Annotated in this window: 49 protein-coding genes (1 of these 49 running past the window's edge); 30 read left to right on the top strand and 19 right to left on the bottom strand. The window is 59.0% G+C overall.

The features are described 5' to 3' along the window. On the bottom strand, positions 1-30 hold the 5' end (the start) of the coding sequence (locus BW950_RS07205) for a dihydroorotate dehydrogenase-like protein (RefSeq protein ID WP_076488620.1). 981 nt of this gene lie to the left of the window's left edge; 30 of the gene's 1,011 nt are visible here — the first part of the coding sequence; it begins with the start codon at positions 28-30; its stop codon lies off the left edge, out of view. Positions 31-191: 161 nt separating this feature from the next. On the opposite strand from BW950_RS07205, the gene BW950_RS07200 reads away from it, so the two are divergent. Continuing rightward, positions 192-1,052, top strand: a complete 861-nt coding sequence (locus BW950_RS07200) for an ATP-binding cassette domain-containing protein (protein ID WP_076488619.1) — start codon at positions 192-194, stop codon at positions 1,050-1,052. A 90-nt stretch (positions 1,053-1,142) separates the two neighbouring features. On the opposite strand, the gene BW950_RS07195 is transcribed toward BW950_RS07200, so the two are convergent. From BW950_RS07195 to BW950_RS07185, 3 genes are all read right to left on the bottom strand, one after another. Beyond that, entirely contained in the window at positions 1,143-2,729 is a 1,587-nt protein-coding gene (locus tag BW950_RS07195; protein WP_076488618.1) for a peptide chain release factor 3, read from the bottom strand. A gap of 112 nt (positions 2,730-2,841) precedes the next feature. After that, a complete protein-coding gene (mgtE, locus tag BW950_RS07190; RefSeq protein WP_076488617.1) occupies positions 2,842-4,224 on the bottom strand; it encodes a magnesium transporter in 1,383 nt (460 codons plus the stop codon). A gap of 426 nt (positions 4,225-4,650) precedes the next feature. Beyond that, positions 4,651-5,136 carry a protease complex subunit PrcB family protein gene (locus tag BW950_RS07185; protein ID WP_083943841.1) on the bottom strand — a complete coding sequence of 162 codons (486 nt, stop codon included), beginning with the start codon at positions 5,134-5,136 and terminating at the stop codon, positions 4,651-4,653. On the opposite strand from BW950_RS07185, the gene BW950_RS07180 reads away from it, so the two are divergent. After that, positions 5,135-6,016 carry a GNAT family N-acetyltransferase gene (locus BW950_RS07180; protein ID WP_076488615.1) on the top strand — a complete coding sequence of 294 codons (882 nt, stop codon included), beginning with the start codon at positions 5,135-5,137 and terminating at the stop codon, positions 6,014-6,016. The two genes, BW950_RS07185 and BW950_RS07180, sit on opposite strands and share 2 nt — an antisense overlap. On the opposite strand, the gene BW950_RS07175 is transcribed toward BW950_RS07180, so the two are convergent. From BW950_RS07175 to BW950_RS07165, 3 genes are read right to left on the bottom strand one after another with little or no spacing between them, the layout of a single operon-like run. Continuing rightward, on the bottom strand, positions 5,955-6,929 hold the full coding sequence (locus BW950_RS07175) for an ABC transporter ATP-binding protein (RefSeq protein WP_083943820.1): 975 nt from the start codon (positions 6,927-6,929) through the stop codon (positions 5,955-5,957). The two genes, BW950_RS07180 and BW950_RS07175, sit on opposite strands and share 62 nt — an antisense overlap. Beyond that, a complete protein-coding gene (locus BW950_RS07170; RefSeq protein WP_076488613.1) occupies positions 6,926-8,557 on the bottom strand; it encodes an ABC transporter permease in 1,632 nt (543 codons plus the stop codon). Before BW950_RS07170 ends, BW950_RS07175 begins: the two co-directional genes overlap by 4 nt. Continuing rightward, entirely contained in the window at positions 8,536-9,636 is a 1,101-nt protein-coding gene (locus BW950_RS07165; RefSeq protein ID WP_083943819.1) for a thiamine ABC transporter substrate-binding protein, read from the bottom strand. Before BW950_RS07165 ends, BW950_RS07170 begins: the two co-directional genes overlap by 22 nt. Positions 9,637-9,971: 335 nt before the next feature. Here BW950_RS07165 and BW950_RS07160 point away from each other — a divergent pair, with 335 nt between their 5' ends. The 7 genes from BW950_RS07160 to mmsB all read left to right on the top strand — a co-directional run bounded on the left by BW950_RS07160 (position 9,972) and on the right by mmsB (position 19,283). After that, complete coding sequence (locus tag BW950_RS07160; RefSeq protein WP_076488612.1) at positions 9,972-10,925, top strand: sugar ABC transporter substrate-binding protein; 954 nt, start codon at positions 9,972-9,974, stop codon at positions 10,923-10,925. Further along, a complete protein-coding gene (locus BW950_RS07155; RefSeq protein ID WP_200796801.1) occupies positions 10,922-12,412 on the top strand; it encodes a sensor histidine kinase in 1,491 nt (496 codons plus the stop codon). Before BW950_RS07160 ends, BW950_RS07155 begins: the two co-directional genes overlap by 4 nt. Then, positions 12,397-13,926 carry a helix-turn-helix domain-containing protein gene (locus BW950_RS07150; protein ID WP_076488611.1) on the top strand — a complete coding sequence of 510 codons (1,530 nt, stop codon included), beginning with the start codon at positions 12,397-12,399 and terminating at the stop codon, positions 13,924-13,926. Before BW950_RS07155 ends, BW950_RS07150 begins: the two co-directional genes overlap by 16 nt. After that, complete coding sequence (locus BW950_RS07145) at positions 13,923-15,065, top strand: substrate-binding domain-containing protein (protein ID WP_234969050.1); 1,143 nt, start codon at positions 13,923-13,925, stop codon at positions 15,063-15,065. Before BW950_RS07150 ends, BW950_RS07145 begins: the two co-directional genes overlap by 4 nt. A gap of 135 nt (positions 15,066-15,200) precedes the next feature. Further along, positions 15,201-16,301: a substrate-binding domain-containing protein gene (locus BW950_RS07140; protein ID WP_076488610.1), complete on the top strand. Its 1,101-nt coding sequence runs from the start codon at positions 15,201-15,203 to the stop codon at positions 16,299-16,301. Positions 16,302-16,531: 230 nt separating this feature from the next. Further along, positions 16,532-18,055 (top strand): ATP-binding cassette domain-containing protein, encoded by a 1,524-nt coding sequence (locus BW950_RS07135; protein WP_076488708.1) that lies wholly within the window; start codon positions 16,532-16,534, stop codon positions 18,053-18,055. Positions 18,056-18,086: 31 nt separating this feature from the next. Further along, on the top strand, positions 18,087-19,283 hold the full coding sequence (mmsB, locus tag BW950_RS07130; protein WP_076488609.1) for a multiple monosaccharide ABC transporter permease: 1,197 nt from the start codon (positions 18,087-18,089) through the stop codon (positions 19,281-19,283). 94 nt (positions 19,284-19,377) lie between these two features. On the opposite strand, the gene hcp is transcribed toward mmsB, so the two are convergent. Next, on the bottom strand, positions 19,378-21,045 hold the full coding sequence (hcp, locus tag BW950_RS07125; protein WP_076488608.1) for a hydroxylamine reductase: 1,668 nt from the start codon (positions 21,043-21,045) through the stop codon (positions 19,378-19,380). A gap of 125 nt (positions 21,046-21,170) precedes the next feature. Here hcp and BW950_RS07120 point away from each other — a divergent pair, with 125 nt between their 5' ends. Together BW950_RS07120 and BW950_RS07115 are read left to right on the top strand one after the other, a co-directional pair. Further along, positions 21,171-21,794, top strand: coding sequence for a Crp/Fnr family transcriptional regulator (locus BW950_RS07120; RefSeq protein ID WP_076488607.1), 624 nt, complete (start codon positions 21,171-21,173; stop codon positions 21,792-21,794). 70 nt (positions 21,795-21,864) lie between these two features. After that, on the top strand, positions 21,865-22,248 hold the full coding sequence (locus BW950_RS07115; RefSeq protein WP_234969049.1) for an ArsR/SmtB family transcription factor: 384 nt from the start codon (positions 21,865-21,867) through the stop codon (positions 22,246-22,248). On the opposite strand, the gene BW950_RS07110 is transcribed toward BW950_RS07115, so the two are convergent. The 3 genes from BW950_RS07110 to bcp form a co-directional block, all read right to left on the bottom strand. Then, complete coding sequence (locus tag BW950_RS07110) at positions 22,245-24,086, bottom strand: ATP-binding cassette domain-containing protein (RefSeq protein ID WP_076488606.1); 1,842 nt, start codon at positions 24,084-24,086, stop codon at positions 22,245-22,247. The two genes, BW950_RS07115 and BW950_RS07110, sit on opposite strands and share 4 nt — an antisense overlap. Before the next feature lie 66 nt (positions 24,087-24,152). Then, the gene (locus BW950_RS07105) at positions 24,153-25,277 is read right to left on the bottom strand and encodes an oxidoreductase (RefSeq protein ID WP_076488605.1); all 1,125 of its coding nucleotides are present in this window, start codon (positions 25,275-25,277) and stop codon (positions 24,153-24,155) included. Positions 25,278-25,290: 13 nt separating this feature from the next. Next, a complete protein-coding gene (gene bcp, locus BW950_RS07100) occupies positions 25,291-25,758 on the bottom strand; it encodes a thioredoxin-dependent thiol peroxidase (protein ID WP_076488604.1) in 468 nt (155 codons plus the stop codon). Between the two features lie 24 nt (positions 25,759-25,782). Here bcp and BW950_RS07095 point away from each other — a divergent pair, with 24 nt between their 5' ends. Next, positions 25,783-26,493, top strand: a complete 711-nt coding sequence (locus BW950_RS07095) for a response regulator transcription factor (RefSeq protein WP_076488603.1) — start codon at positions 25,783-25,785, stop codon at positions 26,491-26,493. Beyond that, positions 26,490-27,881, top strand: coding sequence for a HAMP domain-containing sensor histidine kinase (locus BW950_RS07090; RefSeq protein WP_076488602.1), 1,392 nt, complete (start codon positions 26,490-26,492; stop codon positions 27,879-27,881). Before BW950_RS07095 ends, BW950_RS07090 begins: the two co-directional genes overlap by 4 nt. Positions 27,882-27,944: 63 nt before the next feature. On the opposite strand, the gene BW950_RS07085 is transcribed toward BW950_RS07090, so the two are convergent. Both BW950_RS07085 and zwf read right to left on the bottom strand, forming a co-directional pair. Further along, positions 27,945-29,330 carry an NAD(P)-dependent malic enzyme gene (locus BW950_RS07085; protein ID WP_200796800.1) on the bottom strand — a complete coding sequence of 462 codons (1,386 nt, stop codon included), beginning with the start codon at positions 29,328-29,330 and terminating at the stop codon, positions 27,945-27,947. Continuing rightward, positions 29,317-31,530: a glucose-6-phosphate dehydrogenase gene (gene zwf, locus BW950_RS07080; RefSeq protein ID WP_159438751.1), complete on the bottom strand. Its 2,214-nt coding sequence runs from the start codon at positions 31,528-31,530 to the stop codon at positions 29,317-29,319. The genes BW950_RS07085 and zwf overlap by 14 nt, the downstream gene beginning before the upstream one ends. A gap of 40 nt (positions 31,531-31,570) precedes the next feature. On the opposite strand from zwf, the gene BW950_RS07075 reads away from it, so the two are divergent. After that, positions 31,571-32,296, top strand: a complete 726-nt coding sequence (locus BW950_RS07075; RefSeq protein WP_076488600.1) for a class I SAM-dependent methyltransferase — start codon at positions 31,571-31,573, stop codon at positions 32,294-32,296. On the opposite strand, the gene BW950_RS07070 is transcribed toward BW950_RS07075, so the two are convergent. The 3 genes from BW950_RS07070 to BW950_RS07060 form a co-directional block, all read right to left on the bottom strand. After that, positions 32,283-32,822, bottom strand: coding sequence for a gamma carbonic anhydrase family protein (locus BW950_RS07070; RefSeq protein ID WP_083943817.1), 540 nt, complete (start codon positions 32,820-32,822; stop codon positions 32,283-32,285). The genes BW950_RS07075 and BW950_RS07070 overlap by 14 nt on opposite strands. Next, positions 32,819-35,014: a cyclic nucleotide-binding domain-containing protein gene (locus tag BW950_RS07065; protein WP_159438750.1), complete on the bottom strand. Its 2,196-nt coding sequence runs from the start codon at positions 35,012-35,014 to the stop codon at positions 32,819-32,821. The genes BW950_RS07070 and BW950_RS07065 overlap by 4 nt, the downstream gene beginning before the upstream one ends. 156 nt (positions 35,015-35,170) lie before the next feature. Then, on the bottom strand, positions 35,171-35,746 hold the full coding sequence (locus BW950_RS07060) for a tetratricopeptide repeat protein (protein ID WP_076488598.1): 576 nt from the start codon (positions 35,744-35,746) through the stop codon (positions 35,171-35,173). Positions 35,747-35,821: 75 nt separating this feature from the next. Between BW950_RS07060 and BW950_RS07055 the strand changes: the two genes are divergently transcribed. The 6 genes from BW950_RS07055 to BW950_RS07030 all read left to right on the top strand — a co-directional run bounded on the left by BW950_RS07055 (position 35,822) and on the right by BW950_RS07030 (position 42,267). After that, complete coding sequence (locus tag BW950_RS07055) at positions 35,822-36,592, top strand: competence/damage-inducible protein A (RefSeq protein WP_076488597.1); 771 nt, start codon at positions 35,822-35,824, stop codon at positions 36,590-36,592. Positions 36,593-36,601: 9 nt separating this feature from the next. Next, entirely contained in the window at positions 36,602-37,297 is a 696-nt protein-coding gene (locus BW950_RS07050; protein ID WP_076488596.1) for an alpha/beta hydrolase, read from the top strand. A gap of 139 nt (positions 37,298-37,436) precedes the next feature. Continuing rightward, positions 37,437-37,892: a hypothetical protein gene (locus BW950_RS07045; RefSeq protein ID WP_076488595.1), complete on the top strand. Its 456-nt coding sequence runs from the start codon at positions 37,437-37,439 to the stop codon at positions 37,890-37,892. A gap of 100 nt (positions 37,893-37,992) precedes the next feature. Continuing rightward, positions 37,993-38,718: a fimbrial biogenesis chaperone gene (locus tag BW950_RS07040; RefSeq protein WP_076488594.1), complete on the top strand. Its 726-nt coding sequence runs from the start codon at positions 37,993-37,995 to the stop codon at positions 38,716-38,718. A gap of 2 nt (positions 38,719-38,720) precedes the next feature. Beyond that, complete coding sequence (locus BW950_RS07035; RefSeq protein WP_076488593.1) at positions 38,721-41,231, top strand: fimbria/pilus outer membrane usher protein; 2,511 nt, start codon at positions 38,721-38,723, stop codon at positions 41,229-41,231. Positions 41,232-41,235: 4 nt separating this feature from the next. Further along, positions 41,236-42,267: a hypothetical protein gene (locus BW950_RS07030; protein ID WP_076488592.1), complete on the top strand. Its 1,032-nt coding sequence runs from the start codon at positions 41,236-41,238 to the stop codon at positions 42,265-42,267. Positions 42,268-42,293: 26 nt separating this feature from the next. On the opposite strand, the gene BW950_RS07025 is transcribed toward BW950_RS07030, so the two are convergent. Further along, positions 42,294-43,262, bottom strand: coding sequence for a hypothetical protein (locus BW950_RS07025; RefSeq protein ID WP_076488591.1), 969 nt, complete (start codon positions 43,260-43,262; stop codon positions 42,294-42,296). 152 nt (positions 43,263-43,414) lie between these two features. On the opposite strand from BW950_RS07025, the gene BW950_RS07020 reads away from it, so the two are divergent. The 7 genes from BW950_RS07020 to trxA all read left to right on the top strand — a co-directional run bounded on the left by BW950_RS07020 (position 43,415) and on the right by trxA (position 51,325). After that, positions 43,415-43,864 (top strand): single-stranded DNA-binding protein, encoded by a 450-nt coding sequence (locus tag BW950_RS07020; protein WP_076488590.1) that lies wholly within the window; start codon positions 43,415-43,417, stop codon positions 43,862-43,864. 322 nt (positions 43,865-44,186) lie between these two features. Continuing rightward, a complete protein-coding gene (locus tag BW950_RS07015) occupies positions 44,187-45,599 on the top strand; it encodes a chorismate-binding protein (RefSeq protein WP_076488704.1) in 1,413 nt (470 codons plus the stop codon). After that, positions 45,596-47,272 (top strand): anthranilate phosphoribosyltransferase, encoded by a 1,677-nt coding sequence (gene trpD, locus BW950_RS07010; RefSeq protein ID WP_076488589.1) that lies wholly within the window; start codon positions 45,596-45,598, stop codon positions 47,270-47,272. The genes BW950_RS07015 and trpD overlap by 4 nt, the downstream gene beginning before the upstream one ends. Continuing rightward, positions 47,269-48,813: a bifunctional indole-3-glycerol phosphate synthase/phosphoribosylanthranilate isomerase gene (locus BW950_RS07005; protein WP_076488588.1), complete on the top strand. Its 1,545-nt coding sequence runs from the start codon at positions 47,269-47,271 to the stop codon at positions 48,811-48,813. The genes trpD and BW950_RS07005 overlap by 4 nt, the downstream gene beginning before the upstream one ends. 92 nt (positions 48,814-48,905) lie before the next feature. After that, positions 48,906-50,189, top strand: a complete 1,284-nt coding sequence (gene trpB, locus BW950_RS07000) for a tryptophan synthase subunit beta (RefSeq protein ID WP_499697526.1) — start codon at positions 48,906-48,908, stop codon at positions 50,187-50,189. Positions 50,190-50,200: 11 nt separating this feature from the next. Further along, positions 50,201-50,956, top strand: coding sequence for a tryptophan synthase subunit alpha (gene trpA / locus BW950_RS06995; RefSeq protein ID WP_234969048.1), 756 nt, complete (start codon positions 50,201-50,203; stop codon positions 50,954-50,956). 48 nt (positions 50,957-51,004) lie between these two features. After that, the gene (gene trxA, locus BW950_RS06990) at positions 51,005-51,325 is read left to right on the top strand and encodes a thioredoxin (RefSeq protein ID WP_076488586.1); all 321 of its coding nucleotides are present in this window, start codon (positions 51,005-51,007) and stop codon (positions 51,323-51,325) included. Between the two features lie 39 nt (positions 51,326-51,364). On the opposite strand, the gene BW950_RS06985 is transcribed toward trxA, so the two are convergent. After that, positions 51,365-52,474, bottom strand: coding sequence for a lipoprotein TP_1001-related protein (locus BW950_RS06985; RefSeq protein WP_143559161.1), 1,110 nt, complete (start codon positions 52,472-52,474; stop codon positions 51,365-51,367). A 173-nt stretch (positions 52,475-52,647) separates the two neighbouring features. Here BW950_RS06985 and BW950_RS06980 point away from each other — a divergent pair, with 173 nt between their 5' ends. From BW950_RS06980 to BW950_RS06970, 3 genes are read left to right on the top strand one after another with little or no spacing between them, the layout of a single operon-like run. Then, positions 52,648-53,055 (top strand): Crp/Fnr family transcriptional regulator, encoded by a 408-nt coding sequence (locus BW950_RS06980; protein WP_094336489.1) that lies wholly within the window; start codon positions 52,648-52,650, stop codon positions 53,053-53,055. Between the two features lie 5 nt (positions 53,056-53,060). Beyond that, the gene (glmS, locus tag BW950_RS06975; protein ID WP_076488583.1) at positions 53,061-54,926 is read left to right on the top strand and encodes a glutamine--fructose-6-phosphate transaminase (isomerizing); all 1,866 of its coding nucleotides are present in this window, start codon (positions 53,061-53,063) and stop codon (positions 54,924-54,926) included. A 7-nt stretch (positions 54,927-54,933) separates the two neighbouring features. Continuing rightward, positions 54,934-55,467 (top strand): hypothetical protein, encoded by a 534-nt coding sequence (locus tag BW950_RS06970; protein ID WP_076488582.1) that lies wholly within the window; start codon positions 54,934-54,936, stop codon positions 55,465-55,467. A 44-nt stretch (positions 55,468-55,511) separates the two neighbouring features. On the opposite strand, the gene BW950_RS06965 is transcribed toward BW950_RS06970, so the two are convergent. Then, entirely contained in the window at positions 55,512-57,350 is a 1,839-nt protein-coding gene (locus tag BW950_RS06965) for an aminopeptidase P family protein (RefSeq protein ID WP_076488581.1), read from the bottom strand. Positions 57,351-57,488 lie beyond the last annotated feature (138 nt).

Below are 57,488 nucleotides of genomic sequence, written 5' to 3'. Positions count from 1 at the left end.
CCCCATATACGTAGATTTCAGATTTGCCATACCGTTCTCCTTCAAATCATTGCATTATGTAGCGGGAAACCGCTTCACTAAGTGTAGTTCCCAGGGTTCACAAGGTCAACGAGAATCATTCCGAGGATTCTCTCTTTTTCTCGTACGATCCGGACTGGTAAGAAGGTGTTTTTACAGGGTATGGTTCCGCCATGGCGAATCACGCAACATCGAACAACAAAGACGGGAACGCACCGATCGCGTTTCATGGTGTTTCCTTCTCCTACGCCCCCGATCAGGAGATGGTCTTCACCGATCTCTCTCTGGCCATGCCCAGGGGACTAACCTTTCTGGTAGGTCCCAACGGAATCGGGAAGACCACCCTTATGCTTTTGGGAGCGGCCCGGCTGTTCCCCTGTCAGGGAGAGATAACTCTTCTGGGAACCTCAACGGAGGATTTTCTTGAGGCCGAAGCAGACCCCGATTGCGAGGAACGGCGAAACCAGCAGGTTTCCTTTATCTACCAGAACATGGAGTTCGAGACAGAGGGTTCCCTGGGCGAGCTCCTTGATGCCGTGTCGTCCAATAGCGCAGATCCTGCTTCGGCAGCCTTGCACCGTCAGGAGGTGCTCGATGCAACGGGGGTAGAACCTCTTCTGGGATCGCGCATGCAGGAGCTCAGCAAGGGAGAGATGCAGCGGGCGATCATCGCCATGGGGCTTCTCTACGGGTCTCCCGTGCTCATGATGGACGAACCGGTTTTTGCGGTGGAGCCCGAGAGGGCGGAGCGAATCTTTGCCTATCTCCGGGAATACTGCGCCGGGAAAGGGGTCACGATCTGTGCCAGCGTTCACGATGTGCACCTGGCTCGAAAGTTTGCCCAGGGGGTTGTTCTCTTTCACACCGATGGTGTTGTAGAGGCCGGTGACCCCCAGGAGCTTTTGAGCAGGGAACGTCTGGAGGTTGCCTTCAAAGCTCCCTGGGACACGCTCTACCAGCGCCAGACCCTCTACCGGGATATGCTGAACCAGGCCAGTCTGGGTGATGCCGATCCCGATGATCCCTCGGAGTAACCCTTTGAGGGATCTTCCGGCGGGCTGGCCCCGGGCCGGGCTGGCTCCCGGTGGGCTGGCCCCTGGCCGGGCTGGCCCCGGGCCGGGCGGTTATTGAACCAGTTTGAAATCGGAGTTGGTGTGGAACGCCACCTTGGGGTGTTTCTCCATATTCGAGTTCAGGACCCATTCTGATTCGGCAAGATAAACGGGCTTCTCGTCTTTGTCGTGGACGATATTCCTGTCCCGGAAGCGGAGGAACTCCTCCAGGGCCTGGGGATCTTCCGAGCTGATCCAGCGGGCCTGGCTGTAGGGGAGGGGCTCGAACCTGCAGGCTGCGCCGTACTCATGCTCCAGCCGGTAGGAGATGACCTCGTATTGCAGTTCTCCCACGGTTCCCACGATAAGCTTGTTCTTTCCCTGGGTGAACATCTGGGCCACCCCTTCTTCGGTGAGCTGGCTGATACCTTTATGGAACTGCTTTGATCGCATGGGATCGGCGTTCACCACTTCCTTGAAGATAGCCGGCGAGAAGCTGGGAATCCCCTGAAACTCCAGGAGCTCTCCCTCGGTGAGGGTATCCCCGATCTTGAGATCACCCCGGTCGTAGAGACCCACCACATCACCGGGAAAGGCCTGATCGACGACCTGTTTTTTCTCTGCCATGAAGCTGTAGGGGCTGGTAAACCGTACCTGTTTGCCCTGGCGAACATGGAGAAACGCTTTGGACCGCTCGAAGGTCCCGGAACAGATCCTGAGAAAGGCGATCCGGTCGCGGTGGCGAGGATCAAGATTTGCATGAATCTTGAAGACAAAGCCGCTGAAAGAGGGTTCATCGGGTTCCACCGTTCGAAGATTGGTCTCCCGATGCAAGGGAGGGGGGGCGATCTCCACAAAGGTTTCCAGAAGCTCCCGGACGCCAAAGTTGTTGAGGGCGCTACCGAAAAAGACCGGGGCAAGGGCTCCCGCCAGATAGTCCTCCCGGGAGAATGAATCGTAGACCCCTTCAATAAGCGCCACATCCTCGCGGAGCCGCCGGGCATTACTCCCTACCTGCTGATCCAGGACCGGATCGTCCAGGTCTTTCACCAGGAGACGTTCCTCTTCCACGACAGTTTTTCCCGGTCGGAACAGGTGGAGGTTTTTTTCGTGGAGGTTGTAGACCCCGCGAAAATCCTTGCCGGCGCTGATCGGCCAGGAAAGGGGCCTCAGGCTGATCTGCAGTTTCTCTTCCAGTTCGTCCAGGAGTTCAAAGGGGGGGCGGCCTTCCCGGTCCATCTTGTTGATGAAGATCATCACCGGCGTGTCCCGCATTCGGCAGACCTTCATCAGTTTTTCCGTCTGCTCCTCAACCCCCTTCACGCTGTCCACCACGAGGATCACGCTGTCCACAGCTGTGAGGGTCCGATAGGTGTCTTCGGAAAAGTCCTTGTGACCCGGTGTATCGAGAATGTTTATGAGTTTTCCCTGGTAGGGGAAACTCATCACCGCTGTTGCCACGGAGATTCCCCGTTGCTTCTCGATTTCCATGAAGTCTGAGGCAGCGGTCTGGGTGATCTTGTTGGATTTCACCGCTCCGGCAGTGCGGATGCCACCTCCGAAAAGCAGAAGCTTTTCCGTGAGGGTGGTCTTTCCTGCATCGGGGTGGCTGATGATCGCAAAGGTTCGTCGTCGTTGTATTTCGTCTGTTTGTTTCATGGGTGTGTTTTATGCTGTCTGCGTCGTGCCATATCTGTCATGTCGTGATTACAGAGTGCCTCTTGGAGCCCGTTGTGTGGGTGCGCGCGCTGTGATGAGTGCCCGGTGAGCGCTAAACCTTTAATATAAACTGGGCAGTATAGAAATATATCAAAAGACCCGTGATGTCAACGATAGTTGTCAGGGCGGGGCTGGCGATTACTGCCGGGTCTTTATTGAAGCGGGCCACAACCAGGGGAAGCATCGCTCCGATCAGGGTTGCCGATACCACCTGAAACCCCAGGGCAGCAGCTATTGCCACAGCAATCTGGATAAGCATGTATTCTTCGGGAATAGTTGATCCGGCTCCCATGAGCATGACCCGTCCAAACGCAAGGGCCGCCAGAAGTATCCCCAGGTAGACCCCGACGTGCACCTCCTTGAGGATTACCCGAAAAGCGTCCCTGGGGGTTATCTCGTTCAGTGCCAGAGCCCGAATCACCAGGGACGCAGACTGACTTCCGGTGTTTCCTCCCGTGTCGGCCAGCATGGGCATAAAGGCGGCAAAAATTGCAAACTGGAGCAGAAAGCCCTCGAAGTTCTGCACGATGAACCCCGACGCAAGGCCCAGCACTGCCAGTCCGGCAACCCAGACAGAGCGGTTTCGGAAGTGCCCCCAGGCGGAGGTTCTCATATAGACTCCTGCCTCATGGCGTCCGGCGATAGCCATGAGTTTTTCCATATCCTCGGTCTGTTCCTGCGTGATAACGTCGATCGCGTCGTCGTGAGTAATGATCCCCACCAGAGCTTCGCTCTGATCGATCACGGGAAGCGCCAGGAGGTCGTACTTCTGAATCTTGCGGGCGGCCTTCTCCTGATCTTCCTCCACCGATATGGAGATCATGTCCTGGTGCATGATTTCCGAGATCTTTCGGTGCCGGGGCGCCAGGATGATATCTTTCAGCGAGACAAACCCCATGAGCCGCCGCTGGTCGTCCACAACGTAGGCGTAGTAGATCGTTTCCCGGTCGGGGGCGATGGTACGCAGATACTCAATGGATTGTTCCGCCGTGAGATTCGGTGGAATCGAGGCGTAATCGGACGTCATGACGGAACCGGCAGTTCCTTCCTCGTAGGAGGTAAGGCGGCGTATATCCTCCCGTTCTGCCTGAGCCAGGGCAGGAAGGATTGCGTCGGTCCGCTCGTCGGGGAGGCGCTTGTAGAGATCGGCCCTGTCGTCGGGAGGGAGGTGGGTGAAGAGGCTGATCATCTCGTCCCGGGAAAGGAGATCCACCAGATCCAGCTGTGTCTCGGGGTGGAGATGGCTGAAGACCTCGGCGCGGGTTTCTGGTGAGGCATGGCGCAGGACGAACCGCAGGTCTTCGGACGGCAGATTCGAGACATGGTCAGCGATGATTACAGGCTGCGTCCCGACGCAGAACTGGCGCAGGGTTGTTTCGTCCCCTGTTGAAAGGAGCTCAGCGATGTCCAGGGTTTCCAACTCTTCTGCTGTCATGATTCACCTCCAGAAACGAAGAAATAGAACGGAGAAACAAAAATAAAGAAGCACACACAACGGGGCTGTTGAAGACCAGGAGGCGAGGGATGAATCAGCGCCGGGCTTTTTCCCTCTCGTATCCTCCTGCCGCTCGCAAAGGTCCAGGATCGCCTTCACTATCGCTCACGGGTTCTCCTCAGGGTACGAGATGGGTTTCTGCCGACGGCAGGATTGCAGAAAATAATAATACACACCTGCCCGGTCTGTCACGAGGGAAGGGAAGAAAAAATGCCCTGAAATATGGCTTGACAAGGGGGGCAGGGTGAGGGGCCCCGTGAACCAGGTGCGGCTCAGGGACCCCTATGGCGGGTGTGTTATCAAGTATAGACCTCTTTCCACAGGGGCGCCAGCAAAAAGCACCCTTCGGGGCTCTTCAGGTGATGGTTACCGCTGGGGACCTTGGACGGCTATGGCAGGAGGCGGATCTTTCACAACAATGACGATGTGGGGAAAGGTGAGCGCCTGGGTCACCACCTGGTCCGGATCGGGCCCTTTCTCGGCGATATGGATTGTCAATTCCCGGGAGGTGCGGGAGACTCGTTCCAGCTCAAGCTGGTACCCTCCGGTGGTGCGGGTTCCCGCGAAAAAGACGATTGCCGCCTCATTGGAGAAGTCCAGGGATCGGGATATCTTGCGGATCATTTCCGGCGACAGGTCGGCCTTGTCCAGGTCCTCCCGGGACCGGATGATGTGAATGGCAGCACGCCGTCCCCCGTCGTTACCGGCAGAGAGAACCCGCTCGGAAGCAGCGTTTTCCCGTTCCCCTCCTGCATGGGCAGGCCAGGGGAGGAAAAAGATCCCTGCCAGGAGAAGGATACCCGGAACCAGTGCCATCACCGGAGCGATTCTGCAGTTTCTGACGTCTTTCATGGAGATAAATATACCACATCGGCTGGCCACAGACCGGTTTCGTTTCTATAGTATCGCCGTGGTACCACTGTTTTTGCTCGATCAGGAAGAACTCCTCTCCCGGATTCCCCGGCTCCTGGCCTCGGAGGGAGGGGAGTTTTGCCTCTCCTCCCGCATGGACCCCGAAATGATCGCTGCCTGCTGCTCCCGGGGATATCTTCCCATGGCTGTCAGCTCGGGAGGGAAATCCCTGCTTCTGATAAAGTGCCACCATCGCCGAATGGTCCTGGACTTCGGGAATCTCCATGTCTCGCGGAGCACCCGGCGACGGGGGCGACGAGAGGATCTCTTCCTCTCGGTTGACCAGGATATTCCCGATATTTTCCGGGGGATTGCCCGGCAACATCGGGAGAACTGGCTGCTTCCGGCCTTCCAGGAAGCATTGCTGGCCCTTCACCGGGTTCCCCTGCGAGGCGTCTCGGTTCATGGGGTGGCGCTCCGTACCGGCGAGGGTCAGGTTGTGGCCGGCGAGGTAGGGTATCGCTGCGGCGCGGTGTATACAAGTCTCTCGGGGTTTCACAGTCGCGATGGAGCCGGCTCGGTCCAGATGGGTTCCCTGGCCCGGCTTCTCGAGCGCCAGGGTTTCTGTTTCTGGGATCTGGGGATGGAGGTGGATTACAAATATCGCCTGGGTGGGCATCCACTGGGCAGGCAGGAGTTTCTCCGGAGATACCGGGCGGCTGCCCGGCAGATGCCGGCGCCCCTCCCCCGGGCGACAGAGGCTGCCCGGCTCCTGCTGGAACGGGGTGCTCCCGATCTTTCCGGAGAGGACGGCCGGATCAGGTCCCGGGCGAAGGCTCAAGAGGGATCTGGTGTTCCCGGGGAAGATCGAGCCGGATAAGCTCCCCCCGGGAGAGGTTCTGCCGTGTCGTCAGGGTTAACTCTCCCAGAGAAGTTTCCACTTTGTACTCCCACCAGGAACCGTAGTAGCCTTCTTCGGTTACGCGGCCCGACAGGGGGCCCCGGCTGTCCAGGCGCAGGTGCTCGGGGCGAATCATGTGGGGGCGTTTATCCGTGGCCGATCCGGGAGCGTTGAACATGCCGGGGATAATATTGGCAGCCCCCAGAAAGCGGGCGGCGTACTCTGTGCGGGGCCGCTCGTAGAGTTCCAGGGGAGTTCCCTGATCCTCCAGGATCCCCTGGCGGAGCAGGAAAATCCGGTCCGAGAGGTAGAGTGCCTCGGTCCTGCTGTGGGTGACAAAAACTGTGGGAATGCGCAACTCCCGCTGCACCCTCAGGAGATGCCGCCGCAGAGAGGCCCGACGTTCCGGATCAATCGCCGAGAAGGGTTCGTCCAGGAGCAACGCTTCCGGCCCCGGAGCAAGGGCCCGGGCAACGGCCACGCGCTGCTGTTCTCCGCCGGAGAGGGTGTGCACGGGGCGCTTCCCGAACCCTCCGAGTCCCACCAGCTCCAGAAGTTCCTCCACGCGGTGGCGTTGCTCCGGGCGGGGCCGTCCTTGAACCCTGAGACCGTAGGCGATATTCTGGCTCACATCGAGGTGGGGGAACAGGGTATAGTCCTGAAAAACGTAGCCCAGGCCCCGCTCCTCCGGCGGGAGATTGGTTACGTCCCGACCGTTCAGGATGATCGAACCCCGGTGGGCTTTCTCGAACCCCGCCAGGATTCGCAAGGTGGTGGTCTTCCCGCTCCCGCTATGACCGAGCAGGGTAACCAGCTCCTCCCGGGTCACCGAGAGATCGAGGGCAAGGCGGAAATCGGGATACTCCCGGACGATGTCCGACAAATGAATCACAGCCACTCCTTGGATCGGGTTGTAGAGGTGGCGTCGATCACAAGAAAGGCCGCTGCCACGACGAGAATATACCAGACCCCCAGAGCGAGTGCTACATCGAAGCTCTGAAACCCGATCAGGCGGTACATTGCCACGGGAAAGGTGACAATCTCACCGCGGCCGATCGTGAGTACGGCCGTGAAATCGGCCAGGCTCAGGGCAAAGGCGAAGGTGTAGGCGTTGACCAGCCCCCGCCGCAACAGGGGAAGTTCCACCGTGGTGATCCTGGTCCACCGGGAGGCTCCCAGGCTTCGGGCCGTTTCCAGATACCTCAGGGGGATCGCCTCCAGGGCCGAGCGAACCGTTGCAAAAACCAGGGGAAAGGCCATCACCGCCTGGGTGATCACAATGAGCGGTCCCGAAGGAATCACCCCGCGCCAGAGAAGGCGCATGCCCAGGCTGAAGGTGACGCTCGATACTGCCAGAGGCATCTTCGTCATGGTGTCCACCCAGGGGGTTCGGAGACCGCGCAGACTGCGGGCCGCTGCCAGGGAAAGCAGAACCGTAATCAGTGCCGAGAGCGCAGCGATACCCAGGCTGGTGGCCACCACCTCGGGAAAGGTGGCCCGAATAATCTCATAGACTTCCCGCTCGCCGATTTTCCCTGTTCGGAGCGCCCGGAAGGCCGCAAGTGACCAGGCGGAGGAGATTCCTCCGGGGCGGAGAGACCGCACGAGAATTGCCGCCAGGGGACCAAAGAGAAAGAGCCCCAGGGTTCCCCAATAGAGAGAGCAGACCAGCCGCCGGGTCCGGGAGGCGTCCTTCCACAAAGCGATGGTTCGTACCTGTCCTTCCCGGGGAGGGCGGACATGACGGTCGGCCAGAAGTTGAAGCAGGAGAACCACGGCAGCACACAGAAGAAGCTGCAGGAAAGCCAGGACACCGGCAGCTCCCAGGTTCAGGTTGGTGAACATCTCCTGGAAGATCCTCACTTCCAGCGTCGCGTAGCGGACTCCTCCAAAGACCAGGACCACGCCGAAACTCACAAAGCAGTAGAGAAAGACCACAGCCCAGGCCGAGAACAGCGAGGGGGCCAGGAGTGGTGCGTAGAGGCGGCAGCTTCTTCCGGGGGAGGATTCTCCCAGACTGAGCGAGACCTCCCTCAGCCGGTCGTCCAGGCGGCGCCATCCACCAGCTACTGTCCTGAGGGCCACGGCGTAGTTGAACATCACATGGGCGATGATGATCCCCGCCGCGCTGTAGACCAGGGTGATATCTGTCCCGAGGATTCGATTCGCCACCCCCTGGCGTCCGTAGAAGCTGATCACTGCCAGGATTACCACCAGGCTGGGAAGAACAAAAGGAAGAAGCGTGAGGCTTTCGGCGATCCTTCGGCCGGGAAAGCGCAGGTTTGCCAGAAAATAGGCCCCGGGAAGGGCCAAGCCCAGGGACAGCGTTGCCGAGAGCGCCGCCTGGACGAAGCCAAACCGGACGCTTCGCCAGGTTGAAGGCCGGGAGAGTACTCGCAGGGCCTCCCCGGTCCAGGAGGAGAAGCCCTGGTCGAGAACTCCCGCCCCCAGGACCGCCACCACGGGCGGAACCAGGAGGGCCAGGAAGATCAGAAGGGCTAGCGCAGGACGTCTTCCCATGTCTCAAGCCAGCGGTCGAAATGGGCCTCGATGAGGTGGTTCTCCAGGGAGAGGGGCCGTTCCACGGGATCTCCGGCGGTAAAGGCCTCGGGAAGCTCCGCCTCGGGGTGCACGGGATACATGATCTGCGAGAGGGGGATCAGCTCCTGGAAAGGCCGGGACAGGAGAAACTCCAGGAGTCGTTCGGCGTTCAGCCGGTTTCGGGCTCCCCGGACGATCCCTGCCGCCTCTATCTGCATATACGCGCCCCCCTCGAGGAGGACGCTCTCGTAGCGGTGGGTCTCCTCGAAGTGGCGGTGGTAGGCGGGACTTGTCTCGTAGCTTACCACCAGGGGCGCTTCCCCCTGGGTATAGAGGCCGTACCCATCGGACCAGCCTCCCGTGACGGTAAGGATATTGGGGCGCAGGGCCTCCCAGAAATCGCGGTAGTCCCCCGGGAAGGAGCTGTTCTGCCCGGCTATGCCCGCTTCATTGTCGCCAAACTCCGCCACCGTCAGGAGCAGAAAGTTGCGACCCGGCGAGCTTGTGGCGGGATTGAGCATGATGATTTGCCGGGCAAAGCGTGAGTCCAGCAGATCGTTCCAGCTCTCGGGGGGAGCCAGGGGAGATGCACTATCGTAGTTCAGGCTGATATACCCGAAATCGTAGGGAATAAGGTAGTGTTCCGGGTCTATCAGCAGATCCCGGGGGATCTTCTCCAGGTTTTCCGGTCTGTAGGGTTCCAGGAGGCGGTCCCGGTGCAACCGGGGCAGAAAGGTGGCGTCGAGGCCTATTACTGCGTCTGCCCGGGGTGCCTCCCGTTCCAGGAAAAGCTGGGTATAGACCGCTCCGGTGTCACCCAGCCGCTGCAGATCAACCTGGACTCCGTATTCTTCCTCGAAATAGCTCGTGATAGCCCTCCGCAGGGTTCCCGGGAGGGAATCATAGCTATAGATCACCAGGGAATCCGTTTCCTGACGCCGTTCTTCTATGGGTTCCAGGGGCTGCTCCTGCCGCCCTCGGGCGAGAGCTGTTCCGGGGAACGTGAATCCTGCAATCGCCAGAGCTGTCAGAACCAGGGCGAGTCGTTTCATGGTCATGGGGTCCTTCCTTTGTCGTGCCGTGCCGGAGGCAGACCCGGAGAAACCCTGGCAGGGTGTGCAGGGCTGGAGAGGCGCAGCTCAGGGTAATGGATCGATTGTTTTACTCTGGACATGTTCCCTCCGCCAGCATTACCTGGATCAGGTTCTCTGGGTGTGATCTCAGCCGCTGCCCGTCTCAACGAGACCGGTGCAACAGCACCCCTCCGAAATTACGTGCTAAATATAGGTCCCCCCCATGATTCCGTCAACAACCTGAGGGCAGGGAGACCTTCGGGAAAGAGGCTGTCGCCAGTAAACGGAAAATATGCTACAGTTCCCGGCGGAATCTTTCTATGCAACGCTACCCACGCCTTTTGACGCTTCTCTTCGGGCTTCTCTTCTCCATTGCCCTTTATTTTTCCGTTAGCACCATCGTTTCCCTTTCGGGGACGGTTTCCCGGGCGGGGAGCTCCGCCGCACCGCAGGAGTATCACCTGGCGCTCTTTATTCCTGATTCCCCTTCCCGGTTTTTCGAAGAGGTTCTCAACGGGGCCTCTCGCGCAGCCCGCTCCCTGGGGGCTGCTCTCTCGGTCCACCGGGGAGGAACCGAGAGCAGATCCTACCGGCTGGCGCAATATTCCGGTATCGACGGGGCGATCATCTATCCCGGTTCCAACCTGGATGAGATGAGGGCCTCCCTGGATCGGCTGAAACGGGCGGAAATCCCTCTGGTCCTTATTGAGCACGGTGTGACCGATGATCTTCCCTGGCCTCTGGTAGGAACCAACACGTTTGACGTGGGGCGAAAGATCGGGGAGCTGGCGCAGGATCTGACCGATGAGCCCTTGCGGATGGCCCTGGTGTACAGCGAGAAATCCCCGGGAATCGAATCGGAAAAAGACCTGGTAGAGCTTGGAATCAATACGTCTCTGGCCGATCACCTGATCTTGCCAATAATCAGAAAGCGCACCGGTCTGAACCCCCTGGACGCGGAGCATCTGGTCTATAATCTGCTCCACAAGGGGCCGGAGGTGGACCTGCTGGTCTTCACCGATACCAACGATACCCTGGCGGCGGTGCAGGTGGTGATCGATCTGAACCTGGTCGGGAGTGTCCAGATCATTGGAATGGGTATGAACAAGGCGATCTCGGATTATCTTGACCGGGGTATTCTGGCAGGGGTGATCGTGGTGAACCCCTACCGGATTGGCTTTGACGCCGTCCGGGTGCTTCTGAGCCACCTCAGGGAGGGCTATTCTGCCGGATATGTTGATACCGGTGTCGAGATGATCAGGGGAACCCCATGAGTTTGATCAGGAATTCCCTCCGAACGCATCTGGTGGTATCTGTTTTTGCGGGGCTGGCCTTTATCATCCTTTCCATGACCTACGTTCTGGGTGTTACCCTGCGGCTTCAGCATATTGTCAACGACCAGTTTCAGCGGGAGATCTCCTTCCAGGAACTTCAACAGCAGGTTGTGGGTTCCCGTCAGCCCCTGCTGGATTACCTTTCGAGCCGCTCTTCCCAGGCTCTTGCGGCGCTTCTGGTGGAGGAACAACGGTTGCGGGAGATGCTCCCTGAGGACCTGCCCCTGACCGATGATCCTCTGGATATAGAGTTGCGGGAACTCTTCTCTCATCTCGAAACGTATATCGCCCTGATCCAGGAGATCATCTTCCTGAAACGGGGACGGGTGATTGAGCAGTACACCGAGTTGTACGAGACCATGGAGGAGCTGAATGAACACATTTCCGATCAGATCGACAAGATCAGTCTCTTCGGCTTGCGACGGGAACTTGCCAACTACGAGGTGGTGATCGCCACATCGCGAAGACTCCTCTTCTGGAACCTCCTGGTGATCACCTTCGCCTTTCTGGGTTCCCTCTTCTGGATACTCTCGGTGATTCAGCGGGTGACCGAGCCCATGGACCGCCTGGCCTTCATGGCTGGTGAGATATCCTCGGGAAACTTCGAGGGTGAGGATATCTCTGTCCCTGCAGTCCGGGAAGTTGCCGTTGTGGTGAAGGCCTTCAACACCATGAAGCACGATATACGCCGGTATATCGCCGAGATCAACAAGCAGAAGCAGATCGAGCAGGGCTATTTGGCAGAAAAGCTTCGGAACATGAAGATGGAAGAACTTCTGAAACGGATGGAACTCTATACCATGCAGGCCCAGATGAACCCCCACTTTCTCTTCAACACCCTGAATACCGGTGTTCAGTTGGCCATCACGGAAAATGCCGAGCGCACCGCCGATTATATGGAACATCTGGCCCGGTTTTTCCGGAACAACGTGCGTGATCGCAACCTGATTATTCCCCTCCGCCAAGAGGTGGCGGGTCTTGATTCCTACTTGTACATACTGCGAATCCGTTTTGGAGCGGTCATATCCTTTCAGGTGGATATCCCCGATCATCTTGCCGATTGCAGCCGCGTGCCGGCCTTGATTTTGCAACCCCTGGTGGAGAACTCGGTGATCCATGCCTTTAAGGGAATTTCCCGGCAGGGCCTTGTGGCGATCCGCGCCCGCGAGGATGGAGATATTCTGGAGATCTCCGTGGAGGACAACGGGGTGGGTATTCCTCCCGGTGTGGCAGAGGAGCTGCTTCAGCGGAAACCCCAGGATCGAGACCGCCGTTCCCGGGTCATGGGGCTGGAGAATGTCATTCAGCGGCTTTATTTCTTTTACCCAAACCGGCAGGATGTGATCTCTCTGGAAAGCGTCCCCGAAGAGGGCACGGCGATCCGCATCCGGATTGACCCCCGGGAGGAACCATGTATTCCGTCCTAGTGGTAGACGACGAGGCTCCGGTCCTTGAGAGTTACTCCTATATGATTTCCCAGCGCAACGAGGAGTTCTTGCTCTGCGGAGCCGTCCAGTCGGGGGCGGAGGCCCTGGCGCTGGCACAAAAGACTCCCCCCGATATTGTCGTCATGGACATCGCCATGCCGGGCATAGACGGCCTCGATACGATTCGTGAGATGCAGCGCCTCCTGCCCGAGAGCGTCTACATTCTTTCCACAGCCTACGAGCGGTTTGACCTGGCCCAACGGGCGATCCCTCTTCACGTCTTTGCCTACCTTGTGAAGCCCGTCTCGAAGAAAACCTTTCTGCAAACCCTCGAAGACGCCCGGGCTCATCTGGAGGTTCGCAGCCACTCGCTGGAACAACGCCTCGAGGCGGTTCAGATCAGCGCCGAAGCTCTGGCCCGGGAAGAGCAGAATTTCCTCCTCTTGCTGACCTGGAAATCGATCGATCGGACTCAATGGGAAAAATACAAGCAGCTCTTCCGGTTCCAGTCGGACTCGGGCTACGTCCTGGCAGTCCGCTTTGGAAACCGCATCGGGGGAGGAGGAGAACGTCAGCGGCCTGGGAGGAACGAGTTGCTTCGGGTGGCTGGGAAGTTCGAACGCCGTTGCCGGTGTCTGTGGACGGAGTACACGGGACTGTTTCTCCTCTTTGTTCCGGAATGCGCAGGACAGGGGTCATCCGAGGGGTATCTCCGGAAGATCCTCCAGGAGGAACTTCCCCCGGAGACGGGGTTTCAGGTTGGTCGGGGGAGTGTTCAACCCTTTGATCGGCTCTTTATCTCCTGCGACGAGGCCAGGCGAGGGTGTCTGCAGGACGAGGGCGGAATCAATGATTCTTTCGTGGTTCAGGATCAGGAGCTTCGGAAGTTGCGGAGGATGGCCGCTCGGGCCCATTCGCTGGATGATATTTATCATCAGGCCTGCCGATGCTGGGATCAGGAATTTTCCCTCTTCCCCTTCCCCCTGGCAAAGGCCCGCCTGGTGGGATTCTTCACCCTTCTGCTGGATGATCTGGAGCGTCGTGTCGGAAATCAGGAGGCCGCCAGACAGGCAGGAGATCCGGCAGAGCAAATTCTTTCAATCGAGACCCGTCAGGAGTGGGATGCCTGGGCGGCCCGAACCCTGGGGCTGATCATCACCCTGGGGAGGGATGCCTCCTTGCAGAACCTCCCCCAGCCGCTGCAGCGGGCCGTCCAATACATTAATGCAGAGTACGCCCGGCCGCTTCACCTGGCCCAGCTGGCAGAGCTCTCGGGGGTCTCCACGGGCCATCTGAGCCGGCTCTTCTCGGAGTGGCTGGGGACAACCTTCAACGATTATCTGAACCGCTGTCGCCTGACCGCCGCCGAGGGCCTCCTGCGTGAAAATCGCTTGTCGGTGAAAGAAATTGCCTTTACTGTGGGGTATCAGGATCCAAACTATTTCGGGCGAACGTTCAAACGCTACAAGGGTGTTTCGCCCTCCGCCTACGGATCTTCCGGGGGGACGATATGACCAACGATGTGACCAACGGTATGACCAACGGTATGACCAGGGCCATGATCAGCGGTAAGGCCGCCAGAAGAGCTGTTTCCGGGGGTTCCCTGTCCTGCCTGTTCTTTCTGCTCCTCCTCGTTGTGCCGATGACCTTCCTGAGCGGCTGCGGTATTGCGCAGGAGGAAGAGGGGTCCCCTGTCGGGAAGGGCGTTACCATCGGCTTCTCCGTCGCCACCGACACCTTTGTTATCGAACGGTGGAACAAGGATATAAAGATTTTTTCCAGCGCCGCCGGGCGTCTCGGGGCCGAGGTCCTGCTCCAAACCTCTGCAGGCGGTGCCCAGGCCCAGATTAATCAGATCCGGTATCTCCTGGACCAGGACATCGATGTTCTGGTGGTACTCCCCCACGACACGGCCATGCTGGCCGGGGTGGTGCGGACCGCCAATGATCGGCGGATACCGGTTATCTCTTACGACCGGCTGATTCAGGGAGTTCCCGTGAGCGCCTATGTATCCTTCGATAACGAGGAGGTGGGGCGGCTCTTCGGCAGAGCTCTGATAGAGGCCGTTCCCCGGGGAAACTATCTGGTCGTGAACGGTGCCGAGACGGACAATAACAGCTACCTTCTGAACCAGGGGCTCTTTCAGGTGCTGAAGGCGCCCTTGGCATCGGGGGATATCTCTGTAGTGGACGAGATATGGCTTCAGGCCTGGAGTTCCGACGAGGCTACAGAACGGATTCGCCGGGTTCTGGACCGTACCACCGATATCGATGCCATCGCAGCGGGAAACGATCAGATCGCCAACGCCGCAATCCAGCTTCTGGCGGAGCGGCGTATGGCGGGCCGCGTAGCCGTGGTCGGGCAGGACGCCGATCTGCTTTCGTGCCAGCGGGTCGTTGAGGGAATCCAGCTCATGACTGTCTATAAACCGATACAGCAACTCGCTACACGGGCTGCTGCTCTGGCGGTGGATCTTGCCGAAGGGACGCTTCCTGAACCGGACCGCTATATGGATAACGGAAGTGGTCAGGAGATCCCCTTTTTTGTGGAGATGCCCCAGGCCGTCTTCCGTCACAACATGGACGAGACGGTCATCCGTGATGGCTTTCACAGTAAGGAAGCGGTGTACCGCACCACAGCAGGACAAAATTGATGCGCTTTTTGTCTTGATTTGGAGAATCCCCGTGACACGGTGCGGTTTTTGTCCGATGGATGAGTCTTTTTTCCGATAGCGCGAAGGTCTTCGCCACCTCCACAATAGGATCAATCTCAACACAAAGGAGTGTGTATGAAACGGATTGGTCTTATACTTTCGGCGCTGGCCCTGGTGGCAGCGGTTTCTTTTGCCGGAGGGCAGGGGGAAAGAGGTGGTCTTGATATCGGAATCGCCATGCCTGAAACCCACGTGGAGCGATGGCAGCAGGATGGAGCGGCCCTTCTCGCCGGGGCCCAGGAACTGGGATATTCCGCCGAAGTTGCCTACGGTGACGCCGATCAGGGGCGTCAGAACCAGCAGATTCAGGATTTCATTACCAAGGGTGCCCGCCTTCTGATTGTGGGAAACATCAACGAAGGTGTGAACGCCGTGGTGCGGGAAGCTGCCTACGAAGATATCATCGTCATCGCCTATGACCGGCTGATCACCGGCTCCGATGCCTACGACTACTACATCACTTTTGATAACTTCAAAGTTGGTCAGTTCCAGGGGCAGGCGATCGTGGACAAACTGGATCTGGATGCGGTGGGGGCTGATAATCCCAAGCACATTACCCTCTTTGCCGGATCTCCCACGGACAACAACGCGAACTTTTTCTTCGATGGAGCCATGTCGATTCTGCGGCCTCACATCGAACGGGGTGCCCTGAACGTGGTTGGACCCGCCCCTCTAAGATCCTCCGATGGAGCTTTTACACGGATCGCCACGGAAAACTGGCGCGCTGAAGTTGCCAAGTCCCGCATGGAAAACCTTCTGAGCAACGATGCTCGTGATGTTACTCTCGATGCCGTTCTTGCTCCCAACGACACCTTGGCTCGGGCAATTATCGAAGCTCTCGCGGCCGATGCAAAGTACGACACCACGGAGAAGCTTCCTGTTGTAACCGGTCAGGACGCCGAACTCGCGTCAGTTCAGTCTATTCGCGACGGTCGACAGTACATGACTGTCTTCAAGGATACCCGGCTGCTTGCTGAGGGAGCCATCAAGCTGGCCGACGCGCTTCTCTCGGACCGGAGCCCCTCGATTCCCGGTGCCCGCCTGGATACCGAAACCTACGACACGGGAATGAAGGTTGTTCGTTCCTACCTGTTGGAGCCGATCAACGTGACCCGCGAGAACTACCGGGAGGTTTTGATCGACAGCGGATACTACTCTGAGAGTGCTCTTCGCTAGGAATGCATCCACCGGGGGCACACGCCTGAGGTGTAACCCCGAAGGTGTAAATCAGACAGGAAACCGTTGAATAGTCCCGATGGGTGGACCCCCTTCCGGTGATGGAAGGGGGCTCTCCCGACGATGGCGGGGATACGGTTTTCCTCCTTCCGGTGTCCCGCCAGAACTCCGGCTGGTTTCAGCCCGATTCTTCGGGATTCGTCGAACACAGAAACGTCCAGGATGTACAAATGAATAGCGATTATATCCTAGAAGTGAGAAACGTAACCAAGGAGTTCCCCGGCGTGCGCGCCTTGGACGATGTTTCGATTCGCGTGAAACGGGGAGAGATTCACGGCATCTGCGGTGAAAACGGTGCCGGAAAATCAACACTCATGGGGGTAGTGAGCGGTGTTCATCCCCGGGGAAGTTATCAGGGCACGGTGCGTGTCAAGGGAAAAGAAACCAGCTTCCGCAGCGTTCGCGACAGCGAGAAGGTCGGGCTCGCCATTATGCACCAGGAACTTGCCCTGAGCCCTTATTTATCGATCTATGAAAACATCTTTCTCGGCCACGCCGAGACAAAATGGGGCATCATCGACTGGGATGATCTCCTGAGTCGTTCAAAGCCATTTCTTGAGCGGGTGGGTCTTAAGGACCGTCCTGAAACGGTTGTGAGCAAGATGGGGGTGGGAAAACAGCAGCTCGTGGAGATTGCCCGGGCGCTCTCAAAGAATACCGATATTCTCATTCTTGATGAGCCCACGGCCTCTTTGAACGACGACGAGAGCGAGAAGCTCCTGGAACTGATCCTGGAACTCAAGCGGGAGGGGCTCACCTGCATTATCATCTCTCACAAATTGAACGAGGTTCTGAGAGTAGCCGATTCCATCACAGTTATGCGTGATGGAAAATCAATACAAACCTACGACACCAAAGCCGATCAGGTGACTCAGGCGATGATTATTTCCGGCATGGTGGGCCGGGATATGACCCATATGTACCCTGAAAAAACAGCCCGCCCCGGAGATGTGGTCTTTGAGGTGAAGGACTGGACCGTCTTTCATCCGGAATATCATCACATGAAGGTGGTGGACAACGCCTCGTTCGAGCTGAAAGAGGGCGAGATTCTCGCTTTTTGCGGCCCCATGGGAGCGGGTCGAACGGAACTCATGATGAGTCTCTTCGGGAAATCCTACGGATCCAGTTGCAGGGGCAAGGCCTTCATCAGGGGCGAGTCCGTCGATTTTTCCTCACCCCGTGAGGCGATCCGGAACGGCCTGGGGTACGTCTCGGAGGACAGAAAAAGCCTGGGCCTGATTCTGATTCAGGATGTCAAGACAAATATTTCGAACTCGAGCTTGAACAGGATTTCGCGCTGGGGAGTGGTCGATGGCGATGCCGAAGTGGAATCTGCCGAGCGATATCGTCGATCGCTGAATATAAAGACTCCCTCAATCACCCAGCTTGTGAGGAACCTGAGCGGTGGAAACCAGCAGAAGGTGGTTCTGAGCCGGTGCCTTCTGGCGGAGCCCGAGATCTTCATTGTCGATGAGCCCACCCGGGGGATCGATGTGGGGGCAAAGTTCGAGATCTACACGATCCTCAATGAACTGGCCGCCGCCGGCAAGAGCATCATCATGGTTACGTCGGAGCTTCCCGAGGCAATCGGGATGGCCGACAGGATCTATGTCATGAACGAGGGTCGGATAAAGGGTTGCCTCGGTCGGGACGAAGCAACGCAAGAAAAAATTATGCACATGGCCTTGACCTGATCAGTGGCCGAATCAGCGGAGAAATAGAGATATGTCGGATACCAGGAATACATCGCCAACAGTTTCCCTGCACCAGCTGATAAAGGAGAACATTCGAAGTTACTCCATGTTCATCATGCTTGGTCTGATTTTTGTTGTCTTTTCGGTTTTTACGGGAGGTGTAAACTTCTCCCCCCGGAACATCTCGAATATTTTCATGCAAAACAGCTACATCCTCATTCTGGCGGCGGGGATGGTGCTTGTTATCATTGTGGGAAACATCGATCTTTCGGTGGGGTCTATCGCCGCCTTTACCGGGGCGATTTCTGCCATGATCTATAATACCGGCGTAGGCCTTCCCCTCACGGTTGTGTTTACCATGGCGGCCGGTGTGGGGATCGGCTTTTTCCAGGGTTTCTGGATCGCCTTTGCGAAAATTCCCGCTTTTATTGTCACCCTGGCAGGGATGTTGCTTTTCCGTGGTCTCACCTACGTGATAACCAACGTGAGCCCCATCGCTTTGCGCGATGACGGATTCCGCCAGATTACTTCGGGTTTCATCACTCTGGAGGCATTGCACATAGGGCGGGTTCATTATTTTGCCTGGCTTCTGGGTGGCCTCTGCTCGCTGGTCTGGGTTCTGATGGCTCTTCAGGAGCGACGAGGAAAGATGAAAAAGGGCTTCGAGATCCTTCCTCTGCCCGCTTTTCTTTTGAAAAGCCTCTTTGTTGTGGGAATGATCTTACTTCTCTCCTGGAAGTTCGCCGAGTTTCGGGGGGTTCCTGTGATCGTGGTTGTCCTTGCTGTGGTTGTGGGGGTTTTCACCTTCATCACCAAGCGAACGGTGATTGGCCGGTACATCTACGCCGTGGGAGGCAACGCAAAATCAGCGAAACTTTCGGGAATAAACTCCGAGATGGTTATCTTTGTGGTCCACACCATTATGGGGATGCTCTCGGGGTTAGCCGGACTGGTTTTCGCCGGGTATATGAACTCGGCACTCCCCCAGGCGGGACAGCTCTTCGAGCTTGATGCGATAGCGGCCTGTTTTATCGGCGGTGCTTCGGCATCGGGTGGTATCGGTACCATTGTGGGTGCGATCATCGGCGGGCTTGTCATGGGAGTTATCAACAACGGGATGTCTCTCATGAACATTGGTGCCGACTGGCAGTACGTGGTGAAGGCCCTGGTCCTCCTCCTTGCTGTTTTCTATGACATCTATACACGGCGCAAGGCAGGGCTCGCCTGATCCTCGGGGGTGATTGAAGTCCGGGGGTGCGCGGCGCGATGGCTCGCCCTGAGAGAATACTCCAGGACGAGCCACGGGTCCTCCAGCAGGGGGCTCAGGCCCCGGCTGCAGCGCCCATAATTTCGGCCAGGTCCGCCTCCACCGTGGTGGTCACTTTCAGCCCGAAGGTTGAGACGAGAACTTCTGCTACGGCAGGACTCAGGAAGGCCGGCAGGGTAGGCCCGATCCTGACCCCCTTGAACCCCAGAGCCAGAAGCGCCAGGAGTACGGTGATCGCCTTCTGCTCGTACCAGGCGATGTCAAAATCCAGGGGGAGATCTTCCAGGCTCTCCAGACCAAAGGCCTCTTTCAGTTTCAAGGCTATCACTGCCAGGGAATAGCTGTCGTTGCACTGGCCCGCGTCCAGGACACGGGGAATCCCCCCGATGCTTCCCAGGTCAAGTTTGTTGTACCGGTATTTTGCACAGCCTGCCGTGAGGATCACCGTGTCGGGCGGAAGTGCTTTGGCCATGTCCGTGAAATAACTACGTCCCTTCTGGCGTCCGTCGCAACCTCCCATAACGATGAACTTGCTGATAGCCCCCGACTTGACCGCCTCCACCACCTTGTCGGCCAGGGCCGTCACCTGGGCGTGGGCAAAGCCCCCGGTGATTGATCCTGTTTCAAGTTCTCGAGGGGGATCGCAGGTTCTGGCGAGTTCGATGACCCGGGAGAAATCCTTCGCCGGGGAGCTGGCGCTACGATCGGGAATATGGGCCACCTGGGGAAACGCCACGAGACCCGTGGTAAAGATCCGGTCTTTGTAGCTTGCCTTGGGAGGGGTAAGGCAGTTGGTGGTCATCACAATGGGTCCGTGAAAGGATTCAAATTCCCGGTCCTGGGCCCACCAGGAGCTGCCGTAGTTGCCCACGAAATGGGAGTATTTTTTGAAGGCCGGGTAGTAATGGGCGGGCAGCATCTCCCCGTGGGTATAGACATCCACACCGGTTCCCCGGGTCTGTTCAAGCAGTTCCTGAAGGTCCTTAAGGTCGTGGCCGGAGATGAGTATTCCGGGATTTCCCCGAACTCCCAGCTCCACCTGGGTGATCTCGGGGTTTCCGTAGGTTTCGGTGTTGGCCCGGTCAAGGAGCGCCATGGCCGTGACTGCTGCGTGGCCCGTGGCGATCACGATCTCTGGCGAGGCCTCTCCTCGGTCAATTGCTGCCAGGAGACGCAGGATTTCCCGGTACAGATCGGTGTCCTCATACCCCAGAACCCGGGCATGGTCGGCGTAGGCGGCGATTCCCTTGAGACCGTAGATGGCGAGTTCTCCCAGGGCCCGTTTGTCGGGATCTTCTTCAGCCATCACCGAGGCCTGGCTTGCCCGGGCGAGGAGTTCGCTCGGGGTCGCGGCGTTCCACCGTGCCGCTTCGGTCAAATCGGTGTCCTTCACCGTTCCTGCCTGAAGGGAAGCAGCCAGAAGGCCTTCCTTGTGCCGCAGCACCTCAAGGATGGTCTGTGTTATCCGGGTGTCGTCAAAACTGACGTTGGTGACCGTCGTGAAGAGAGCCTCCAGAATCAGTCGGCCCGTCTCAAGGAGGGGCTGATCGTCCCGTTTTTTTTCGGCTTGGGGGATGGCATCGGCGACGGTGGCAAGGCCCCGGGCTGCGTAGACCAGCAGGTCCTGGAGGACTGCTGTTTCTCCGGTTTTCCCGCAGACACCTCTGACGGTGCACCCTGTGTTCCCCGCTGCTTCCTGACATTGAAAACAATACATACTCATGAACCGGTCCTCCTGATATGATCTGTGGTACACGAATCCAGCGCAATTCCGCGAGGATTCTTCCTGTGGCATCACGGGTACAGGATAGGCCCCCTGGAGCCGACGGTAATTGACGGAGGTCAAGAATGGCAGATCTTTTTACTCATCTTGGTGAGGATTTCATGGAACGTCTGGGAGATGGTCTTCCTTCGAAGAATATTGCCCGGGGAACGATTATCTTCATGGAGGGGCAGGAGGGGGATCACTTCTTTTGTCTCCTGCGGGGGCAGGTTCGGCTCTTTCGGTCCACCGGTGATGGTCGGGAGGTGACGCTTCATATGGTGGAAGCGGGGGATCTCTTTGCCGAGATTGTTTTGTTTGAGCGGGACACCTATCCGGCCAGTGCTGTGGCTGTCGAGGATTGCTCGATCAGGGCAATCCCCCGGGAGCGGCTTCTGGGCCTTTTGTCCGAGGCGCCTTTGCGGGAGGAGTTCATCAGAAATCTGGTGGGCAAGATGAGGTTTCTTTCGCAGCAGCTCTACGTTCTGGCTACCATGGACGTGCGGCAGCGCCTGGCCCGGTTTCTGGCGGTCCGGTTCGGTCAGGTCCCGTTGATCACTCTGGATTTGAACAAACAGGAAACCGCTGCAGCGATCTCGGTGCGGCCCGAGACGCTCTCCCGTGCCCTGGCCGCCCTGAAAGATGAGGGCCTCCTGGGCTGGTCCGGCAAGACCATCACCGTGGACCCCCGATTCTGGAAAGATATCTAGCGGCGAAGGGCCGGACCTGAAAGCCGGGGAACTTGTCCCGGTCCGTGGCTTCGGGCTAGGCTGGGTCTCTATGACAGTGATGGAGAATCCCGGGGAAAGAGGGAACGGGCAGGAGCATCAGGAGACGATGGTCCTGCGGGACCGGCGGCAGCGATTGCCCCCGAAGGAGGTAACAGCCAGGGCAGCCCGGTTTTTTCGGGGCATGGCGGATCCGACCCGTCTGCGGATACTGGTGGCGCTGGCTCAGGAATCAACCTGCGTGGGGGATCTCTGCATTCTTCTTTCCATGGAACAGTCTGCCGTATCGCACCAGTTGCGTCTGCTCCGGGAACTCAGGCTTGTGTCTGCCCAGCGACGGGGGCGGCACATGGTTTATTCTCTGGAAGATGACCACGTGCTGCAGCTTGTGCAGGGGGCCGTGGCTCACGCCAGCCATTCTCCATGTCGGGGCTAATCTTCCCGCCGCCCCTCAAGCTCTTCCCATCGTTCATAGGCCCGTGCCAGTTCCTGGCCGACCTCGTCGAGCCTTCGAGAGAGTTGGCCAGGGTCGTGTTCTGTCCCGCTGCCCGATTCCTGGCGGGCCATGGTGCGGTAAAGGTCCGGGTCGGAGAGTTTCCGGTGGATCTCTGCTTCCTCCTCTTCCAGAGCCGAGATCGCCTGGGGAAGCTCCTCCAGTTCTTGCTTTTCCTTGTAGCTTAGTCGTGTCTCGTTGCGACGTGGTTTGTTCCGCTCCCTGGTAGGCGAGGTGTTTTTTGTTTCATCGGTGTTATTCCGGGGCGTTTTGTCCTGGTTCTGGCGATCCCTCCAGTCTCCATAGCCTCCGGCGTATTCCTGAACGGTCCCGTCACCGGAAAGCACCAGACAGTCGGTGACCACGTTATCGAGGAACGCCCTGTCATGGCTTACCAGCAGAATCGTGCCCTGGTAATCCAGGAGGATCTGCTCCAGCAGTTCCAGGGTTTCTCCATCCAGGTCATTTGTGGGTTCGTCCAGGATCAGCAGGTTCGAGGGGCGGGCAAAAAATTTGGCCAGGAGCAGGCGGTTCCGCTCACCCCCCGAGAGGATGCTCACCGGTTTGTTTACCTCTTCACGGGAAAAGAGGAAATCTTCCATATAGGCCAGCAGGTGCCGGGTTTTCCCGTTGATTGTTACCGTATCGTAGCCGTCCCCCAGGTTCTCCCAGAGGGTTTTTTCCGGGTCCAGGGAACTGCGGAGTTGATCAAAATAGAGTGGCTGCAGGTTCGCCCCCCGGCGAACGCTTCCTGTTTGGGGGGTGAGCTCCCCCAGGAGCAGTTTGATCAGGGTTGTTTTGCCCGATCCGTTGGGGCCGACGATTCCCACCCGGTCGCCCCGCATGATCAGGGTCGAAAGGTTCTTGATAAGGGGGGGCTCGCCGGTGTCCCGGGCGACGGAATCGTAGGAGAAGGACAGGTCCTTGGTGGTGATCACCAGATCGCCCGATCGCTGGGCTGCTTCCAGGGAGATCTCAACGGAACCAATCTGTTCCCGGCGCTTCTGATAGAGGTTCCGCATTTCCAGGAGCCGCCGCACCCGGCCTTCATCGCGGGTGCGGCGCGCTTTTACGCCGCGCCGGAGCCAGGCCTCTTCCTTGGCCAGGTCCTTGTTGAACTGCTCCCACTGAGCTTCCTCATCGGAGAGGCGCTTGTCGCGGCGGCTGAGGAACTCATCGTATCCGCAGTCGTGGTGGTAGAGGGTTCCCCGGTCCAGTTCTCCCACGGTTTGGGCAAGTCGGCGTGCAAAGGCCCGGTCGTGGGTGACAAAGATTATCGCTGTGGAATGGCTTTTGCACAGTCTTTCCAGGTAGGTTTCAAGCCAGAGTACCGTGTCCAGATCCAGATGGTTCGTGGGTTCGTCCAGAAGAAGGATTTCTGCCGGGGTTGCCAGGGTTTGTGCCAGGAGCACTCGCCGCAGGGCACCCCCCGAGAGGGTTTCCACGGATGCCTCGGGCGACACGGCCAGGCGTGTAAGAAGCTGACGGGCTCCCTGCTCCCGGGAGGGATCGTTCCGGCTGGCCACGGAGAGAGCGCTGCCGGTGAGATCGGCGGGGAGATCCTGGCTCAGGAAGGTCGTTTTTGCCTCCTGATCACGGCGAACTGTGCCCCGGTCGGGAAGAAGATCCCCGGCGACTATCTTGAGCAAGGTGGATTTTCCCGTCCCGTTGCGTCCCATGAGGCAGATTCGATCCCCGGGGTTCACGTGGAGGTGCACGTCTTTGAGGAGAGAATCGCCGCCAAAGCTCAGGTCCAGATTATGTATACTCAGTATCGCCACGCCGCAGAAGCTACCACAGGAACTGCGTCTCGGCTATTCCCCCCCCCGGAGCTGTTTTCCGGGATGTTACTCACCGGGAGGTGCAATTCCTGCTGCGCCTCGGGCGGGGCACCGGGGAGGATCGGTGTAGTGAAAACAGCGGGGCAGGCATTTTCGGCACACCTGAAGGGATCGCCCGTCTCCGTCCCGGCTTGTGCGCGCCCAGCCAGGATCGGCCAGCATGGCCCGGCCCGCGGCAATCATGTCGCCGTAGCCCCCGTCAAGGGCTTTTTGGGCACCTCCGGGAGTGGTAATTCCGCCAATAGCGATCACGGGAATATTCAGGGCCTCTTTCACGGGCTTTGCCAGATGCAACAGGGGGTCGGCCAGTTCCGGGTCCATCCCCGGAGCTTCCGAAGAGGGAGAGCGAGGCAGGCTTCCCCCGTGGGAGACGTGGATCATCTCCAGCCCCTGTCGGGCAAGTTCTCGCGCTGCGGCCACCCCCTGGGAAAGCGTCAGAAACGGACCGTCACCGGGATCGGCCTCGGCAACGCCCAGGCGGCAGGAGACCAGGGCATCATCTCCGGCGGTGGCGCGAAGGTTCGCCAGGACTTCTCCCAGGAAGCGGAGCCTGCCATCGGGGGATCCTCCCCAGGCGTCGGTGCGACGGTTTGTCCGGGGCGAGAGAAACTGGGAGCCCAGGAACCCGTGGGCCCCGTGAACCTCCAGGACCTCGAAGCCCGCCTCCAGAGCCCGTTCCGAGGCTTTCCTGAAATCTTCCAGGATACGGTGGATCTCTTCTTCGTCCAGGGTGCGAAGATCCTCCCGGCCGTCCACCGGCGAGGGAGCCACGGGGGTGGCACCCCAGGTTTTTTCGAGGTTTGTCCGCGCGCCTGCGTGGTGGAGCTGGATTCCCGGCAGAGCTCCGGCCTGGCGGATCGTCCTGGCCAGGCGGCGCATTCCCGGAATCTGGTGATCCGAAAAGAGCCCCAGCTGCGTTGCCGCCAGGCGCCCTTCGGGGCTCACCGCGGTGGCTTCCACAATCACCAGACCGCAGCCAGGAGCAGTCTCGCCGTAGTGGCGCAGATGAGCCTCCGTAACCACTCCTTCCTGGCCAGCCTTCCAGATAACCAGGGGTGGCATCACCAGACGGTTCTGTACGACCCGTCCCCGGGGAAGATCAAGAGAAGAGTGGATGCTGGTACCCGCCATGGAGCCTCCTGTTCTACAGATTCAGTGTCTGTATCGCTTCCAGGATTTCCTGGGCGTGGAGGGCTGTCTTTACCTTCTTGAAGATCTTTCTGACCTGGCCCTCCCGATCAATGATGAAGGTATAGCGCAGGATGCCCTGATATTTCTTGCCAAACATCGCCTTGGTACCCCAGGCGCCCCAGGGAATGATCACAGTTTTCTCCGGGTCTGCCAGGAGGGGAAAGGGCAGGTTGTGGGCTTCTGCGAAGGCCTGGTGGCTTTCCCGGGTGTCGGCGCTGATACCCAGCACCTGAATGCCCGCTGCCTGAAGGGCCTCCCAGTTATCGCGGAAGCTGCAGGCTTCCCTGGTGCATCCCGGAGTGGCGTCCTTGGGATAAAAATAGACCACCACGGGGGTTCCCCGGAATTGGGAAAGTGTTACGGGATTTCCCTGAGCGTCGGGAAGGGTAAAATCCGGTGCTGTCTGTCCTGTATCGATCATGATCTCTGTACTATACTGGGGATCGTGCGAATATTGGTAGTGGAAGATGATGCAAAAATTGCCCAGTATCTCCGCAAGGGGTTGGGCGAGGCAGGGTACCGGGTAGATCACCTGGAGTCGGCAGAACACGCCCTGGGGGCGGCCAGTCTCAACGAGTACGATGTCCTGGTGGTGGATTTGATGCTTCCCGGCAAGGACGGGCTCTGGCTGATCGGCGAGCTCCGGGGGCGAGGTGTGACCACGCCGATCCTCATTCTGAGCGCCCGCCAGACCGTGGATGACAGGGTGGCAGGGATTCGGGCCGGTGGGGACGATTATCTTACCAAGCCCTTCTCGTTCAGCGAGCTCCATGTGCGGGTGGAGGCTCTGATCAGGAGGTCGCGCATGGCAGGAGCGTCCAGCGGCGGTCAGGCAACCACCCTGAGTCAGGGCGACATCACCATGGACCTTCTTTCCCGGGATGTCTCCCGTCAGGGCCAGCCTCTGGATCTCCAGCCTCGGGAGTTCTCCCTCCTGGAGCTGTTTCTTCGTCATCCCGGTCAGGTTCTCACCAAGACCATGATCCTGGAGCACGTCTGGAGCTACGATTTTGATCCCCAGACCAACGTGGTGGATGTGCTGGTTTCCCGGCTCCGGGCCAAAGTTGACAGGGATTTTGATCCCAAGGTGATTCATACCGTGCGGGGCGTGGGCTACTCCTGCCGGCCCGCATCCGCAGGAGGAGGTCGCTCATGAGACATCTTTCGGCCCGGGTTCGGGTAACGCTCTTGTATACCCTGGTAACGGTGGTGGGCGTGGCGGGAATCTTCGGGTTCACCTTTTTTACGCTCTATCGGACACTCCAGCAAGACGATTTGCGGGATATGCAGAATCGCATGCTGGGCTATTGGGCCCAGTTTCAGACGGGGGGATTCGAGGCTCTGGAGGAGGATATTAACCGCGAAACCTTTCTGGTGGGAGAACGCCTGGCAGTGGTCCGGGTGGCGGACCGGTTAAATAATACCCTTCTTTTTTCCTGGCCCGATACCTGGGGTGGTTTTGAGGTAGGGCGTCTGGAGGTTCTGCCCCTGGATGCCCGGACGATCTACACCCTCCAGTCACCGAACCACAACTACGAGCTTGACGTGGCGGGCATCTGGCTTTCCGATGACTATCACTTGCAGCTGGGGGTCTCCACGCGCAACCGGGTTCGGCTTCTGCGGGTTTTCGAGCGCAGTTTTCTGGGAATTGCCATCGCCGTGGCGGGTTTGGGGTTCCTGGTGGGGCTTTTTATCGCCGATCGAACGCTTCGTCCCATTGACCGGGTTACGGCCGTGGCGCGGCAGATTGTGGAGACCGGGAAGCTTGAAGGCCGGGTGGAGGAACGCGCCCGGGGGCGGGAGCTGGAGGATCTGGTGGGGGTGATCAACGCCATGCTCACCCGAATTGCACGGCTCGTTGATGGCCTTCGCAATACCGTTGACACCGTGGCCCACGATCTGAGGACGCCCCTGACGAGGCTCCGGGCCCGGGCGGAGCTGGCGTTGCGTGAAGGAGGCTCCGATCAGGCCGAGCAGGCTCTGGTGGAAACGGTGGAGCAGAGTGACGAGATTCTTCGTTTGGTGAATACCCTTCTGGATATAACCGAGGCTGAAAGCGGGGTGATGCCGCTGAAAAAGGAAGCTCTCTCGCTTCGGTCCCTGATCGACGATGTGGTTGATCTCTATGAACTGGCTGCCGAGGAGAGAGAGGTTTCTCTGGTGGCTGATTGTCCCGAAGATCTGATTGTTTCAGGTGATCCTGTGCGGTTGCGGCAGGTAGTGGCAAACCTGGTGGATAACGCTGTCAAGTATTGTCGCCGTCAGGGCGAGGTTCGAATCACCGGAACGGCGGATCCGGCGTCTCTGGTGGTGCGGTTGTGTGTGGCCGACACAGGGATTGGCCTGGCCAAAGAGGAGCTCGAGCGGGTCTGGGACCGGATGTACCGAGGCCCCGTCCAGCCCGAACAGACCGGTCTGGGGCTGGGCCTCAGCCTGGTCCGGGCTGTGGTAACTGCCCACGGGGGTCGGGTTCGGGCGGAATCGGACCGGGGCCGGGGGACCACCTTCACGGTGGAGCTCCCGACCCCGGAGCGCAGGAGATAGCCCCGGAGCTGCTTTGGGGCGCAGAATCTCCCCCGGGCTGTCTGGCTCAGGTGGCTGCCTGGTTCAGGTAGCTGGTTCCGGCGGCGGAGGAATAAGGCCCTGTTCCATCATCACCTCCGTGATGCGCCGGCTTCGGGTAATCCGGGTCAGGGCCATCTCCCGGAGCTCATCCTCCGATCGTGTCAGTCGGGCCAGCCCCTCTTTTTGCGCCGTGATCCCCACGGAGGCAGCGATATCACCAAAGAGATCCCACTCCTCCATGGTGGGCATGATCCGCTGGGGGCCATAGTCCCGGTGGTCTCGCGCGCGTCGGGCTATGGCTTCGGCGGCGGCGAAGCACATGCCGTCGCTGATCGTGGAGGCCCGTACGTCCAGGGCGCCCCGGAAGATTCCGGGGAAGCAGAGCGAGTTGTTCACCTGGTTGGGAAAGTCGCTGCGGCCCGTGGCAACCACGGCTGCGCCTGCTTCCTGGGCTTCCCAGGGCCAAATCTCCGGAACGGGGTTTGCCTCGGGAAAGACGATGGGCTTGTCGGCCATGGTGCGCACCCATTCGGGAAGAATTACCCCCGGTCCCGGCTGGGAGAGGGCGATCACCACATCGGCCCCTTCCATGGCCTGGGGAGTTCCGCCAGTGCGTCTCTCGCGGTTGGTCATCTCGGCGAGTTCCCACTTCTCGGGATACTCCAGGCGATTCTCCTTGAGATCGCTCCGGTCCGGGGTGAGAATGCCGTGGCGGTCGTTCATGGTGCAGCGACCGGGGTCTGCGCCCCGTCCGAAGATAAGGCGGGCGCAGGCTACGTTGGCTGCCCCCGCACCGATGAAGGCGATTCGCACGTCTTCGATCTTCTTTCCCACCAGGTCCAGGGCGTTGAGCAGGCCTGCCAGGGTAACCGTAGCTGTTCCCTGCTGGTCGTCGTGCCAGACGGGAATCTCCGCTTCTTTCCGCAGGGTGTCGAGGATGCGGAAACACTTGGGCTGGGCGATATCCTCCAGGTTGATGCCACCAAAGCTGGATTGCAGATTCAGAACCGTCTTGATAATGCTGTCCGGATCGGGGTCATTCAGCATGATGGGGACACTATCCACGCCTCCCAGATATTTGTAGAGCAGGGCTTTGCCCTCCATCACGGGGAATCCTGCCTTGGGGCCGATATCTCCGAGGCCCAGAACCCGGGAGCCATCGGATACAACTGCCACGGTGTTTCCCCGGCTGGTGAGTTCATCCACCAGGCCTGGTTCCCGGGCGATCGCCTGGCAGGCCTCAGCCACGCCTGGTGAATACCAGACCGAGAAATCATCCATACCGCGCACCACGCAGCGAGGAACGGTTTCCATCTTTCCAAGGTAGTGGCGGTGCCAGGGTACAGCGAGCTGGTCCCAGCGGTTTGCCTGGGCTTCCCGGTCTTCCCGGTCTTTCCGGTCTTCGCCGGGATTTTTAGTGTGAGCCATGGGATCCTCCATCGGTGAGAGTTATATCTGTCCAGATTTGGGCCTGGGGATGCTGCATTAAAACCCGCCCCGCCGGGGTCTCCCGGGGTGCCTGGACGATCCGGGTAATGATATCCCGTTTTTCTTCGCCCAGAACAAGAAAGATAAGGCGGCGGAAGGCCAGGAGGACTGGAGCCGTCAGGGAGACTCGCTCCACCCCCAGGCGGATTCCTGCCGCCAGAGCCAGAGGGGTTTCCTCCTCCAGAAAGCGAAGCGGTATCCGCCCAAGGCCGATCTCTTCAGGAGAGAGCAACGGGACCAGGGCGGGGTCGAAGAGACTTGCCGTATGACCGTCGCTGCCGATTCCCAGTATCCCCAGCTCAAAAGAGGAGCTGCCCCGGGCCAGATCGGCAATGTGGCGACTCAAGGTCAGGGCTGCCTCCTCCGGCGGGAGGTTCGGATCAGGGTGAAGGAGCTGAGGACGCGCCGGGCCCCACCGGGAGATCAGGGGGAAGATCGCCCCAACGTTGGACCTCTCATCGTTCCGGGGAACGTGGCGGTCATCGGAGAGGATAAAGCCTGTTGTCTCCAGCTCTCCCCGGGGAGATGCCTCAGCCAGGGCCGTGTAGATTTCCAGGGGTGTGGAACCCCCGGCCAGCATAATGACCTGCGGATTTTTGCGAACCAGGGCGCAGTGGAGTTCTGCCTGCAGCTCTGTCCTGGCCGATTCCTTTGTAGGAAAGGAGCGGATCCGCTCTTTTCGGAGAGGTCGCGTCCCGGGAGGCGTCGCTTCGGGAGCCTCCTCTCCGGGATAGGGGGTCTCGTCGGAGCGGAGAAAGATATGGGGAGCCTGACACCCGTAGGGGTATTCGGGGGGGCGCTTCAGGAGCCGTTCCCGCTCCTGAAGGTAGGGTGTAACCACCTCCCAGGCGGCAGCCAGTTCCTCTTGCTGAATAAAAAGCGATCGGTCTCCCCTTAGTACGTCCAGAAGCAACCGCTCGTAGGCTTCGGGGAGGGCCGTTGCGAACTCTTGCTGATAGAGCATATTCAGTCCCACGGGGGTAACGGTCATGTTCATCCCGGGAACCTTGTTGTTCAGCTGGAGCTCAATTTCCTCATCGGGCTGTATCCGGATCCGCAGGGTGTTTGTCGCCGCTCCTGGAAAAAAAGCAACGGGAAGATCACGGAAGCGAACAAGAATCTCGGTTTTTCGTTCTGCCAGAGCTTTTCCGGCGGTGATCTCGAAGGGAACGCCGTACCAGCGGGGCGTGTCTACGTGAAGGGTTGTCCGGACGAAGGTTTCAGTGATGGAATCTTCCGGGACGCCAGGTTCCTGCCGATACCCCTCATATTGCCCCACCAGGGTGGATGCAGCGTTCATGGGCCGGGTTGCTCGCAGAACCCGGTCCTTCTCCCGGGCTATCTCCCCGGGGGTGAGTCGAATGGGCTGCTCCATCGCCACCAGGGCCAGGGCCTGGAGGAGATGATTCTGGACCACGTCACGAATGATGCCGAAGCGGTCAAAATACCCGGCTCGCCCCTGGGTGCCGATATCTTCGGAAAAGCAGATCTCCACCGATTCGATGTGCTCCCGGTTCCAGAGCGGTTCCAGAATGCGGTTGCCGAAGCGAAGTGCCAGAAGATTCTGGATCGCCTCCTTTCCCAGGTAATGGTCGATTCGGTAGGTCTGGTTTTCGGAGAATATCTTGCCCAGCGCCCGGGTGAGTTCACTGCTGCTGGCGGTGTCACGGCCGAAGGGTTTCTCGATCACCACCCTGGACCAGGGACGTTCTTCCTCGTCGGCCAGTCCGGCTGCCCGGATGGAGCGGGCCGTATCAAGGAACACATCCGGTGGAATTGCCATGTAGAGGAGCAGGCCCGAGCGCGGGCCCGCGAGTCCCTCTATTCGCCGGCCCAGTGTCCGAAAATCGTCGGCCCTGGTATACTGGCCCTGGTGATAGTGGCACCGCTTGAGAAAGTGCCCCACGGCGAGGGCGCATTCGCCCGGTTCGGGCTGAAAGCGGGTGGTAAGGGTCTCGGCTACCTCCTGGCGGAAGCTTTCATCATCCAGAGGGGTTCTGGCAAAACCCACCACCCGGAACCGTTCCGGCAGAAAGCCGTTACAGAACAGGTGGAAAAGCGCCGGGATCAACTTCTTGCGCGCCAGGTCTCCCGAGGCGCCTATGATTACGATGCTCGTAGGTGTGGTTGGTCTATTCACAGCACCAATCATATCACGGGGTAGAGAGCGAGGTGAACCAATGTTATACAACCATCCCCGGATATACGATGAATTATACGACAATTTTACTGAGGATATTCCCTTCTACCAGGCTCTGGCCCGTGAGTCGACCGGTCCGGTCTGCGAGCTTGCCTGCGGGAGCGGCCGGGTCACGGTTCCCTTGGCGGCGGAGGGTATTCCTGTCACCGGGATCGATTTAAGCCCTCCCATGGTGGATGCTGCCCGTCTCCGTGCTGCCCGGGCCGGCCTCGGTCCGGAGAATCCCTCCTTTTGTGTGGGGGACATGAGCGATCCCCTGCCGGGGGCCTTCTCTCTGGTGATCGTTCCTTTGCATAGCCTCTCCCATCTCACGGGAACGGCCCGGGTTCGTCGGTGTCTGGAGAATATCCACCGAGGGCTCTCTCCGGGGGGGGTGCTGGCACTGGCAGTGCATAACCCTGATATGGAGCTTCTCGCCAGGGAACCCGAGGGGCTCTTCCCGGTGACCATGGCCGGTGAGGAGGTGCCGATCTTCGAGAGCAGCCGCTATGATGCGCTTGCGCAGGTTCTGTCGGTGCGATGGTGGGCCGAAGGAGAGGACACTCTGGAACCCTTCGATTTTTCCTTGCGGATGTTTTTCCCCGAGGAACTGGTGATTCTTCTGGAAGGAGCGGGGTTTCAGATACGGGAACGGTTTGGCTGGTACGACCGCAGCCCCCTCACTGGCGGGAGCGGGACCCAGATCGTAGTTGCTACCAGGGCATAACCGCTGCGTGGTCCCGGGCGTAGCCGCAGTAGCGGCGGGCGCTCTCGGGCAGATCCAGGAGCTCCTCATCCCGCAGGGTGCGGAGAACCCTGGCCGGGACGCCTCCCACGAGGGTGCCCTCCTGCACCACCATGCCGGGAGGAACCAGTGCACCGGCCGCCACCATCGACCGGGACTCAACGACCGCCCCGTCCAGGACGGTGGAGCCCATGCCGATCAAGGCCTCATCGTGGATGGTGCACCCGTGAAGGCAGACGCCGTGGCCCACGGTAACCCGGCATCCTATGGAGAGGGGATGGTCTTCGCGGGTCACGTGAAGAATGGATCCGTCCTGAATGTTGGTATCGCTGCCGATTCGCACCCAGTGAACGTCGCCCCGCACAACCGTGTTATACCAGAGGGAAACCCCCGGACCAAGAGTGACATCGCCGATGATGCGCACCCCGTCCAGAACGATAGCGCTCCGGTCGATGTGGGGATGTTTATCCCGGTAGGGTCGGATGGTTGTTCCGGTATGGGGGCTCACGGGGAATCCTCCTGAGAAAAGGTGCAACAGTTCCTGCACAGGCGGTTGAACCGCTCCAGCAGCTTCCAGCGCGCAATGGGGATGCCGTCTATGATGTCCCGGGGAATCCGGTAGGCCACCACATCGCTGGCGGCAACGTACTCCAGAGAATGTTCATCGGTCAAGGGAGAAGCAAAGGAGACCGCCGGACCACCCGGCGTGACCCGGTCGATGATACGGTCTCCGCAACGAACCTCGAGTTCTCCCGCAGCCACCAAAAGCATCGCCTGGTCCAGGCTCGCTGCCTCGCCGCGCGACAGATGGACCTCTTTCATGGTTCGGGCTATTTCATTCAATGTGACTCCCGATATGCGGTCCCCCAGAAGATCGGTCCGCATGAGAAATTGTTTTCGTTCCAGATAATCCCGTATGGAATGGCGGAGGTTGTTCTGTTCGATCACATGGAGGTACATGGCAGGACGAATTTCCAGGACGTAGATGAAACTGGCCGCGCGATAGGTCTGTTCCAGGCAGGTGTTGGTGAGGCAGTGGATCTCGCCGATCATGGACCCCGGGGTAAGAATATTGTTGGGTTGGTCCTCGGGTCCAAGAATCTCGACCAGCCCATCCAGCAGAAGATAGACCTGTTCGGGATGGTTTTCCTTGCGGTAGAGAACGGATCCGATACTCAAGGTTCGGGCGGGGCAATTGGCAAGCATTGCCAGATCGTGTTCGCAGGCACCGGGGAAATTATGGCGCAAGTGTTTTCTGATGCGCCGTTCGTCGGCGTTCTCCGAGGCCGGAATCAGGATGTCCTGCATCCCGAAGGATGTATCGGTGCCGATCTCTTTTTCCCGATCCGTCAGGGGCCCCGTTTTGTGGGCCAGGACGAGCCGTTCCGAGAGGTCATTCCGAAAGTCTTCGGCCTCGCCATGGATGAGCCCGCCCCCAATATCCAGTTTTTTCACGTTCACCGGGGTGAAGTATTCCCTCTTTACACGCTCGGCCAGGGTGGTTCCTTCGGGTGATGCTCCTTCCAGGAACGCCTCCAGCCGTTTCATGGAGCAGATATCGGCAAAATGGGCGTAGCTGCGGTAACCCTCTTCCCAGAGGGCTCGAAAGAACATGACCGTGGTTTCCACGGGGTGGGGCGAGAAGACCGGCCGGACCTCAAGGCCCCCGATAGAGTTCCATTCGCCCTCCCGAAGGTCGCAGGGTTCGAAGTAATCGCCGAACTGCTCCTCCGGGAAGGACATCAGGGCGGCCAGCTTTTTTGTGACCGAGGCACGGACCAGAGGCGTTGCATAGTAACGCAACCGGTGATCCGCCCGGACAAGCGAGGTGAGCCCTGCAAAATGATCGTCATGGGCGTGAGTATGAAATATACCGGCAATCTCGTTCACGCTGATTCCCAGGGCGTTCAGGGAGTGCAACACCCCGGGGCCGGCATCAATCAGGTAGATTTGCCTTTGGAAGGTGATGATGCTGGCCATGCAGGGGCGGCTGGGATCCCATCCGTCGCCCTCACCGGTATGGACCACAGAAAAATAAGCCGGCTTTATCTTGTGGGGGCTAAGAAGGTAGGGTGGTGTGTACTGATCCGACCGCCCCAGGTTTAGTGAAACCTCCAGAGATTCTCCGTTGCAGGAGACCCGGTAGGAATTCGTGTTCACCCGCTCTATTTCCACCCCCTCCACGATCGTTGTGGGCTCGTTTCGGATGACGCGAAAGTCGATCAGTTCCTCGGGGCTTTTGATCGTCCCGAAGGCGAAGAGCTTCTTGATACGCATATACTCGGCGGCGGTGTTGGCATCAAGCCCTGCAGCGATCATCTCGTCTTCCGATACAAGACCGTAATTTCCCCGGTAGATATACTCTCGCTGGGCCGCGACCTGCTCGGCCGTGCCCAGGATCAGCGGTTTTTGCCCCGTGTTATTGGGGTGCCCCTGGATGATCATTCCCTGGCGGTAGAGCATCTGCAATACGGGGAACTCCGAAAGGTTGGCAAACTCCCCGTTTTGTACGCTCACATCGGAGAGAAGAATCGCGTTTGGGCCTGATTCATAGGAAATTCCGCCTTCTTCCAGGGTGTTGATGAAGCCGCGTTGCATCAGGTGCTTCACAGTATCAGCAGGGCATCCGCAGAGGATGCGAAGATCATGCTCGGGTATCTCTATCCAGAAGACACCGCTGGAAACGCGTGTTTTTTTCAATGGCCGGCCCTCCATACTACAATGTATCCGGTCGGAGCCCGTTTTTCCACTTTTTGCACTTCCCGATATAGAGATATCGAGTTGTTGCCGCCGAGGCCCCCTTGGGGAGCAGGTGCCAGGCCGGATCGGGAGCCGGATCGGGGAGTTGGCTTGGGTCTATCCCCAGCCCAGGGAGAGCTCAAGGTGCTGCAGGGCGGAATCCTCCCGGAGCTCCCCCGGAAGAGAGGGAATCGCCCGGAGGGTTTCAAAAAGAGCCACGGCCTTGTCAAAGCGGCCCAGCTGACGGTAAGCGCAGGCCATGGCGTACATGGTGAGATAGTCCTCGTTATCGATCTCGTAGGCTTGCTTCAAAAGTCGGTAGGCCTCATGACCCCGGTTGGTCTTGCTCATGAGAACGCTCAGGTTACGCAGGACCGTGGCGTTCTGGGGGTTCAGCTCCCGCGCCCTCAGAAGAGCCTCTTCGGCATCGCGGTTCCGGTTCAGTCTGAGAAAGGTGCATCCCAGGGCCTCCCAGGCAAGATCGCTTTCCTGATCGCGGGTCAGGTAGAACTGGAGCGTCCTGAGAGCTTTCTCGTTGGCTCCGCTCTCGGTATAGGCAATGCCCAGGGCAAGGAGCGCCGGCAGGCTGTCGGGCTCTTCGGCCAGCACCTCGGTGAGGGTCTCTATGGCTTCCCCGTACTCCCCCGACCGAATGAGCGATTCCGATTCTTCGATCAGATTCTTCAGATCCATGAAATGAATGTACGGAGCCAGGGAAAAATCGTCAATCTTGTTCCCTGAAGCTCTCCTGTCCTATACTGGCTTTTCATGGTATCTATTGTTCTTATCGGCGATGAAATCCTCTCGGCCGAAGTACAGGAACGCAACCTGTACCCTCTTCTATCCGGGTTTGGCAGGATCGGCTACGAGGTCCGGGAAGTACGCATTGTTCCTGACACGATCGCCGCGATCGCCGGGGCCGTGCGCGATCTCTGGGCCCGTTCGGAGTACCTGATAACGGCAGGAGGTGTGGGGCCCACCCACGATGACATAACACTGGAGGCCCTTGCCGTTGCGTTCTCGGTTCCTCTGGAGGAGGACCCTGTGATGACGGCCTTTCTGAAAGAGCGCTATCAGGATCGCTTTTCTCCCACCGTGGCAAAAATGGCCCTGCTTCCCCAGGGATCGGAAGTGCTCGGCTGCGATCAAGGGTGGTGGCCGCTTATCCGGCGGGGCAATCTCTTTGTTCTTCCCGGTCTGCCCCGGGCTCTGGAGGACAAGATCGAGCGTCTGCTGGCGCTTCTGCCACCTCGAGACCGGCTGTGGACGGCAGAGATCTTTCTCCGGGCCGACGAGAGCCTCTTTGCCCGGTGGCTTGCGGCCCGACAGAGTCACTGCCCGGCTGTTACCATAGGGAGCTATCCCGTGGCAGAGAATCAGGATTATCGGGTTCGGCTGGTCCTCCGGGGACTCCTCCGGGATGATGTTCTCAAGGAAGCCCGGGAGATCGCCTGCTGGATGCAACAGCAGGGATGGCTTGTCCGAACGGGGGGGAGTGTCGGAGAGATCATGGTTGACGGTTTAGCTGACGGTATATAGGAGATGGCTATGACGATACAGAATGCAGCAGGACAGAGCACAACAGGCCAGACTGTGACCGCCGGGTGTCTGCTCCACGGATTTGGTGCAGGCCCAGAGGATTTGCTTCCCCTGAGGTCCGTCCTGGGGCCGCACCTCCAGTGGATCGCCCCTAGGGCTCCGGTTCCACTGGAAGTCAATGGAACGGTCTGGGGAAACGCCTGGTTTCCCCGGGACACCCGGGAGCAGCAAGACGCTCTCACGGGAACCTATTTCCAGAGTTTGCGCGACCTCGAGCCTCCAGGGTTGCTGGAAGCAGCTCAGGTGGTGAGAACCGCCGTGGATGAGGCTGGGCTCGATTGGTCCGGGCTGGTCCTGGTGGGTTTCAGCCAGGGTGCCATGGTGGCAGCCGAGCTTTTGCGACAGGCCATGAGCGGAGATAGTCCCATGCCCGCCGGAGCAATTCTCTTTTCGGGGGCTCTTATTGCCCGCAGCTGGTGGGAGGACCTTCTCTCCCGGGCGGATACGGGAACATTGTCGAAGGGGGCTGCGGTCTTTCAGTCCCACGGGGATCAGGACAGAATTCTGCCTGAGTCCGAGGGCCGAGCCCTGCGGGATATTCTTCAGAAAACCGGGTGTTCGCTGAAGTGGCGGAGCTTTTCCGGCGACCACGGAATCCCTCCCGAGATCGCCCGTGAAGCGGGGGAGTTTCTCCGCGCGATCTAGGATCCAGGTTTTTCGGAGGAAAATTACTCAGGAATTACTCAGATAATATTGACGGTCTATCAGGAAGGGCCTATATTGAAGAAAGTAAAAAATTCTGCGGAAAACCGCAGAACAAGTAAAACAAGTGAGGTAAAAGACTATGAAGAAACGACTCATCGCATTGGCAGGGGCCATTCTCCTTACAGCCGGAGCACTCTCGGCACAGACAACAGACAGCGCGTCTCTCTTTCTGAGTGGGGTGGTTGGACCCTACGTAAACATTGAGGTTACCCCCACAGCGAACGCAACAAACCTGCTTCTGAACATCGCCCAGGGTTCCCCCGTGACGGTGGCCGAGGTTGTCGAGGTGAGTAACGAGAGCTACACAGTGAGCGTCTCCTCGGTCAACAATTTCGCCTTCAGCAACGGAGACCACACCCATGACTACATCCTGTATTACGGAGGGACTGCCTTTCCCGAGGGTGGCCAGGTCTCGACGGGAGGCTTTGCAAATCACGTGACCCGAACCGTGGGTATCACCTACGACAGCGCCGGAACCCTTCAGGCAGGCACGTACACGGATACGGTGACCTTCACCATCGAGTCAAATAGTTGACAAGCCCCTGATTCGGAAGAGCAAAAAACGCCTGGCGGTATCCTGCCGGGCGTTTTTTATAGTACGCCCGGCAGGGCCCCCATCCTCCTGGAGGCTGATTATGCGCGTTCGTGACGGCTTGTCCCTGTGCTCGGTGTTCCTTTTCTCCCTATGCATGGTTTCCGGGCTCCAGGCCTTTCAACTGGTTCCCATGTCGGCGGTGATCGATCTCACCGCAGGTACTCCGGCAACCTCCTTCGAGCTGACCAATTCAGGAAGCGAGGCTGCCGCGATCGAACTGCGAGTCTCCACCCGCCGTATCGATCAGAGGGGCACGGAGTTTAACGACGACGCCTCGCACCTCTTTCAAGTCTTTCCTTCGCAAATTATCCTCAGGCCGGGCATCTCCCAGACGGTGCGTGTTCGCTGGATCGGGGAGGCCGCACCCGGACAGGAGCAGGCCTTTCGCCTGGTGGCGGAACAGCTTCCGGTGAGGTTGGGAAGGGACGCTCAGGAAGGGTCGGGGGTGCAGTTCATGCTCCGTTACCGGGCCTCTCTCTACGTCCGTCCTCCCGGAACAGCTCCGGAGGTCCGGGTGGTGAGCCTGTCAAAAGACCCCGAAGAAGGGACGGAGCTTCTCCTGAAAAACGAAGGAACCCGGCACCAACTCTTTTCCAGGGGCTCCGTGATAGTCACCGGGGCAGCAGGACGTGAAGAAACCCTGCGGATCGAAGACCTTCCCGCCTTTCAGGGCGTCAATCTTCTTCCTGGTGCTTCGCGGCTGGTTCGTGTTCCCCGGGATCAGTTTCCCTTTGAACCCCGGGACGTGTCCTTTCTCTTCGAGTGATCATGGGACGGTCCCTGGCCCGAAGGCGTCGGATGATCAGGGCGCATCTGATCAGGAGGCCTTTGGTAACGGTGGTACTGCTTCTGGCCGCCTCGGGAGTATCCTTGCAGGCAGACTCCACAGAGGACCTCTTTGCGACGGTCTTCGGAAAAACACCGTCCCAGGATCTTGTTCTACCCGTTTTTCGCAGCGGCCATTTTCTGGGTGAGGTCCAGGCCCGTCTTGACGATGAACAGGTCCTGGTGGGAGGAATATCACTGGCCACGATGATCGAACCTCTCCTGAACACCTCGGACCAGGATGAACTTTTGCGGCTTGTTCGGACAGAAACTGCCGGAGGAGAAACTCTGATCCCGCTGGAAAGGCTCTCTCCGGCGGGGGTTTACCTCACGTACCGTCCCGAGCGACTCCTGCTGGAACTCTCCCTGGATCCGCGGGTCCTGCGGGAGCAGCGCCTGGATGAGTCCCGGCAACCCGCCGATGGTCCGTTTCTTGAGCCGATCCCCTTCTCGGGCTACACAAACCTGATTGCCCGGGGCAATCTCTCCTCCGGGAATCAGCCCGGAGATCTTCTTCTTTCCCTTGAGCCTGTTTTCAACTACCAGGGGTGGGTCTGGGAATCGTCCCTGGGGTTTTCGTCGGAGCCCTTCCGCAAGGACTCGGAAGGTGAGCGGCGCAAGGACGATCCCGTGACGCTTCGTTATACCCGGGTTGTCCGGGATTATCTGCCCTGGAAAGCCCGTGCCGAGGCGGGAATTGTTCGCTACCGGACGGGTCGCCTCTTTCATGCTCCCGAGGTGGCGGGGATCTCGCTCACTCGTCATGACGATATTGGTCCCGATGACCCCCTGTATCGATCGGCTGATCTGCGTTTTATTGCTCCTTCCGATGCTCCCGTGGATATCGTGATAAATGATCGTCTCTACCGCCGGGTCCGGGTTGCCCCGGGGCCGTATCGGGTGTCTGACATTCCGCTGGGACGGGGCGTGAACGAGGTTCGGGTCGAGCAGGCTTCCCGGGGGGATGCCCCCCCGACTCTGCTCATGCAGGAGGTCATCCCGTTCTCGCCACACCTCCTCCGTTCGGGGCGCCACGAGTATTCCTGGGTCCTGGGGGTTTTGCGGGAGAACTTTGAGCATCAGGGGCCCTTCATCAGCGGGTTTCACCAGCGGGGAATGACCCCCGATTGGACCGCTGGTGGATCGCTGCAGGCGGCAGAGGATGCTCTCTCCCTGGGATTCCACAGTCTGGTGGCTTCTTCCTGGGGAATAACCCGCCTGGAAGGCGGTCTTTTCGCCGCTGCCGATGGTGAAAGAGGTGCAGCCGGTGAGATTTCTCACCTGATAGCGTCGCTCTCGCGGCGAGATCTTCCCACGCTGGAGGGGTCTCTCTCCCTGGAATCGTCGGAATACCGCCCTGTCTCGGCAGATGTCGCATCGGGAGGGCGCCTTCGGGGCGGCCTTGTTCTGACGCAGCGTTTCTCCCGGGGAATACACCTCTCCCTGGGGGTAGTTCACGATCAACCCTTCGATTTCCCCCGGGATCGGGAAACAACCCTTCGCCTGGCCTTTTCGCAGTTCTCTTCCCGGGGCTACTCCCTGAACGGCCAGATTGCTCCTTCCGTCTCCGATCAGGGGGTTCGATGGCAGGGAAGCATCTTTATTCGCCTGGGTTCTCCCGATCAGCGCAGGGCCATCTCCTCCAGCTACGATCTAGCCAGGGACCGGTCAGCTCTCCAGGTGTCAAACGTCCCCGACCGGGCCTTCGACGCGATAAACTGGCGGGCCGACTATGAACGAAGCGGTAATGCTCCGGGAGAGGTCCACTCTCTGGGGGGGAGCCTCCGCTACGATACCTTTCAGGGCAGCCTCCAGGCCCAGCCCAAGGCCCGGTTCAGCGAAGATTCAGATCAGGAACTCTCCCTGCAAAGCGAGTTTTCTACCGCCCTTGCCTGGGCAGGCTCGTCGGTAGCGGTGACCAGGCCCATTAGCGAGAGTTTCGTTCTCTTTGAAGCTCATGAGGAAGTTGCAGAGTATCCGATCGCGTTGCGCCCCGGAGGAGGTGCTGTATCGGCAGTCCTCCAGGGGCGACGAGCTGTCGTCCCTGACCTGCCTTCCTGGAAACGAAGCACTATCAGGATAGACGGAGCGGAGTTGCCCGAGGGGTTGTCCGTGGGAGAACGGGATCCGGCCTTCTTTCCGGGATACCGCCAGGGGTACCGTGTAGTGGTGGGAAGCGAGGCCACGGTATACGCCGTGGGACGACTGGTGGACATCCAGGGAACTCCTCTGGAGCTGGAGGCGGGAGAAGTGGTCTCCTCGGCGGGAGAACGCCACCTCTTTTTTACCAACCGCCAGGGGAGATTTGAGATACCCCACCTGGCCCCGGGCCGGTACCGTCTTTTCCTGATGGCGTACCCCGAAACGGAAGAACTCTTTCTGATTTCTCCCGAAGGTCGGGGACGGTACGATCTGGGCGATCTTCCGGTGATTCTGGAGAAGGAAACCCAATGATACAATGGAACAATCCAGCCGGACCACACCAGAGAAACCTCTGGGGGGACGGAACAACAGAGAGGAGGCCCGGGAAACGATGAAGAGTTTTGCAGCCAGACATCCGATGATGGCCCTTGCCGTGGCGACCCTCGTGTTTTTTTGCCTCCCCCGCGTCCTCTTTGCCGGTCCTCCGGGCCCGCCCCGGCTTGAGTTTGTCTCGATTCCCTCCCCGGTCACGGTGGATAACCAGATCTTCAGTCCTGCCCAGGGAACGATGGAGGTCACCATCGGGCACAGGGGTGGGCCAACGGGATATGTGGTGACGGCCTCCCCCGGCAGGAGCGGATCCTTTGATCCCCGAATCATGCCCTTCCAGGGTATTCTGGGGGTCTTCTTTCCTGGTCTGGATTATAACCTCTATACCCCTGACAACGAGATTCTCCGCGACTTTCCGGGGTCGCTTTCCCGGCAAGAGGTGTTGTGGGGGAGCTTCGGGAACTCGGGGAACACCCTCTCCACCCAGACCAGAACGGTGAGAGTGGAGATTCCCTCAGGGCAATTCGTCCGTCGAGGGGCCTATCAGGATCGCGTGGTTTTCTCGCTTTATCGGGGACGAAGTCCGCGTCTGGAAGAGCTGGAGCTGGTAGCGCGCCGCACCGTTTCTGTTCAGTCTGTTACGCCCACGGTGGCTCAGATCAGAATCTCGGGGCAGGATGCCTACGAGATGAACTTCTACCAGCTTTCTCCGGGGCAACGGCGTTCGGCCGTCCTTGAATACCGGGCCAACGTGGGGTTCAGGATCGAGGCGGCGAGTCAGAACGGCGGAGTTCTGGCAAATCAGACGGTTCCATCGGGAGAGCCTATTCCCTACCAGCTGCGTCTCAGGGGGGTGCCGGTGAATCTATCCCGGCCCGGTCTGGTGGAATTAAACCTGATTTTTGGCACGAGCCAGGAGTTCGAAACGATACCCCTGGACGTGACGATAGGCTCCTTCGGGCAAGTTACGCCAGGGCGATTTGAAGATGTCATTACCTTCACCATCTCCTCTTTCTGAACTTCGGGCTCGCGCCGGTGGACCTGTCAGGATTCTTCCGGGTGTGGTGAATCTGTCCAGTCCAGAAGCCTTCGAGCTGCCTCCTGGGCTATAGCCCTGTTAAGGCGCCAGGCTTCCTGATCTCCTCCTGCGCAGGCGCGGGCTGCTTCCTGATCCCTGTCCAGGAGGGCGCCCGCTGTTTCTGCCCGCCGGGCCAGGGTAACCAGAGGTTCCCGGAGATTGCTCTGTTCCTTCGTCAGGAAGAGCGCTGTCGCGTGAATCCGGTGGGCTTCTTCCATCTGGTCCACCACAACTGCTGACCATTTAGAGGTATCCATGAGGGGGGTTCCTGTCTTTCGGGCCTGGTATTCCTGGTAGTTGCGGCGAATGCTGGAAAAAATCTCTTGAAAGGAGGCAGAAAAAGTTCGGGTGTACATTTCCAGACGGTATTCTGATGCTTGCTCTTTCAGTTTCTGGAAGGTGGCTGCTTCCTTCTTGTACTTTTGGAGCTGGAGCAGGATATTCTTGATCGCCCCATCCATCCGTGCCGAGGGGTCTTTTGCCATGATATCTTTCACATCGGCGACGATGAGGCGCATCTCTTCGGCCGCACCGGGCTCGCCGGCGGCCTCTTCAGAACGGGGCGGGTTATGGCCGTGAGCCGGAAGCGTCTGCTCACCCCAGGCCGACTGGTCTCGCAGAATTGCTCCCTGAAGCCCCACGACTACCACCAGGAGCGCTCCCCTGGAGGCAAGTTCGGGGAGATGCCTGAGGGGGGAGTTGGAGAACTGAGCCTCGGCAAGTTCCTGGTACAGCTGAGAGAATCGCCTCCGTTTTACCTCGAGCATGCCCCCTTCGGCGGCGTTCTGAAGCTCTCTGGCTGTTTCCTGAAGGGCTTTTCGGGGCTCTTCCTGGAGAGGTTCCTGAAAATAGAGGGCCAGCAGATCCCGGGGACGGCGCAGCCGATCCCGGGCGGCCCGCCATGTTCCTTCACGGGCACGATCGAGGCTGTTCATACGATCAGTATAGTCAAAATTCACCCTGAAGTGATCGCCTTTCAGGAAGAATCAGGCAGTGGAATTATTTTTCAAAAAAAATCAATTCATTCAAGCAGTAATGCTCCAGAACTCCTCTTGATACATGAAAACACAACGCAAAGGAGTATCGCATGAATGATCTTAACTCCATCCTCATGGAGGGAAATCTCACGAGGGACCCTGTTCTGAGCAGCACCCCCTCGGGGACTTCGGTCTGCAATTTCGCCCTGGGAACGCACTATCGCTACAAGAAAAACGACGAGCCCCAGGATGAAACCTCCTTTTTTGATGTCGAGGCCTGGGCCCGCCTGGCGGAAAACTGTGCCGAATACCTCAAAAAGGGAAGAGGGGTCCGGGTAGTGGGCCGACTCAAACAGGATCGCTGGAAAGATGCCGAAGGACAGTCCCGGTCCCGGGTCAAAATTGTTGCCGAGCATGTAGAATTTCGATCTCTTCCCAAGAGGGCCTCTTCGGAGGGCCCCGGTCTTGGGAACGATCAGGAGGATCCGGCGGAGGAGCATAATGATTACAGCGATATAATTTCTGCCCGGGACATGGAGGCCGAGGTTAACGTTCTGTAGAGACATACCAGGGAGGGAAGGTGCAAGTCCTGTCGCAGCGTCCCCTCGGCGGGGTTCTCCCTCCCTTTTTTCCCCGGATGCCTGATTTTTGCTTGACCTTGTATTCCTGATGGGGGTAAAGTTTATTCCATGAAGAAGGAAGCAACCCCTTCAGCAGGATATCTCAACCAGACATCTCTTCAGTGGTGGTGGGCCGTGTAAACAGGTCCGCTCCTGAAACATGTTATGCGGACCGGTGCTCACTGGTCCGCGGTAGAAAAGCCGCGTGAGAACGCGGCTTTTTTTTATTCCAACGGGAGGAACGATGCCAACGGGAGGAACGATGGAACATCAAGGCGATAACCAGATTATCAAGGTTCTTTCAGGGGAACGATTCACCCCCTACGGGCTGGCGTGCAAGCTCAAGGCCCGGGTCATTCTGGAATCTGCCACCTTTGAGGGTGGCCGTGCCCGCTATTCACTGCTGGTCGTGCAGGAGGCCTTCCGGGTGTATCAGCGGGGTGGGGGGATCTACTTTGACGATGGTTCGCGGCGGTATCAGATTCGCAGTAACGCTCGAGACATTCTTGACGTACTCTCCTACTTTGCCGATCAGCATCGGGGACCACAGCAGGATTTTCCCTTTCCTGCGGGGGGGATCGGGTATCTTTCCTATGAGTTCTCCCGTTTCTGCGATTCCATCTCCTTTCCTGACCTGCCCGATCCTTTGGGGATACCCGATGCAGCCTTTCTCTTTGGCCACGTTCTGCTGGTCTTTGATCATTACAGCGATCTTCTCTATTTAATTGGCCTGAATTATCGCGAAAGGGGAATCAATCTGGAAGAAGCCCTCCGGGAGACGGAGCGGAAAATTCAGGATTTTGACTTTAACTATCTTCAGGATCAGCAGGCAGACTACACGGCAGAACCGATCTTTGACTCCCAGGATCAAAGCCGCTTCGAGCAGGGCGTGGAGAAAATCCAGGGTGAGATTGTCGCGGGGAACCTTCTCCAGGGAGTTCTTTCCAGGCGGTGCCGGGTGCGCACGGATATGCCAGCCCTGGAGGCGTACCGGAGGCTGCGCTCCTCCAATCCCGCGCCGTATCTGGTCTTTCTCGATTTTGATCAGTTTCAGCTTTTTGCGGCCTCCCCGGAAACGCACGTGGGGGTCAAAAAGGGAAAGGCCCTGATGCGACCCATCGCGGGAACTCGCCGGAGAGGCTCCTCCGATCAGGAAGATCGTGATCTTGAGAGAGAGCTTCTGGGAGATCCCAAGGAGCTTGCCGAGCATCTGATGCTGGTTGATCTGAGCCGGAACGATCTGGGTCGAGTCTGCCAGCCTGGCTCGGTGGAGGTGACCGCCTATCACAAGGTGGAACGCTACTCCCGGGTCATGCACATCGTGAGCCAGGTGGAAGGGGATCTGGCCCCGGGAAAGACTGGCGTTGACGCTCTGCGCGCCACCTTCCCTGCAGGAACAGTGAGCGGTGCTCCGAAGATCCGGGCTATCGAGACGGTGAGTCAGACCGAGCCGGTGCCCCGGGGGTTCTACGCGGGCGTGGTGGCCTATCTGGAACCGGGTGGAAACCTGGACAGTTGCATCACCATCCGGGCAGGGCTTCGCATACGAGACGAACTTGTCTTGCAGGCCGGGGCGGGAGTTGTCTACGATTCCCGGCCGGAGCGGGAGTTTGAAGAGACCCGGGAAAAATTATCGGCCCTGATGAAGGCCGTAGGTCTGGAGGGCAACCTATGATTCTCATAATCGATAACTATGATTCCTTTACGCACAATCTTTACCAGTATCTGGCGCAACTCACCGAGGAACCCCTTCAGGTGGTTCGAAACGATCAGATTACTCTGGAAGAAATCTCCCGGCGAAACCCCTCACGGATCGTGATCTCGCCAGGGCCGGGACGCCCCGCCCAGGCGGGTATCTCTGTGGAGGTAATCCGCCGTTACGGAGGGGTAATACCGCTTCTGGGGGTCTGTCTGGGACACCAGGCCATCGGGGAGGCCTTCGGGGGACGTACCATCAGTGCTCGCCGGATCGTCCACGGAAAGACCGATCGAATTCGGGTCGACGGAAAGGGGCTTTTCCGCTCTATCGATTCCCCGGCCGAGTTTGTCCGCTATCATTCCCTGGCGATCGATCCCGAGACGCTGCCTCCGGAGCTGGAGGTGACGGCCTGGTCAGAAGATGGTGAAATCATGGGGATTCGTCACCGGGAGTACCTTCTGGAGGGGGTTCAGTTCCACCCCGAGTCGATTGGCAGCGAGAGTGGGCTCAAGGTGTTGGCCAACTTCCTGAACTACCGCAGGGAGCCCTTCAAACCTCGCAAAACCCTGGAGCGGGTGATCGCCGGAGAGAATCTTTCCCTTGGGGAAGCCGAGGAGTTCATGGAGGAGGTCACCGACGGAAATCTGGGGGATGCCCAAATTGCAGGCTTTCTGGTGGCGTTGAACGCCAAGGGAATTACCCCTGAAGAGATCGCCGGGTGTGCCCGGGTTTTACAGCGCAAGCGGGTTCCTCTTTCGATGGACCGGCCTCTTTTGGACACCTGTGGAACCGGCGGTGACGGTCTGGGTACCTTCAACATTAGTTCTCTCACCGCCCTGGTGGCCGCCTCCTGCGGTGCTATAGTGGCAAAACACGGGAACAGAGCGGTGAGTTCCCGCAGCGGAAGCGCCGATTTCTACCGTGCCCTGGGGATCGGAGTGGAAATAACGCCGGACCAGGCCCGCCAGGCCCTGGAAACAGCAGGCTTTGCCTTCCTCTATGCGCCGTTGTACCACGGAGGAATGCGTTTTGCCGGGCCGGCACGAAAACAGCTGGGGATCAAGACGATCATGAATCTCCTGGGGCCTCTGGTGAATCCGGCGGGGGCCCGGTATCAACTCATCGGGGTTTTCTCCGAGGAATATCTCCATCCTGTTGCACGGGCGGCGGTTCTGCTGGGGGGGCGTCGGGGCATGGTGGTTCACGGCCTGGACGGGCAGGACGAGATCAGCGTATGCGCCCCCACGCGGATCGTTTCTTTCTCTGTGGAAGGAGGAGAGCCCGACGGGGGCTCTGCCGACAGCTCCTCTGCCGGAGAAGATCGTGACGGGCAGAAGCTTCTGGAACGGACCACCTTCGAAGAGTTTGTGATTCAGGCGGACAATTACGGTCTGAAAACCCACAAGCCGGAGTTGCTTGTCGGGGGAGATCCCCAGGAAAACGCCGAAATGGCACTTCGCCTGCTTCAGGGTGAGTCTGGCCCGGTCCTGGATGCCCTGCACGATGCAGTTGCACTGAACGCCGGGGCAGCGCTCATGGTCTACGGGATCGTCCAGACTATCGACGAGGGAGTTCGGCTGGCATCGAAGGCCCTGAAAGAGGGCCAGGCTGAGAAAACACTGGCCTCCGTTATCGAGGCAACCACGTGACGGGCGGGGATATTCTTTCCCGCATTGTGGCGCGCCGACGGGAGCGGCTTCGGGGGACCGGTCCCGACGACGGACCTCTTCAGGGCCTGGATCGGGAACTCTACGCCCGGGGACGGCTGGGGGGAGACCAGATACGCGCTTTTCCGGGGCCTCTCATCTGCGAGGTAAAACGTCGCAGCCCTTCCCGGGGCGACATCAAGGCGAATCTGAATCCTTTGGAGCAGGCGAAAACCTATTTTCGGAAAGGGGCTTCGGCGGTGAGTGTTCTCACAGAGCAGGATCACTTTGGCGGAGCCCTGGCGGATATCGTGTCGGTGCGCCGGGCGTTACCTGATCTGCCCATTCTCCGGAAAGATTTTCTCCTGGAACCGGAGGATGTGGCCGTCTCCTGGAACCTCGGGGCCGATGCGGTTCTGTTGATCGCCGGGGTCCTCTCCTTCGATGCTCTGGCCCGGTTGATGGAAGAGGCTCGACGCTTTGGTCTTGCCGCCCTGGTGGAAGTTCACACCCGGGAGGAGGTGGAAAAGATTCGACCCCTGGCACCGGCTCTGGTGGGCATTAACTGTCGCGATTTGCGTACGTTCCAGGTCGATCTTCTTCGCCCGGCCGAACTCATGGATTATGTGGACTGGCCCGCGAAGATCGTTTTCGAGTCAGGAATTTTTACCAGAGAGGATGCTCTCGTGGCCCGGGAGAGCGGCTGCTCATCCCTTCTGGTGGGAGAGGCTGCCGTTCGGGATCCTCATTGTATTCCTGCTCTGGCAGCAGTGATGAGCAAGGCATCTTCGGATCGAGGGGCCAGGCCCGTCCCTTTCTGGCGGTACTGCGCCCGACGTCGGGCGCATCGTGTGGTAGCGGCCGGGCCAGGGCGAGCTCGGCCGCTGGTGAAGATTTGCGGGATTACCAACGGGGAAGATGCCCTGCTGGCGCAGGATCTGGGGGCAGATATCCTGGGATTGGTCTATGCCGAGTCCCCCCGGCGGGCTCCGGAGGGCCTCGCCCGGGAAATGGCGGGGCTTCTCTCGGTGCCCCTGGTGGGGGTTGTCGTGGAAGGTCCCGAGCCGGCTGGTTTTGGGGCAAACCCGGCCAACGCCAGGGGACTGGAACAAGCCCGGAAGGATCTGGAAGAGGGGGCGCTGGCGGCGATCCAGTTCCACGGCCAATCTTCGGGAGAGAATATCTCTTCCCTGGCCTGGCCTGCGTTCAAGGCGGTGCGCCCGTCCTCTCCCCAGGATGCCCGTCACCTGCTCTCCCGTTGCGCGGGGCCCCGGGTCCTGGTAGATGCCTATGATCGCCACAGGTCGGGAGGAACGGGAACGGCCGTATCGGAAGAGGTTCTTGCAGCGGTGTGCGATCTCTTCGGGGAACGGTTCCGCGGTGCGTTGTGGCTTGCGGGTGGGCTTTCACCGGATACGGTAGGGGCTGTGATTGAACGATGGCATCCAGAACTGATCGATGCCTCGAGCCGTCTGGAGGAACGGGTTGGCAAAAAGAGCGGGCAACTTCTGGAATCATTTTTCAGGGCTCTGGAAACCGGTTGAACCCGGCATCAAACGTCCGGGACGACATTGAAGAGAATCAGTACGTGAAGAACCAATAGGTGAAGGATCAATACGTGAAGAGGAGAAAGAATATGGAAAAGACCCTGGAAACGATGGAAGCGGCCGATCAGACCTCTCCCGGGGGGGATCGCCCCGGCTATTTTGGCCAGTTCGGCGGGATGTACGTTGCCGAGGTTCTCCGGGGGCCTCTGGATGACCTGGCCCGGGCCTTCGCGGCCGCCCGGCAGGATTCCTGTTTCTGGCAGGAGCTGGAGGCTATCCGGGAACAATATATCGGAAGGCCCACGCCACTGCTCTTTGCGGAAAATGCCACCCGTGCCCTGGGCGGAGCGCAGATTTATATCAAGCTCGAGGGGCTGGCGAACACGGGGGCTCACAAAATCAACAATGCCGTGGGGCAGGCCCTTCTGGCGCGACGCATGGGAAAGAAGCGAATCATCGCCGAGACCGGAGCGGGGCAACACGGCCTGGCAACAGCTGCAGTCTGTGCAAAAATGGGGTTGGAGTGCACCATCTACATGGGCGAGGTCGACATCGCTCGGCAACGGCCCAATGTCTTCATGATGGAGATGTTCGGAGCATCGGTTGTGCCCGTTCGTTCCGGCTCCCGAACGCTGAAGGATGCTGTGAACGAGGCGCTCCGGGATTGGGCCGCAACCTATGAGGATACCCACTATATCATAGGGTCCGCGCTGGGCCCCTTCCCGTACCCCGATATGGTGCGGGAGTTTCAGTCGGTGGTAGGGGCCGAGACGGAAGAACAGCTCCTCAAACGCGGCGTCACGCCCACAGTGCTGGTGGCTTGCATCGGAGGGGGATCGAATGCGATCGGCTTCTTTTCACCCTATCTCGAGCGGTCAGCGCCCCGGTTGATTGGGGTCGAAGCAGGGGGGCGGGGAACCTCACCGGGAGAGCATGCAGCCAGAATGGGAGGTCAGGGCGTCCCCGGGGTTGTTCATGGCTACAAGTCCTACTTCCTTCTGGATTCCGACGGGCAGGTTCAGGAGACACACTCCATTTCTGCGGGCCTCGACTATCCCGGTATCGGTCCCGAACTGGCTCATCTGGGTGTGACAGGGCGGCTGGAGTTTCGAAGCACCACCGACGAGGAGGCTCTCGAGGCAGTGCGGTTTTTTGCTCGTCACGAGGGGGTGGTCTTTGCCCTGGAGTCGGCTCACGCCGGACATCAGGCGATCCAGTGCGCTCGGGAGCTCTCGCCGGAGGATGTGGTTGTGGTGAACATGAGCGGCCGGGGCGACAAGGACCTCTTCATCACGGCCCGGGCCATGACTCCCGGTCCCTGGAGAAAATATCTCCTCGATGAAGCTGCCGCGATTTCCCGGGAGGAAGAATAATGCCGGCGGTCATGGCTCACATGATTCCCTATTATCCGGACCTGGCCCGGTCCCGGCGTGTCGCGCAGGCGCTCATAGCCGGGGGAGTAGCCTATCTGGAGGTGCAGTTTCCCTATAGTGATCCCGCTGCCGATGGTCCTGTTATCCAGGCAGCTACAGCCGAGGCTTTGCGTCAGGGCTTTTCTCCCGACGCGGGCTGGGATTTTGTGGAAAGCCTCACAAGCCAGGAGAGGACTCCTCCGGTCTTTGTCATGAGCTACGCCGGGCTGGTCTTTGCCCGCGGTGTTGACCGCTTTGTTCGGGAAGCGGCTCGCCGTGGTGTTGCAGGTGTGATCGTACCCGATCTTCCCCTGGACAGCGATGAGGGATTGCTCGATGCAGGAAGACGCCACGGGGTCGATGTGGTTCCCGTGATCGCCTTCGGGGCGACTCCCGAGAGGATAGGCCTGGTTCACCGAAGCCGCAGCTCCTACGTCTATGCCGCGATTCGCCGGGGAATCACCGGGTCTGAAACTCTGATCGGCCCGGAGACGATCGCCTTCCTCCAGGAGCTGGGTAGCTCTGGCGCAAAGGTTCTGGCAGGGTTTGGAGTCTCCACGGCGGAACAGGTTCGGGCGGTGACGGCCCAGGCCCACGCAGCGGTGGTGGGATCTGCCTTTGTCCGGGCCGTGGAGGAAAGCCTTCACAACGAGGAAGAGGACCCCTTCGAAAGGGTCCACGCCCTGGCGTCCTGTCTTGTTGGCGAGGATGCGCCGGAAATGCGTTGACGCAGTTCCGTTCGCTGTCGTAGTGTCCCCTTATGGAGTGTTTTTTTCATGGAAATTGATGTAACGGCAGAAAACTTTAACGCTGAAGTGCTGGAGTCTCCGGTTCCCGTGCTGGTTGATTTCTGGGCCGAGTGGTGCATGCCCTGCAAGATGATCGAGCCGGTTCTTGCCGAACTCGCTTCTGACCTGGAGGGTGATGCCGTTATCGCCCGGGTGAACGTAGACACCGCCGGTGATTTGCCCGGCCGCTACGAGATTGTGAGTATACCGGCCTTGCTTCTCTTCAAGGGCGGAGAGGTAGTGGATCGCCATGTAGGGGCTGCTCCCAAGGAGCTTCTGCTGGAGTTGGTGAAGAAGCACCTGGGATAACCCCTGGACCGGGTTCCCTTCCCTCACGGCAGGGCTTGGCTAAGGTTGAAAAACATCTTCGCTATTCGGGGTTCCCGGTGTGGCGCCCCGGGTGGGAACGATGTGCCAGTCCGCCTTGCTCCGGGTGTTGATACCACTCCGGTCCCGGTTGATCGATCGGGTGGCGGTGCTCGGCGAGGGGTCGACGCCGTCATCGGGAACAACAAAAGCTCCCGCTATCTCCCACCCGCCCCGGGCAACCACGTCCTGGAAAATCTCAAACTGAGCCAAAGTTCCAAATCCTCTTCGGGGACAGGCGGGATCGTAGGTGCGGTTGCTGTAGAGGAACGCGTCCAGGATCGGGCCATCGGGGTGGGCTGTGAGGGTTATTCCCCCGCTGGTGGTGGGTAGCCCGTCACCGTCCCAGACCCAAAGATCCCACGCCTCGGGGTGGCTCCGCCTCCCTCCGCTGGCGCTCTTGTCGGTTATCTCGTCCACCTCATCGGGTATGTTCTGGGGGCGAAAGTGAACAATCACGTAGTCCTCGGCTTCTGCCTGGATCTCGGGGAGAATCTTGCGTGTGGTCCATCGCCGGGGGCTTCCGTTGTACAGGGTAAGCCCTCCCAAATTTCCCGCCTCGAAAACCCTCAGCTCGACAAACTCGGGATTATTCGTTGAGTTGTTCACTGCGATCTCATTTATCAGTACTCGCGGGATATCCGGATTATGGCCGTAGAAGCTCGCCAGAATAGAGGCGGTATTCCCCTGGTCATCCTGAATAAGAGCGTCTATCCAGTATTCTGAACCTGGTTTCAGCCGTTCTTCAACACGAATGAACAGATGGTTATCCTCCTGGCGGATCTCAAGAGTTTCCAGAGGAGGATCAAAAAAGGCCCGGGTCAGATTCACCGATCTGTTGAAGGTTAGTTCCAGTGTATTCCGGTCCAGGGAGCGGCTCGTTTTCAGCACCGGAGGGTCCCAGCTCTGGTCGATCATGTCAGGAAGTTCCGGCAAGGCGCTGCAGCCTGGGTAGGTGAGGGCGGCTGCAATGGCGGTGAGCGAAAAAACGATAAATTTTTGGAAAATTTGCACGCTTGTTCGTGCAAAAATCGGTGCAATCAGGAGGGGGCGGGATGTGGCGGTCATGGTAATCTCCTCTCTGCTCTTCATGACTTCATTTCCCATGAGGTAATAGCCCATGAGATAATCGTCCGGGTTTCATCCTTCAGGAAGGCCAGGAGGCTTCTGGTGCTTGGCAGGTTTTGCAAGATTGGCCAGGCGAGGCCGGGAAACCTTGCGGCGCTCCGGAATGGACGGGTATACTTTTTTCCAGGGGAGGTTCCGTGACAGATAATCCATTATTCGAGCGCTACGGAAAGACCGTGGAAGACGGTGCTGTGTTGTTTCGCGAAAACGAGCCGGGAGAAACCATGTATATCATCCAGTCTGGAGAGGTTCGCATCATGAGGACCATCAATGGCAAGGAGCATGTGCTGGCCTGCCTGGGAAAGGGTGATTTTTTCGGAGAGATGGCAATTGTCTCTCAGACGCCTCGTACAGCCACAGCAATCGCTGTGGGAACCACCGAGCTTCTTTCCTTTGATCGGCCAGGATTTGAGGCGATGATCGGAAAAAACACCAAGATAGCCATGCGGGTGATTGATACTCTGTGCAGGCGTCTCCAGAACGCAAATCAGCAAATGCAGTCCCTGGCAGAGCAGTTGCCGGGATCGAACGAGCAGAAAGAATAAAGCCCATGTGCGGTATTATTGGCTATTGCGGACCGCGCAGGGCGGCGCCTGTTCTGGTGGAGGGCCTCAAACGGCTTGAATATCGGGGGTACGACTCGGCCGGTATCGCCCTTGCCCGGGTTGATCAACAGGCCTCTGAAACGTCGGAAACCGGAGAAGAGCCTGGCCCCCTGCGGGTGATAAAGTGTAAGGGAAAGATCAAGGATCTGCGGGCCGTTGTCCCCGCCGATCTTCCGGAAACTACCGGTATTGGCCACACCCGCTGGGCTACCCACGGAGAAGTGACCGATGAAAACGCGCATCCCCATCTGGACAGCACCGAATCATTTGCCATTGTTCATAACGGAGTTATCGAGAACTTTCACCAACTGAAGGACCACCTCATGGCTGAGGGGGTAGAATTCCGTTCTGAAACAGATTCCGAGGTGATCGTTCACCTCCTGGCACGGGCCTACCAGGGAGATCTGGCTGCGGCGCTCAAGGCAACGGTTTCGCTCCTGAAGGGAACCTATGGAATCGTTGCGATGCATCGTGGTGAGCCCGGGCGACTTGTGGGGGCTCGGAACGGATCCCCTCTGGTTTTGGGTATCGGTCAGGGTGAAATGTTTTTGGCCAGTGATACCACGGCGATTCTGGGGCACACCCGGCAGGTGGTGTACCTGGAGGACGGAGAAGTGGTCTCTGTCACGGCCGATGAGTACATCACCTCGGATCTGAGAAACCGGGAGATCCACAAGGAAGTCGATCACATCGGGTGGGAGCTGGAATCAATCGAGAAGACGGGGTTTTCCCACTTCATGGAGAAAGAAATCCATGAACAGCCCGAAGCGATCCGCCGTGCCCTGCGAGGTCGACTTGATCGGGAATACGCCACGGGACACCTGGGAGGGTTGAATCTTGGCAGCCGTGAATTGCTGGAGGTTGGACGGATCGTGCTCCTGGCAGCCGGAACCAGCTATCATGCCGGAATGGTAGCCACCTACGCCCTGGAAGAACTGGTGCGAGTGCCTGCTGTAGCCGAACTGGCCAGCGAGTTGCGTTACCGGAACCCTCTGGTAGAGCGGGACGCTCTCTATTTCGCCGCAAGCCAGTCCGGTGAGACCGCCGATACCCTCTACGCCATGCGAGAAGTGCAGCGCAAGGGAGGGCGGGTGCTCGGTGTTTGTAACGTCGTGGGCTCCACCATTGCCCGGGAGTCCGACGGAGGGGTCTATATCCACTCGGGGCCGGAAATCTCGGTAGCTTCCACCAAGGCCTTTACCAGCCAGTTGGCCGCGTTCTACGTCTTTGCTCTTCTCATGGGGCGAATGCGGCACCTCTCCTTCGATCAGGGGGCGCGCATTATCGAAGCTCTGGAGGCGGTGCCAAAACAAATAGAGACGATCCTGGCCAATACCGCGCCAATTCAGGCCCTGGCCAAGCGCTACGCCTCGTGTGAGCATTTCTTCTTTCTTGGGCGCGGAATCAACTATCCTGTGGCGCTGGAGGCTGCTTTGAAGCTGAAAGAGGTGAGTTACATTCATGCCGAAGGGTATAGCGCTGCCGAAATAAAACACGGACCGCTTGCGTTGATCACCGAAGAGACGCCCTCGTTTTTTCTGGTTCCCCGGGATGGGCTGCGGGAGAAGGTAATAACCAGCATGAAAGAGGTAAAAGCCCGACGAGGTCCGGTCATCGCCCTGGCTGTTGAGGGAGACCGCGAAGTTGCTGATACCGCCGATGAGGTGCTCTTTGTGCCCGAGGCGCATCCCTTGATGTACCCCTTCCTTCTGGCTGTTCCCACGCAACTTTTCGCCTATTATTGCGCGCTGGCGCGGGGCTGCAACGTGGATCAGCCGAGAAACCTGGCCAAGAGCGTCACCGTTGAGTAGGAGCGGGGTGTCCCTTCTGGGCGTCTTCCTGCTGACCCTTCTGGTGGCAGAAGGTGCCTGGGGCAACCGCCTGGAGGGCGCTGCTGTGCTCCAGTCCCAGCCCCGGGAGGGGGAGGGGCTCCCCTTTCTGCCGGCGAATACTGTGAGGTACCTCGCTGCTCCCTACCGATACGGGGATCTCCTCCTGGAGGTGTACCTCGTTCCGGCTCCGCTCGGAGGGCTCCCGTCTCCGGGGCATGGCGCCCCTCCCGAATCTGCGACAGCAGAAGCGTCCTGGGAGGTTTTTTTGTGCCCCCCCTTGAGTGCGGAGAAAAGGCTCTCCGCATCCCGGCAGAAGGGTCTTATCGTTCGTAGCGTCCACGAGGGGTTTCGGCTCTACCTGACAGCCCCCGGGGAGTTTTCGGGGCACTGTGAGTTTCTTCAGTCCTTTCTGGAGCTCTTTCTTTTCTTTCTGGATGCTTCTCCGGGAGAGGGATACCGAAGAGGCGAAGGATTCTTCCGGCGCCCCCCGGAATTCCCGGCGGTCCTCGAACTGGGATAACCGGGGCGTATCCTGCCGGAGTCATCCTCCCCCGCCCGAGATCGTCAGGAGAGGGGCGCCGTGGCCCTCTCGAGCCAGAGGAGATCCTCCCCGGAGAGGTCTTCGCTGAGTGTTGTGTACACACGATGATGGTATTGATCAAGCCACTCACGCTCCAGTGGTGTCAGTAAATCCTGATCTATCAGATTTCGGTCGATCGGACACAGAGAGAGTGTTTCGAAGCGCAGGAATGCGCCGAAAGGCGAAGTTTCGGGAACCGCTTCAAGGCGAAGCAGGTTTTCTATTCGTATTCCGTATTGGCCGGGCCGGTATAGTCCCGGCTCGTTTGAGCAGATCATACCCTCCTGGAGGGGCGCATCGGAACTGCCTGGTGCAATCCGCTGAGGTCCTTCGTGGACGTTGAGAAAAAAGCCCACCCCGTGGCCCGTGCCGTGACCGTAGTTTCTTAACTCTTTCCATAGCGGAGCTCGGGCGATCGCATCGATCTCACGCCCCGGGGTTCCTTCGGGAAACAGGAGCGTAGCCAGGGCGATATGCCCCTTCAGGACCAGCGTAAAGTCTCTCGGTGCTCCTGGAAATGCCTGGAGCGTTCCGGGTCCCTGCGGAGGATTGATTGCCACGGTCCGGGTAATATCGGTGGTTCCGTCCCGATACTGGGCCCCTGAATCGATGAGGTAGATCGCTGGAGGGGTAAGGGGACGAGCTGTCTCAGGGGTAACGCTGTAGTGGACGATCGCTCCGTTTCCATTGATCCCGGAAATGGTCGAGAAACTATCGCTCACGTAGTGCGGGTCAACCTGGCGGAACTCCTGGAGTTTTTTTGCGAGGCTATACTCGTTTAGGGCTTCCCCGCCTTCCACGGCTCGTTCCATCCAGGCCAGAAATCGAACCAGGGCCAGCCCGTCCCGGCGGTGGGCCTCCCTCAGGTGCCGGGACTCGGTTGCGTTTTTCCGGGCCTTCATCCCCGTTGATGGCTGCTGCTGTAACCGTATCTCCCGGGGGAAGAGCTTTGTAGCTACGGCCCAGCTCGTGCGCTCCGGATCGATCAGGATCGGTTCGGGGAGCTCCTGAAGGTGGGATTCAAAGTCCTGGTAGGGTCGCAGCTCCACCCCCGCCAGGGCCAATGCGTCCCGGGCTTCCGGGCTGAGGCGGTCGGTCCGGGTGAAGAGAATCGGCGGTGAGTCACGGGAGATTGTCAGATAGGCAAGAAAAACCGGGTTATAAGGGACATCGCTGCCACGGACGTTCAAGGTCCAGGCAATATCATCCAGGGTCGAGATGACGTGAGAAGCTGCTTTCTGGAGGTCCAGGACGTCTTGAAGACTGCGGATTTTTTCCAGAGCAGAGACACCTGCGATCTCTTCTGAGAGGGGGTGTACGGGTTCAGCAGGAAGGTCGGGCCGGTTGGGCCATATCTGATCAAAAGGATCTTCCACAGCGACCAGTTCAATCTGTGCCTCCATGAGGATCGGGGAAACCCGTTGATGCCAGGCCACGGTAACGACCTGGCCATCCACAGCAACCCGGGAACGGGGGGAGAGAGCCGATGCCAGCCACTGGGGATAATCGGGGGTATTCCCGGAATGAAGGCGGAAGAGCCGAAAAGGCGTTCCTTTCAGGGATTCCTCGGCTTCCAGGAAATAGCGGGAATCGGTCCAGAGTCCTGCGTCTTCGCGGGTTATGACTACAGTTCCCGCAGAGCCGGTAAAGCCGCTAACAAAAGCACGGGTCATGAACCGCGCCGGAACGTACTCCCCCTGGTGCGGATCTGCGCTGGGGATAATGAAGGCAGAGAGATTTTCCCGAGCCATCCAGGACCGGAGGGCGTCCAGAGGAGAGTCTCCGGACTCTCTGGTATCGGATTGTGAATCAGATATTGTCATGAGGGCAGTGTAGCACAGTAATTTTTTTTCACAAACTGCGGGAAAAGCAGTTGACGCGCAGTAGTGGGAGCTGATAGATTCACCCTCGCACGGCAGTGATGCGGTGCACTGACTGAGAGCAACCAACCATGAGTTGAG

Source organism: Alkalispirochaeta americana (genome assembly GCF_900156105.1).
Taxonomy (GTDB): Bacteria; Spirochaetota; Spirochaetia; order DSM-27196; family Alkalispirochaetaceae; genus Alkalispirochaeta; species Alkalispirochaeta americana.
The sequence above is the reverse complement of the archived record's forward strand: the minus strand, read 5'-3'. Positions and strand labels throughout refer to the sequence as shown.

What these genes read in the sequence shown, in the direction of transcription:
- BW950_RS07200 (WP_076488619.1), top strand. Translation starts at nt 192, where the DNA reads ATGGCGAATCACGCAACATCGAACAACAAAGACGGGAACGCACCGATC.
- BW950_RS07195 (WP_076488618.1), bottom strand. Translation starts at nt 2,729, where the DNA reads ATGAAACAAACAGACGAAATACAACGACGACGAACCTTTGCGATCATC.
- mgtE (WP_076488617.1), bottom strand. Translation starts at nt 4,224, where the DNA reads ATGACAGCAGAAGAGTTGGAAACCCTGGACATCGCTGAGCTCCTTTCA.
- BW950_RS07180 (WP_076488615.1), top strand. Translation starts at nt 5,135, where the DNA reads ATGGAGATAAATATACCACATCGGCTGGCCACAGACCGGTTTCGTTTC.
- BW950_RS07185 (WP_083943841.1), bottom strand. Translation starts at nt 5,136, where the DNA reads ATGAAAGACGTCAGAAACTGCAGAATCGCTCCGGTGATGGCACTGGTT.
- BW950_RS07170 (WP_076488613.1), bottom strand. Translation starts at nt 8,557, where the DNA reads ATGGGAAGACGTCCTGCGCTAGCCCTTCTGATCTTCCTGGCCCTCCTG.
- BW950_RS07165 (WP_083943819.1), bottom strand. Translation starts at nt 9,636, where the DNA reads ATGACCATGAAACGACTCGCCCTGGTTCTGACAGCTCTGGCGATTGCA.
- BW950_RS07160 (WP_076488612.1), top strand. Translation starts at nt 9,972, where the DNA reads ATGCAACGCTACCCACGCCTTTTGACGCTTCTCTTCGGGCTTCTCTTC.
- BW950_RS07155 (WP_200796801.1), top strand. Translation starts at nt 10,922, where the DNA reads ATGAGTTTGATCAGGAATTCCCTCCGAACGCATCTGGTGGTATCTGTT.
- BW950_RS07150 (WP_076488611.1), top strand. Translation starts at nt 12,397, where the DNA reads ATGTATTCCGTCCTAGTGGTAGACGACGAGGCTCCGGTCCTTGAGAGT.
- BW950_RS07145 (WP_234969050.1), top strand. Translation starts at nt 13,923, where the DNA reads ATGACCAACGATGTGACCAACGGTATGACCAACGGTATGACCAGGGCC.
- BW950_RS07140 (WP_076488610.1), top strand. Translation starts at nt 15,201, where the DNA reads ATGAAACGGATTGGTCTTATACTTTCGGCGCTGGCCCTGGTGGCAGCG.
- BW950_RS07135 (WP_076488708.1), top strand. Translation starts at nt 16,532, where the DNA reads ATGAATAGCGATTATATCCTAGAAGTGAGAAACGTAACCAAGGAGTTC.
- mmsB (WP_076488609.1), top strand. Translation starts at nt 18,087, where the DNA reads ATGTCGGATACCAGGAATACATCGCCAACAGTTTCCCTGCACCAGCTG.
- hcp (WP_076488608.1), bottom strand. Translation starts at nt 21,045, where the DNA reads ATGAGTATGTATTGTTTTCAATGTCAGGAAGCAGCGGGGAACACAGGG.
- BW950_RS07120 (WP_076488607.1), top strand. Translation starts at nt 21,171, where the DNA reads ATGGCAGATCTTTTTACTCATCTTGGTGAGGATTTCATGGAACGTCTG.
- BW950_RS07115 (WP_234969049.1), top strand. Translation starts at nt 21,865, where the DNA reads ATGACAGTGATGGAGAATCCCGGGGAAAGAGGGAACGGGCAGGAGCAT.
- BW950_RS07105 (WP_076488605.1), bottom strand. Translation starts at nt 25,277, where the DNA reads ATGGCGGGTACCAGCATCCACTCTTCTCTTGATCTTCCCCGGGGACGG.
- bcp (WP_076488604.1), bottom strand. Translation starts at nt 25,758, where the DNA reads ATGATCGATACAGGACAGACAGCACCGGATTTTACCCTTCCCGACGCT.
- BW950_RS07090 (WP_076488602.1), top strand. Translation starts at nt 26,490, where the DNA reads ATGAGACATCTTTCGGCCCGGGTTCGGGTAACGCTCTTGTATACCCTG.
- BW950_RS07085 (WP_200796800.1), bottom strand. Translation starts at nt 29,330, where the DNA reads ATGGCTCACACTAAAAATCCCGGCGAAGACCGGAAAGACCGGGAAGAC.
- BW950_RS07075 (WP_076488600.1), top strand. Translation starts at nt 31,571, where the DNA reads ATGTTATACAACCATCCCCGGATATACGATGAATTATACGACAATTTT.
- BW950_RS07060 (WP_076488598.1), bottom strand. Translation starts at nt 35,746, where the DNA reads ATGGATCTGAAGAATCTGATCGAAGAATCGGAATCGCTCATTCGGTCG.
- BW950_RS07055 (WP_076488597.1), top strand. Translation starts at nt 35,822, where the DNA reads ATGGTATCTATTGTTCTTATCGGCGATGAAATCCTCTCGGCCGAAGTA.
- BW950_RS07050 (WP_076488596.1), top strand. Translation starts at nt 36,602, where the DNA reads ATGACGATACAGAATGCAGCAGGACAGAGCACAACAGGCCAGACTGTG.
- BW950_RS07045 (WP_076488595.1), top strand. Translation starts at nt 37,437, where the DNA reads ATGAAGAAACGACTCATCGCATTGGCAGGGGCCATTCTCCTTACAGCC.
- BW950_RS07040 (WP_076488594.1), top strand. Translation starts at nt 37,993, where the DNA reads ATGCGCGTTCGTGACGGCTTGTCCCTGTGCTCGGTGTTCCTTTTCTCC.
- BW950_RS07035 (WP_076488593.1), top strand. Translation starts at nt 38,721, where the DNA reads ATGGGACGGTCCCTGGCCCGAAGGCGTCGGATGATCAGGGCGCATCTG.
- BW950_RS07030 (WP_076488592.1), top strand. Translation starts at nt 41,236, where the DNA reads ATGGAACAATCCAGCCGGACCACACCAGAGAAACCTCTGGGGGGACGG.
- BW950_RS07025 (WP_076488591.1), bottom strand. Translation starts at nt 43,262, where the DNA reads ATGAACAGCCTCGATCGTGCCCGTGAAGGAACATGGCGGGCCGCCCGG.
- BW950_RS07020 (WP_076488590.1), top strand. Translation starts at nt 43,415, where the DNA reads ATGAATGATCTTAACTCCATCCTCATGGAGGGAAATCTCACGAGGGAC.
- BW950_RS07015 (WP_076488704.1), top strand. Translation starts at nt 44,187, where the DNA reads ATGGAACATCAAGGCGATAACCAGATTATCAAGGTTCTTTCAGGGGAA.
- trpD (WP_076488589.1), top strand. Translation starts at nt 45,596, where the DNA reads ATGATTCTCATAATCGATAACTATGATTCCTTTACGCACAATCTTTAC.
- trpB (WP_499697526.1), top strand. Translation starts at nt 48,906, where the DNA reads ATGGAAAAGACCCTGGAAACGATGGAAGCGGCCGATCAGACCTCTCCC.
- trpA (WP_234969048.1), top strand. Translation starts at nt 50,201, where the DNA reads ATGGCTCACATGATTCCCTATTATCCGGACCTGGCCCGGTCCCGGCGT.
- trxA (WP_076488586.1), top strand. Translation starts at nt 51,005, where the DNA reads ATGGAAATTGATGTAACGGCAGAAAACTTTAACGCTGAAGTGCTGGAG.
- BW950_RS06985 (WP_143559161.1), bottom strand. Translation starts at nt 52,474, where the DNA reads ATGAAGAGCAGAGAGGAGATTACCATGACCGCCACATCCCGCCCCCTC.
- glmS (WP_076488583.1), top strand. Translation starts at nt 53,061, where the DNA reads ATGTGCGGTATTATTGGCTATTGCGGACCGCGCAGGGCGGCGCCTGTT.
- BW950_RS06965 (WP_076488581.1), bottom strand. Translation starts at nt 57,350, where the DNA reads ATGACAATATCTGATTCACAATCCGATACCAGAGAGTCCGGAGACTCT.